This window comes from Rhizobium sp. F40D2, assembly GCF_051810745.2.
Lineage (GTDB): Bacteria > Pseudomonadota > Alphaproteobacteria > Rhizobiales > Rhizobiaceae > Rhizobium.
Genome location: NZ_CM131436.1, coordinates 729,967 through 787,637 on the forward strand (window position 1 = coordinate 729,967; position 57,671 = coordinate 787,637).

A 57,671-nucleotide genomic window follows, 5' to 3' on the forward strand; every position below is an offset into this window, starting at 1 on the left:
GCAACCTGCCCAGAAGGTGCTGTAGCAACAGTTCCGCCCCCTGCTGCCGCAGGTTTGCTGTCTGTTCCAACGCCTGCCAAGACCGTTGCAGCGTGACCATCAACGTGTTGCGCGAAGCCTTTCGCAGCAGCAGATTTCCCTTACCACCATCCTGATCGCGCCCGTCGCGGCCCATGCTACGCAAGAGCTTCTCCACGATGTCGGGCCGCACTGCGCTGTGCCCCTGATTGCGGAGCGCCTGACAGGTTTCGGCCAGATGCAAGGGAATGTCTCCGGCACCTTCAGCATCCGGGGCGGCCTCACGCATCAGGGCGATCTGCGCCGTTTCAAGCCGTGCGGCCTGCGCCAGACGCTGCTGCGAATGACCGTCCACTGCGACATGGACAAAGATCGTGACCACGACGTCGTTGCGGGCGATCCCGAGCGCCTCGAGATCGGCCAGCGCCTTGTTCAGCATACCCCCTGTCAATCCGCTGATCCCGGCCAGCTCGTCGGTGGAAATGCCCTGATCGGGCGGCGCGTTCATTAAGTGGCGCGTGATATCCAGAAGCTGCTTGCGACGGGTGCCGGTGATCGCGGCTCTGGCCAGGATCGCCTCGGCTTCTTCCAGGTTGCGGATCCTGAGCGATGAGGGGAATACCTGAACCTTGTTCTCCTCGCGGCTCAGCAGCGTGGCCTCCTCCAGCCATGACACCGCGGTCTTCACCCTGGTGTCGTCGGTGTTGGTGTCGCGCTCGAATTCCTGATCGCGTTCAGCTCGCACGACTTCGCCCGAGGTGGCGACGACCGTGCCGGTCTTTTTCGACCGCTCGTCAAGTCGCCGTAGGGCCTTGAGGATCGCGCCGATTTCGTGCCGGGCCAGACGCGACCGGGCAGAAAGCGAGAACTGGCGTTCAACGTCTTCCTCAGTGAAGAGAAGCACGCAATTGGCATGGGCACGGTCGCGGCCCGCTCGCCCCGCTTCCTGCAGATAGTTCTCCAGTGATCCGGGAATATCGCCATGGACCACCAGTCGGATATCGGGCTTGTCAATCCCCATGCCGAAGGCGTTGGTCGCAGCAATAATTCGCAGTTCGCCGATGCGAAATCGTTCCTGAATGTCACGCTTCTCCTCGGACGTCAGCCCGGCATGGAACCGTTCCGCTGACAGCCCCTGCTGCTTGAGGAACTCGGCGACGCGCTGTGTCTCGCTGCGGGTGGCGCAATAGACCACGGCACCCGAAGCGCCCTCCTGTGGTAGCTTGGTCTCGATCACATCGAGGATGTCCGCCAGCTTGGTGCCACGCTGCGTCGGCCGGACCTCGAAGCTGAGATTGGTGCGCACTGCGCCACCGTCCAGCAGCAAAAGGTCGCGTCCAAGCCGTGATTTGAAATGCTCTCGGATGTCCCGCACCACTTCTGGCTTGGCGGTGGCGGTTAGGCAGAGCACCTGGGCAGGCGCTTCATCGCCCGAAGATTCCTTGATGAACCGGCTGACATAGCGGTAGTCAGGTCGGAAATCGTGTCCCCATTTCGACACACAATGCGCTTCGTCCAGCACCCAGAGCCCGATCTCACGCTGTGCCAGAACCGATCGTACCGAGTTGCTGCGCAATTGCTCAGGTGAGATCAGCAGCATTGCGGCCTCTCCCATGCGGACACGGTCCAGTGCATCCTGCCGCTCGGGCATCGAAAGCATGCCATTGACGGTCACAGCAGAGGATATCCCTGCCCGCGCCATACCCTGCACCTGATCAGCCATCAACGCGACCAGCGGCGAGATCACCACTGTCAGCGCTCCGGTCTTGTCGAACTTCGACAGGGCGGGGATCTGATAACAGACCGATTTGCCGGTGCCGGTCGGCAGAATGCCGAGGACGCTCGACCCGCGCATCGTCTCATCGACGATCCGCTCCTGCAAGGGGCGGCCCATATCATCCACGGGCTCCGCGCGGAAGGCGTCGAACCCGAACCAGCGCGACAGCGCTCGCACCGGATCATTCTTCTCGCTGCACCATGCGCAATCCGGGCTTCTGCAATTGGCGTCGCGTAGGTGCCGCACGATCAGTGCGGCCTCGCGGAACTGCGCCCGTACCCAGGGCGGCATGACGGAATCCCCGCCCGCGACCAGGATCCAGGACAAAGCATAGGCCATCGGCCAACCGAGCTGAGGATTAGAAAGGCGGTTCAGCGTCTGCTCGAGCCGCCTCTCGCAGGCGCGCCGCGCCAGAAGCCGGGACATCGCTTCTTGTGCCGCAAGAGGATCGGGCGCGGGAGCTCCGCGAACCTCCCGAAACACCGCGTCGAACCCACCTGAATTCTCCATCCTCGTAGCAAGGAAATGAAAGGCTGCAACGGCATCGGGCTGGTCGGCGTTCTGCTGCGTCAAAGCCGCCAGTTGATTGCGCAGTACCTGAAACACCAGTCGCGCATCCAGTTCAGGATCGTTGACATGGCCCGCTTGCAGGCGCCCGTCATGGTAGTGCTTCACCAGGTGGTGGTAGGGATTGCGCGGAAATGCGAGGGGATTGAGCCATAAAGTATCTATCGGTGATCGAAGAACATTCTCCAACCCAGGCCGCACCGCGAACAGATGAGGCAAGTCATGCCGAAGTATGTTGTGGCCGAGCAGGTGCACACCCTTGGTTGCTTCTGCTTCCAGGCGGTCGAGGGCTATCACGAGATTGCGGTTTTTTGCCAAGATCGGGGGACGAGCATCATCGCGCACCGCTGCAAAAGCAAAGATGCTTGCCGTTGCAGGATCAACTTCTAGGTCGATCGAAACGCAACGATGCAGAAGGAGTTGGAAAGTGTCAGCCATATGCATCAAGTTTTCATTCACGTGATGAAACGATTAGCGATCATGGTCGTGCGTTTGGCGAAAGGTCAACGTTCAACTTGTGCTACACAAGAACTTTGCCGGATCGCCACCTATGATGCGACCTGTGCGCTGCGGCCTAGGGCACACAGTGCTTGATGCCAAAAGGCACGCTCGGGGCTAAGGGCTCTGAAGGCTGGCTCGCAACCGCACGGTTGAATGGGAATCCGCTTTTGGTCCGGCAAGCGGATGGTTCAAGGCGTGCGTTTGAAGGCCCGAAACTGTCGGGCGCTTTATGGCCCCCTGACCACAAGCTTGAGGTCCGCAAGCGGAAATTATTGCCGCTCGCTCCGTCCTGTTGACTGATGCCCAAAGCCAGGGCACAAAGGTGGCATCCACGGTCGCTCGCGGCGGGAAAATATAGGGAATTCAAAGGCGATTTCGCTAAGTCATTGAAGTCATGTGAGAATCCAAGGTCCCCAGGCAAGCCATTTTTGGGCCTATTCCCTCCGTTCAATAGCTGTCATTCCCCGCCGGAAAAAGTGACGTCTTTGCAGCTACTTGGCGTGGCTTCGGGTCAGAAACCATGTGACGTCCTCCAGATCGCGAGGATGGCTGGGACTCTTTGGCTGGGGACCCTGTTCGACTGCCTCCGACAAGCGCTGACCAATGACAGTGTCGGCGCCGTGAGCGGACCGGCAACTTTGAGAAGAGAGAAGAGAGAAGAGAGGGGGAAGGTACACATAAGAACGCGTTCCAATCACGCTCTTGAGCTCGAATCTTGCACGGTGGGGGGACAGGCCCGATATCCAACCCTCAGCGAATCGGCCCTGCCCAACTGCTTTTTTCAGCGAAGAACCAGATTTTCCTGCATAACGGTTGAAAAGAACTTGTCCCTCAGGCGTGCCGCAAGATCCTTCCCGTTGGCCACGTCGACGCTGGCGGTCTCGACTACCGTCTCCTGACCCGTGATCCGGAACTGCGCCTGGACACCCTCATTGGCGCCAAGCCCATCGTGATGGGGATAGAGCAGAGTCAGCTTGGGTGACTTGTAGAGATGAGCGTACGCCATCATCTGGTAAACATCACCCTGAGAAACACCCAGCTTGGGATCATCAATCCGCGCGGATATCCGTTTCCATTTCGTGTCGATCACGTGGGCTACCTGTCCAGCCCGCCAGATCAGGATGTCGGGCTTGGTTTGAAACAAGGCGCGATCGTTCTCAACAGAGGTGAGGCAGAAGAGCCGCCCACCCTGCAACGTGACGCGGAACTCAGTTCCGGCGAGAGCGCGCGTGACCAGTCGTCCGACATACTCCTCAAAAAGGGCGTTCATCTCGAATAGGAGTGCACTCCCTTGCCCCGAGCCACTGCTCGTCGTCTGGTATTGACTACGCAAGAACAGTTTTGCGATGCCGAACAGTTCCTGCCACGCGCGGTTTGTCCGGTCGATGATGACCTCTCGCCAATTCAGGGCTGGCACCGGAACATCTGAGATATCGGCATAAACGAAGGCCAATTCGCGAAGGCGCTGCTGATTGGCCGCACTCCGCGACATCCTTAACACATGCGCCACGGCTGCCTTCATGATTTGGTTGAGCGCGATGTCTTGCGATAAGTCATCGAAGCGACAAGCAAGGCGTCCGGGGTTCGAGGCATGACGAGTAAATTGACGCGGCACATCGAGCGTGCCGCGCAGCGCTGAAAGATCGTCCTCATGACCGAGATAGCGACGAGGCATGCCGCGGCGGATCGCTTCGGTCAGCTTGTCACAGAATATCCGGATCAGGATCTCAAGAAGCGTGTCGCGCTGCCAGTCGAGGTCTGTAATCCGCCCCATTTCGAGCTTCAGATCCAATGCGACCGCGAGCATATGCACAAGACGCTTGCGGATCGCAGCGTTCTGCCGCTCCGTCCCTTCTGCTTGCATAACGTCGATCTTTGGGAGGATTTCAAGGCTGCAACCCTGCGCAGCAATCACACCCACGACACCGCGGGCCCGTAGCTCGTGCCGCCGATCCTCCAGCACACCACCGCCGCCCCGGCCGGCAAAAGGCGAAGTCTTGGTCAGCGCAACCAGCCGACTAGCAAGATGTACTGGAATGGAGCCCTCCCCGTCGCCATGGGGCAGCGTATCCCACTCCCGCACAGTGTAGGACGGCATCAGACTTCAAAGTCCGAGAAATCGAACTGGTCTTTAACGCGCCAGCGTAGCTTTTCACCGGAGAAGTCGTCTTCGGCAATGCTCGCAGGAGCGGCAAGTCGCCGTGCTTCCAGAAACCGCGCCTGGCCTTGCCCGGTGTCGCCCAGGACGGTGGCAACTTTGGACCAGTCCTCGTAGAAATACTCCGCCAGGAGTGGGATTAGTTTGTGGCGCATCACCTCCTCGACATCGCCACGTGTTGCGCAGCCGGTAAAATAGGCGTGGCCAATCTGATGCTCCCGATCGAAGAGAAACTCGACCCGGTCGTTGATCGTGGTCAGGAGCTTCCGCAGATCAATCCCGCCCATATTTGTGGGAAGGACCAACGGGTTCGGCATCAGCTCACGGAACGTGAACCGGCGGCGCAATGCTGTATCGAGAAGGGCAATGGACCGGTCGGCCGTGTTCATGGTGCCGATGATGTGGAGGTTCGCTGGAACCGCGAAGGGTTTCTTCGAATACGGCAACATGAGGCGGATCTCGTTCGGCATACCCAACCGCTTGTCGGGCTCCAAAAGCGTGATCAACTCGCCGAAGACCTTCGAGATGTTTGCTCGGTTGATCTCATCGATGATCAAGACATGATCCCGTGCCGACTGACTTGCACGAGGTGTCTCATCACCGAAAACAATTGCTTCCAGTGCGTCCCAATCCACCAGTGACTGATTTAGCTTGTAAACTGAATGGCGTCTAAAAGCTCTTGCATAAAAGCGGCTTCGTTCTGTTCCGGCGTCTTCTCGCCAAAGCCACTCTACATGGCGGCGGTGCGGGTGGAATGCTGCATCGGGGTCGTAGAAGTATTCACCAGTGACCCTGCCAAACGCCTGCATTCGATCACGTCCATCAGAGACCACGACATAGTCACCAACCTGGATGTCCGCCCTGAAAGAGAAGGTGATTACGATGTTTCCATCGTGGCCGGTCGCGTCGGGATCCTTCTTTGCTCTCCATTCAGAATGTATTTCATTGAAGTCGTCGAAACGTTCGTCCGACCAGTCAATGTCACCGCCCCAGCCCACATGGATGAGGTTGTTGTCTAGGCCAAACCGAATCCGGTGGCGGTCCTGCTCAATTTGCCGATTCCCGAGTGCAACCTTGAACACGCGTGCAGAGCGGTCAAGCCTGCGCGGGGATCCCTCAGAAACTTGATCGAGCCGTGCGCGCTCGCTGATCTGCTTGAACACGCCGTCATGGGATTTCAAACGAAAACCGGTGCTGACTTCAACATCCTCGGGCCCCTCGCCGGCTTCATCGCCGGTGCTTGGCCGAAGGCCTTCGACAAATTCCTCGTAAGACATGGACTGGTGGAAGGTTACGAACTCGATCCTTCCCTCACTGACCAAACGCCGATACTCGACCATCAGCGCGTCACGCTTCTCGCCCCCCTGAAGCGCCGCTGCTACCTGTTCCCCAAGACAAAGCCGGACGGCCTCCCATGCGGTGCGGTAGGTCTTGCCTGTGCCAGGTGGTCCATAGAGGATCAAGTTGGTTGCTGAACGCGTTGGCGTTCTCGTTTCTTCTGTCACGGTGGGCGCCTTCGCTTGTGATGCGAGCTTATAGGTGAAAATGGTCGAGCTGCTGGGGTTCGGCCCACTATGCGTTGGCGGTGGCACTTGGGCCAACTGCTGAAACTTCTCGCCGCCGAGCGCTTGGCAGATGTTTGGAAAGGCGTCTTGCAGTCCTATGGCTGCGGCAAGATCGCCAGCCCGTACAGAGACCTCGAGCGCACCTTTCTCACGAGCTGGTTCGATGAAGTAATTCAGCGCACATAGACGAATGCGATCCGCATCGCGTATGAGGTGGTCGTGGCGTTCAGGCGGAAGAACAGGCTTGTCATCCGCGTCCACAATAATGAACCCCGAGTTATGTAGCCGCGCTGCCGCATCTGATTGTTCCCAGCCTCCATTCAGTTGGGTCTTCTTTAAGAGAAATCCGACAATGGGTTTTGTTGGGTAGAGATGATTCTCGCGATCACGCGTGGAGCGCACCCAATAATCTCGCGGCTCACCAAAAACGCCGAAGATTTCCGCATGGGCACCGCGGTTCCGAAATGCTTCGAATGCATCGAAAGCAGCTTCTATGGCAGCGCGTGAGAAATGACTTGGCTGCTCGTTAGTGCCGCCCTCCGGCGGAATTCCTAATTCCCGAGCGATCTCTGGATCGAGCTCGTACCGAACGAGTTTTTGAGCCCCAAACGTGAGGTAGTTGACTGAGCCACCCGAGAACGCCTGGCAGCGAGCCGCAAGGCCATCGATCAACATCGCGCGCGCTACTTCCAGCCAATGTTCTGTGTGAATCGCTTCGTCGGCCCGGTTGCTGGCGCCCTTCGGCTTTATTTTGAAGATTGATCTTCCTGTTCCACCATCCCGTACGGGTCGATACGGCAGCCCTTCGCGATCGTAAAAAACGAGCCGTCGATCTGGGGTGAGCAGGGTCATGCAAGGGTCTCCAAAGCACACAGGGTATTCACCAGCCGCATCTGCTCGACTGAATTACACTTCGCCTCGCGGAGCCTCGGGGCGCCGAAAACGAGAGCCAGCCCTTTCGCACGCGACACAGCCACGTTGATCCGGTTCAACGAAAACAGGAACTCCATGCCGCGCGATGTCTCCTCCGCCGATGAAGCGGTCATCGATACGAGGCAGACCGGCGCTTCCTGTCCTTGGAACTTGTCCACCGTGCCGACGCGGATGGCGTCGGGTAACGCATCCCGCAGTGCGTTGACCTGCGCGTTGTAAGGTGCAACGACGATGATGTCGCTCGCCCTTATCGGGCGCGTGGTGCCCTCCTTTTCGGTCCAAGTACCGTCCAGCAGGTCGACAACGGCCGCATTGATGGCAGCGACCTCTTCGGCCGCGACCTGGGCGTTTCCCTCATGCGGCACGGGCACCCAGAACGCCCCGGCCTCCGGGAACCGGGTGCCGCGCACGGCCTGACGCGCGGTGTCGGGGTGGCTTTCCAGCCGCCCTTCGTAAACCTGGTCCGAGATGAAGCGGCAGACCGACGGGTGCATGCGCCGCGACACAGGCAGGAAAACGCCTCGATCGAGCGGCACGGTCGCATGCTCGCCCAGCATCCAGTCGAGGCATGACAGGTTTGCAGGTTCCGGATGCGCGCCCTGGACGACTTGCGGCAATTGGCGCGGGTCGCCCACCAGCACGATGTTTCGCGCGGCCCGGCCCATGGCAACCATGTTGGCCAGACCCACCTGTCCGGCTTCGTCCACGAAGAGCCAATCGAATGCCTGCACATTCTCGTCGCGGGAAAAGAACCAGGCGGTCGCGCCGACGACATCCAAGCCGTTCGTCGCTTCGTCATTGTTGGTGGTGCGGCGGATCGGGCAATGGTCAGGATAGCCGTCCTCCTCGCCGCCGGTCTTGTGAACCAGATCCAGCGTGTTCGGCAGATCCTCATTCTCCAGCGCGCTTAGGCAGCCCATCAGCACGTTGCGGATCGCCTCGTGGCTGTTCGAGGTGACACCCACGCGCGCGCCCTTGCGCACAAGAGACAATATCGTCCTGGCAATGACATAGGTTTTGCCGGTGCCGGGCGGCCCTTGGATAGGCAGGACGGTTTCATCCATGGCGCCCACGGCTGCGATGGTGCCCGCGACAGGATCGGCCACTGGCAAAAGCGAAGCTGTCGTCAGGCGGGGCGGCGCACAGGACAGGAGGTCATCGACCGCCCGATAAGCTCGCGGCCCGCATTGATCGGCGATCACGTCCCGCAATGCGCCAGGTATGGGCTTGGAGTCCAGCGGCCAATCCGGGTGCAGGTTCAGCCGGTGGCCCAGCAGATAGTCCTTCCCTAGCCCAGCCTTGACGGTGATCTGCCGTGCCCTGCGGTCCATGTCCTCGATGGTGACCGAAACGGGCGGGCCATTGAAGACGGACAGCGTAGCCTTCTTTCCACGCCGCAGCTTGGTTTCCTGTTGCGGGAAACGATAGCTGCGGACGAAGGACCGCTTAACCGCCCGGACCGGGCCTACGGCCTCCAGCCCCGCCAACGCCTCCAAATCGTCGATCAATTCATCCTCTTCCTTGGACGCCGAGTCGAATACCGCCCACTGTGCAGGCTTCGCCTCGCGCTTGTGGAAGAGGCCAAGGTTGAACAGCATCGCCTGCCGGTCCTCGGCCAGGGCCGACGCAGCCAGCATGGCGCGCAGCGCCTGCGCGTCAAGATCTTCTTCTATCTCTTTTGCGCCCGCGTCCTCGGCAGGGTGCGGCCAGGGACCGGCAGGCCGAATCCCTACCAGCCAGTCGCGCAGTTCCTCTGTCGAAATGCAGTCGATGCGATTGTATTCCTCTATCTCATCGAGGATCTGCTGCTCGCCTGTCTCGCGCCAACGCTCATAGGCGACAACAGACCCACCAGCCGTCTTGACCTCGCCCTCGCGCTTGCGCTCATAGAAAGCCTCCATCGATTTGATGGAGTAGTTTCTCTCGGACCCGATCAGCCCTCCGCGCACCACAGCGAACAGGTCGACAAAGCGCCGTTCTCGTAGCAAACGGTCGAGGAACGCCTCCCCGATCCCGTATTTTGTGGTCAAGCGGCGCAGCGCCGTGATTTCATAAGCTGCGTAGTGGTAGATGCGCGCTTGCGGGTATCTCTCTAGCCGCGCGTGGAAGCAGGCGAGAAGCTCCTCCAGCGCCTTCGCCTCGGCCGCATGGTCATGCGCCCAAAATGCACGGAATTGCCCGTCGCACCAGACGCCATGCAAGTATTCGAGGCCGCCCTCGTAGTGTGGATCGCCCTCGATGTCGTAGAACAGATCACCCGGCTGTGGTTCGGGCAGCAGGTCAAATCCTTTTCCAGGCTGGGGCGCACGAAGTTCGTAGGCCGGTCCGCCGACCTTACGGGCGTGCTGTAACCGCGCCTGCGTTACCAGACGTAGCCGCGTGCCTTCGGCCACGCCGCGCACAGGTTGAGCGAGGTCTGCGAGCGCCGCCATCGTCGTGATTCCAACGGCCTCTAGCTTTTTGACTTGAACACGGTTGATGTTTGCGACGTTAAACAGGCTGTCCTCTGCCTCCCAAACGCCTTCACAATGAATGGCCCAGCGGCAAAGGCCACAATCTGCGGCAGGGGCCGGGCGCGTTCGAAATGGGTTGTCCACAAAGTCTTCCAAGCGCGTGCGCGCTGCGCGAGCATAGTCGGCATATTGCGATAGCGGCAACGTGGCTCGCTTTCCATCGCCGAGTTCCACATGAGCAAAGCGGGGCTGCACCCCCTGGATCTCGGCCAGAAGATCAGAATAAAGGACGAGTTGCAGGACATGCTTAGGATGCGCTCGGCGCTTTAGTTTGGTGTCAGCAACTTCATAACTGAAGGAGCCCAGTGCCGAAGGGCGATCGACCCGCATCAGAAAGTCCGACCAGCCACCCCAGTTGCCGGTCAAAAATGCTCCTTGAAAAACCACATCAGCACCCGATCTCAAGGCGGCTTGAGTTGCCTTGGCGTTGTCTGCCAAGTCTCCGCGAGGGATCTCGATCACGCTGCGGCCTGACGCCTTCAGAAGTTCCAGGTGAGTTGCTTCATGAAGATCACCTTGCTTCTGCAGGAGCGCCGCGTCCTCGCCATCTTCAGCCGGCTCAGGACCATCGCCTCGCAGGTGCATAATGTCGAGCATGGTCGCATGGGCACATCCCATGAACCGCATTAGATCGGTTGCCGAAAATAGTAGTCTACCCCCAAAATTCCGCATAGGCTCCCGCAAAAGCATCCAGCGCAACCCGAAGCAGAATCGCCACCTCGATTGCAGCTTCGCCAACATTCGTCATGGATGTCAATGGGCATTGGACGCGGTGAAATGAACAAGCGCCTTGCCCGTTGAGTCTCTTAACCTTTGTTGTCAGCCCAGTGATTGTCATTCCTCAAAATCCTGAGGCTCTGCGGCGAAATCAGAGACGCTCTCTTCCCCTTGGCTACCATCCATAATGAATACCCCTTGCCGATGAGTTCAGCGGCCTCATCGAGCGAGCGCACGTAGACGGAGTTCTTAGCGTGATGCTTTTCGTTGCCGTGAGCCGGATTTCCCAGTCGATAACCTCTCGCCGTAACTTCCGGCTCTTCCGTTCTTCCTTCGCGGGGAGATACTCGCTCGATCTTCGATACGCGTCCGTTAATTACTTTCTCCTCTCTGTCAGGCTGGCAGCGCCTGGACAGCTCGACAACCTACCAACAACTGTTAGCATCGGTGGGTGACAAAACCTGACACCCAAGTAGAGGACTAACATGGCGTTCGCGAAGGCACAGGATCTCATTCGTCTTGCTCGCCTGGCTGCGGCCGGCCGACGAGGCATTAGCCTTGAAGAGATTTCTGCGGAGTTCGGCGTCTCTCACCGAACTGCCCAGCGGATGACGGAGGCGCTAGACCAAGCCTTCGGCAATGTCTTGGTTGAGGAGGCTGAAGACCGTAAGCGTAGTTGGCGTCTGGCAGATCCAATGCTCGATCGGATGCAGCTACGGCATGAATCGGCGGTGGAGGCTCTTGAGATTGCAGCAAGGGCAGCAAAGGCTGAAGGTCGGCTACGCCATACACGCGCACTTCTCGACGTCCGTGAGGGGATGCTGGCAAAAGTACCCAAGCGGGCACGGGTGGAGGCGGATGCGGAAGCCGTGCTTGCTGCCATGGGTCAGGTGACGCGGCCCGGCCCTCGGGTCACTGTTTCTGCGGACATTCTTGATGCCATCATCGAAGCCCTGCGTGGTCCCTTTCGACTGAGTGTGCGCTACCACCGGGATAAAGAAAAACGCATCCTTGAACCGCATGGGGTCCTGCTCGGCCATCGCACGTATCTTGCTGCACGCGACCCAAACAAAGCAGATGAGATACGCAACTTCCGGATCGACCTCATCCACGAAGCGGAGACCATCAACGAGAGCTTTGCAATGAAGGAAGGCTTCACAATCTCAGATTATGCCGCGCAGGCTTTTGGCGTATGGCAGGATCCAGAGCAATACGGGGAAGTGATCTGGCGCTTTGTCCCTGATGCGGCGGAGCGCGCCGCAGGCTTCCAGTTTCATCCGAGGCAGGTGCAGGAACATGAAGAAGACGGCAGCTTAATCGTTCGTTTTCACGCTGCAGGCTGGTTGGAAATGGCATGGCACCTGTATCAATGGGGAGATAGAGTGGAAGTCCTTGCGCCAGAGGCGTTGCGAAAGATGGTTGAACACTACCGACGTCCTGACTTCGCAGCTATGCCATAGGTCCAGAGCCTTAGATCTGGAAGATCTCTAGCCAATCCTCTGTCTCCGGAGGCCCTTGATGACGCATGGCGCAGGCGATTGCTTCGGCAGCGTGCGGGGCTCGGGTGGAGTGACGCATGCGGCGTCAAGGCGTTGAAGATTGTCATTCATCAGCGCCCTTGGAGATGTACCGCTGGGCCACTGACACAGTCGCGTCAAAAAAGGCTACAAGGGCTGTTTTCGGGCGGAGGCAACAACGGATTCTACAACAAACTAAGCGCGCCCCTAAGGGACTTCGCGTTCTTCAGCGCTGATAAAACCTGGGCCGAGAGTAGGCAATACCGGTCCACTAGGCCTGCCATTTACCGTCACCACCGTTACACCATGGCGATGAAGCTTAGCCTCGTGTTCGCCGAACGACTTGATTTTAGCCAGATAGGCGCTGTCCTCAATACGTGGGAGGCCATCCGCGCGGACGGGACAGTACCCTGCGACGACTATGCCGGGCGGCAGGACGACGGCCGTTTTCTGCCCGCTAGCGGCGAGTTCGCGCCATGCATCCATGGCGGGCCCCTGTTTGCCCGATAGTTCCGCAAGACCAAGCAGAAGTTGCGCCGCTTCGACATAAGCGTCGCGCACTTGCGAAAGGCGAAAAGGTCGGCTCATCCAGCGTTGATAACGGCGAAGTTGCCAGATCACGCGCGGCCCCTCGTAGTACCGATTGTCTGGCCGTTCCTTATAGGACGCACGGGCTCGCAACTCGGTGTTTACTGCGCACTTCGCTTCCCAAAAGGCTACCTCGCCGCCTTGGGCAACGACCATGTCCATGCGCGGAGCGGTTCGATCCTCCCCCACTGCATCTTGATCCGCAGGCAAGCCCATCTCAAGGTCGATTGCACCAGGAGTGACCGCAACCAAATCATCGACGAAACGCTTCTCGTCCCCAGCATACGTCTCGGCTGTGGAAATCCAGCTATCGATCAAGTCGGGACCAGCCGTGGCCAACTCGCTAGCGTCGACAACCTTGTAGCATTGACCACTAGCATCGATTTGCGAACTGCCATTCTGGATTGCTGACCTATATTTGCTGTGGAGCCTAAGGCGGGGCGACCCTTCGACCAGCCTCATGTCCCCGACTGATTGACCCTTAACATAGAGGTTCAGGTAGCCATTCCGGAGCGCTAGGCGCAGGCCATAAGCGCCAGCGTCCTCCCCTGGTAGAACCCATCGGTCGAGAAGGTCGGCAATCCCACGATTCCCTCGATGACGAGATAGGAGCCCGACGGCGAACGCACGTTTGAAATGATCCATGGTTTGTCTTGTAAACACTACGGCTGCTTGTAGGAAGCGTGATGGTTTCACGAACAACCGCGACGTCGGCGCAAGGCGCCAGGCGCTTAATGGCCGCCCCGCCGCAAACTTGAGGTCCGAAAGCGGAAATTATTGCCGCTCGACCGTCCTGTTGACTGGGACGAAAAACCAGGGCACAAACGTAGCATCCATGGTCGCTCGCGATGGGAAAACAAAAGGAATTCCAAGGCTTCTCCGCTAAGCCGTTGAAATCTTGTGAGAATCCGGGATCCTCAGGCAAGCCACTTTTGGGACCTATTCCTCTTTCAGTAGTTTCCATTCCCCACCAGAAAAAGGTGGCGTCTTTTCAACTATTTGGCGCAATTTTGGGTCAAGTTGCGGGTGACGTTCTCCAGATCCCGGGGGTCTGTGGGGTTCTGTATAAAGACGGCTGGGGACCCTGGCCGACTGCCTCAAACCAGCAGTGACCCATGCCCGGTTTGGGCCATCAAGAGAATGGCCGGTTGAAGCAGTTGGAGTCAAATAGCTGCCATCAAATGGCGGCCAAATTTTCTGGAAAATAGGGTTATCAATCCGGCTGCGGCTGTACAGCACGCCAATGCGGCTTCCTATCATTCGAGACCGAATATCAATCAGCGGATATCCGATAAAACCTGAAGTAATTTGACTGGCTCACAACAATGATTTCCCACCGGCAGTCAAAAGCCCGAGCCGCATTCGTAACAGACCACGTTGGAGATCTGATCGGCGACGGTCAGATGGTAGGTCATCTGCAGGCCGTTCTTGTGCAATAATGCCCCACAGCCAAAACAGCGCGTCTGTATAGTGCCGGTGCCGCACCGGCTACACCTGTAGTGCCATTTCCGGTTTCCTCTTTCGGTCCGGTCTGGCTTGACGTCCACTGGCTCGTGCGCCTCTCCGCAGGCAATACAGAAACTAGAATTCGACCGGCAAATTTCGGTAGAATTGCCCCAGCGCGCGAGATTCCCGGCGCCGTTCCCTTCCGGCACTTCTCCGACCTCTGGCTCCGGAAACACGTGCTGAAGCTCAAGAGCGATCAGGCGTCGCAGATTGGTCAGTGACGCCGCGCCGGATATGGGGCCCGCGGCAAGTTGAATACTGCCGTGAGCGTGTCCCTTGGGGTGTTCCTGCCCATAATCGCAATCTCGGCCCCAGCCGAGTGGAGAGCTCCGGTGTGCAATAGCGGCCTTCGCAGGCTGAAGGATAAAGACGCGGTCGCCGTCTTGGCCGTACTTCTTCGTATCGACCAGCACCCTCAACATCGAAGGAAGCTCATCTGGCTTCCACCGAGTACGAAACTTGGCGTCCATCACTAGACCAGACTGCGGCCGTGTCACATTTCGAAAAATGGACTGGCGACGCCTCCAGCCCGATTCATCAGCATCGCTCTTCGAAACCGAGGCGCGCCCGACGGTGAAGCGCAAGCGAAAGTCGGGGCGACGCCCATTAGCCAGTACGGGCTCAGTATCGAGGCGGGCGGTCATGCTCGGATGAATCCGAGTGAAACTCAGTGAAAACCCGGCGGCATTTGGCTGTCCTGCTTGCGAAATGGACGTGACCAGATGCTGCACCCAGCCCCCTTGGGGCTCGAAGCCGAAATCCTGCATCAGGATGCCTATGATCTTGATCAGGCACCAGCGTTCGTAGAGCGCACTGGCATGTAACGTGTTGATGCGCCCCAACCTGTCGAGTGCATCTCCGCTGAGGCCTGTGCGCTTTACCAATTCAGAGACCCTATGATGGGCACCCAGTGCCGCAGCGTAGATAGGCGCCTGAAAAAAGCGCATACCCAGCGGGAATTTCGAACTGGAAATGACCCTGAGATGCTCCCACGCGGCGCCCTGCTGATCGAGTGAATTTGCGACGACGTTCAGTTCAGACGAGACGATCGCACTGCCTTCAACGCGGTCTGCAAAATGGCTGGCGCGTGTAAGTGCCGCGTTCGCTTCGAGGCGATATTCTTCACGCTCCTTGCGGCCTATCAGCCGGTGCCATCCATCTCGTTCATATTGGGACCGCGCGGTCTCGCGACGAACAAGTACTGGCGAACGGGGCAGCGCATTTGATATGTGCGTGAAGGTCGCTCGGCGGCCTAGCTTGCCATTAGCTGTCCGGAAGGTGGTGATGACCGCGTTCCCCGTCACGTCCAGACAGATATCCTTGTCGAAGCGGGATGCGGCAATCACCAATTCATGGAGATCGTCGGGGAGCCGCGCCACACTGAAATCAATGCCCTCGCGCTCGTCATAACGCTCATCGCGATCAGGATTCCGATAAAAAAACTCCTTGGGAGCGCCTCTGTCTACCTTGAATTCCTTACCGACGGTAAACCGGTATAGCCGCTCGCCTTGCCCTGGGGCGACCGAGGAACCGGACCAGGTAGCTATGGCATCGAGGCGCTCACGAATGTCAGAAAGCTGGTTGTCGAAAATCTCGGGATCGACCTCTACCCTCTCCACGGCCAGCAAATCGGCTGCTCGCGATTTCTCGCGCGCTACTCTGGCAGCAAGATGGGCCTGATGGTGGCCGGACGAACGGGCGAGGGATCGTGCAAGGCGGCGGCCGTGATCGACAAGGCCGCGGAGATAGCGGTTCTCCGGAATGTCGGCGCTTTCCTGCACCGTTCGGCCCGGATAGCTTCGAGCCCCTGGCCGACGCATTACGGCGCGGAAAGTCTCCGAATTGGGACGGATCCGTGCCGTTGGTACCGCGCCGGTCACTTCGCGGATTTCGCGGGCCGGATGCTCGAGAACGCGGCTCGCGGCGTCATTGAACCCTTTGAGGGCCTCCAGAAGATCACGACTGTTGTCCGATCCCACCTCGCCCAGTGCGCCGGTCGGGCGCCCTATCGCAAGCCAGACGAGCTCATCTCTGAAATCGTCGAGATATTCCTGGGCATGCGCACGATCGAGCTCCAATGCCACGGCGTCGAGGATGAGCTTCTGGCTAGAGCCAAGCTCGACTGAAAACGAACCGAACGAGCGATGCATTTCCGAGACATGCTTGTTGCCGGCCTTGCTCCAGCCTGTGTCAGGGATCCACCACGTTTGGTCATTACCGTCAGACACTTGCAGCCACGGCAAGCGTTCATTCTCGGCGTTGATCGTGCACGGCTCGACACCAACCAGAGCACCCGACAACTGGAGGCCAACCCACGGGGCGAAGTCCCGGAAGATCGATACTTCGGCATGAAGCGTACCATCTGGCGCGACCTCGATCTCGATGGGATAGGTCGACACCTCCACTCGGCGTGTAACGCCCGGAGCCTGCCATTCAATATCGAGATAGTGCGCCAGAACCCCCATGGAACGGTTTAGCGCAGCCAGTAGTTAACGATGCCGTTGTTGCCCTCGGCCAATTTGATCATGCGCTCCAGATCCGCAACGCTGCTTGTGTCTGGATCGAGTCCCGCATGTTCAAATCGCTTGCTCAATTCGGCGCTCAAATTCATCAGGAGTTCGCGTCGCGACCGCCCATTGCCGGCGGGGCGCGCCGAATCAAACGCGATCTTCGGCAGAATCTTGTGTTTGACCACATTGTCCAACGCCTCATCTGTGCTGATCCCGGCAGCAGTGGCGGCGTCGATGTATCCTCGGGATTGGCGCACGGCGCGCAGTCCGAATTCCACCCCTAGCGGGTCGAGATACTGCCGCGCGATCCTCAAGAGGAAGGCCACATTTATGTCGCCGCGATCGAAAGAAGGATAGTCGGTGCGCTGCCCGAGTTCGTGTGGCATCATTCGCAAGGAGGCCGTCACAGAGGCCAGCGTTGACGCGACATCCCGGATTTCTCGCTCGATTGCGTCCCAATCGGCCAGCATGGGATTCCGAAAACGCAGTACCTGCACCCGGTCGAGCACCTTGGGTGAAAGCTGGTGCGTCGTGTCGTCCATGTTCACAGCGCCGAGGATCCACACGTTCTCTGGAAGAGTAAGCGAGGTGGGCATGCGAAGCTGGGCCGCCAGCGAGCGTCGTAGGCGGGTATGATGCACCAGCACGGACTCGTTGTCCGCCAGACCTCCGAGACGATGAAGTTCTGCGTTGGCTTGGTCGTTACGGAGAATCTCCTCCAGCGTTGCAGTATCAGGAAGTCCCGTGCGGCGGCGCGCCTCAGCGTCCACGGCTAGGAAGATCCCTTGCTCCACGACGACGTGACGTTCCTCGTCGGCCGTGTACAGGTGGATCTCGGGTGACGTGGAGCGACTCTCAAGCAAGCTAAGGAAATCGGCGAAGTAGTGCTCTACCCGTGCCAGATTCATCTCGTCCAGGCAGATGAAATGCGGCACGTGAGGACTGCGAGATGCGGCCTGGAGAGCGAGAAGGAAAGGCGTGGCCTGATAGCTTCGCTCGATCGGATTATAGTAGCCGAGCAGGTCCTCGGGACCAGTCCAATTGGGCTTGACCGGAATTACCGTGCAGACACCTCCGATCGCTGCCGCGGCCGCACGCACCAGGCTCGTCTTGCCAGAACCGGAGTCTCCCGCCAGCACAATGAGGTCGCGAGTGCGCAACAACGCAAGGAAGTCGCGAAGCTGGGCCTGAGAATAAAGCAGGCCGGCTTCAGCCAGCCTGCTTTGGAGCAATGGCGCGAGGCGGGCATAATCATTGGCAAGGGCGTCAGTGAAACCTACGCCAGATCGCTCGTCTTCCGGGCTCGTCATCTGGGGCATGAGCGCAGCAACGTCTTCGGCATCGGCCAGTCCCAGGGCAACGAGCCGATTGCCCTTCTCGGTGAGCAGATCCGTCAGCCGGCGATAGTTGATTTCCATAAGCTGCTTCTCCTGCTCCACGGTGCTTTTGTAGGCGGCAAACCGCTCTTGCTCGATGCCAAGCTGGACTTGCAGATCTGCGGCACTGCGTTCAGCTTCGTCGCGGCGTTGGCGATGCTTGGCGAGGTCCGCCTCAATCTTGGCCCTGGCCGCACGAGCATCATCCTGTGCCTGGCGTCGATCCGCATCCAGCCTGCTTAGCGTCTCAACGTTGTCCGCATGCCGACGGCCTAGTTCCTCGTCCTCTTGCAGGACAACCTTGCGGACGTGGTTCTCGATCTCATGCCGCGCCAAGGCAGAGATTCGTCTCACGGCTTCAGAGCCGGATACTGCGACCTGCCATTCGGCCGGAAGGTCGGCCAGAGGCCGCATTGTGCCCGAGCGTACGTTGAGGAGCCATGGATTTCGGCGCTTTCGGCGTTCAGTAAGAGATGAAAGCTCAAGTTCGGCGACGGCCCATTGTTTGCCTGCCTCAGCGTCACGCAGACCTATCACTTTACGGGACGGGCCCGGCGGGATGAATGCGGCAGATGGTTCAGGGTCGTCGCGACCTTGCACGCCTGGAAGTGTCGGGTATAGAAGACCTGCGCCACTTTCCGGATGCTCGATGTCTTCGAGAAACCACAGTTCGCGCCCATCCGTCAGGGACTTGCCCCGTACCCGGCCAACGACCCAGATGGGACCCGATCGGTTCAGCCCCCAAGAACTGCGCAGCTCATGAAGGAGGTCATCAGGCGCGCGGGTGAGAGCCAGTTCAAGTGAACCTGGGATGTCACCGCCAGCAGCGCCGGCCTTTCGTGCGGCAGTTTCCATGGCCAAGAACTTAACAACTTTTCTAAATGCGGCAGCTCGACTTGGTAAATCAGACGTCATCGGCATAAAATCAATTAAGTGTGAAGATGTCGTCAACCAAGATAGCAATAGATCAGGCCCGTATGTTGTATTGATACTTAATGCTCGGTCGGGAGGCTAGATGGGTGGCATTGGCATTAATTCGGATGGCGATTGCAGCACGCAAAGTGGCGCTCATGAAAGGCTGATATGTGAACTGCGCCGCGCGGCAGCTACATCTGCCATCGGCAGTGCCGTTCGCCTATCGTTGGATGAGGAGCTACCTTATGGCGAGCGGGCTGTCCGCTGGTACGACATGATCACCTTTGCTGCCGCGATGAAGAAAAACGGCACCGTGGCAAGCTATTGCGAGCATCATCCTCATCTGGACATTGACATCTCCGCCTCTGGCCGCGTCACCCTTCTTGGAATGCCTGCAATCAACATTGGCGGAGTATCCGCGCCAGCGGTCGGTTCTCCGGCCAGCTCATCGAACGTTTCCGTGTCGCAACAGTCCGATGTGTCTGCAACCGCGAAGGGGTCGTTTACCCCCGCGCCTCCGCCGATCGCCTCAGTACTGTCCCTTATCGTCAGAGAATTGAATGGAAAGGTTCTGGGCTACCATGAGCTTGGAGCCGTTGTGGCTTCGGGCCTAGGTTACCCACCTGCCCACGCGAAAACAGATGGCACGCCAACGGGGGAGCCGAGCTATCAGCGTACCTTCGCCTCCGCCCTGACGAAACTGGTCAACGAAAAGCTCGTCGAGCGTCGGGGAAAGCTCCTGCACCTCGGCTACGATGTAGCGAGCCGTTTGAAATCCGGACAGGTCAAACTTCCCGTGATGGAAGAACCGAAGGTGAAGCCTCCAAAGCCTCCGAAGCCGCAGGCTTCTCCTACAGCGCCGAAGGCGAACAACAAGCGTGAGCTTCCCGTCGCTCGGATTAGCGGGCAGTCCCGTGTGCCCGGCAACCTGGACACAATGTCAATGCCGGATCTTCTGATTCTCTGGAAGAACGCGCTTCGAATTATTGGAGATCCCAAGCAGAAGACAAGCCATGCCAGCGCGCAAGCTGCCGTTGTAAAGGTTACAAAGGAATGGGAACGCCGCGGATCATCGACCACCAACGCCAAAATCTTCAAGTGGCCGACAACGGTCGCCAATGGAGGCAACGGTCGGCTAGGGCTCGAAAAGTCGCAGTCCGAGGGCATGCTGTCCTACCTTGAATACCGGGTGGGCCACACCCACGGCGAGCCCGCTCAGGTCAGGCAGGCGATCTTGCGCCGTGTGTTTGAGGCGACACTGCCACCTGTGTTCGACCGTGCGTACATGTTGGAATGGGGCCCGAACGGATCGTCTGTCCGGCTCCAGAAGATGGCCGTGTCGATCGCGGCGTTCTGCAGGAACAGCAAGCGGCGGAAAGACGGGTCGCGGGAGGATGCGATTCGTGAGTGGGAACAAGATTTGGATTTTCTCCATCGCCACTTTTACGTCGGCCAATGTAACTTCGGGTTCGCTTGGCCGACATCCAAAATCTAGCGTCGCGGTTAACTGGCAGAAGCCCTCTACCGCTTCGCCAATGGCATTGGTCTGTATGAGAAAGATCTTCTCTACACAGTGTTCTTGGAGAAGACTGCATCCGCCTTCCGCGCTCGACACGACACATTCGGTCAGCAACCGGCGCGTCGTTCCGGATGGCGATACCGCTCGCTTGAAGGCGCTTGCCGACTACCTCTGGAACGCCGAAGGACGCAAAGTGTGAGGAGGAATTTACGTGGTTCGCAAGGCGATGGCTAAATCACAGCTTCGCGCCCGAACGCGGAAATTATTTCCGGTGTAGCCTCCTGTTGACTGAGGCCCTAAGCCAGGGCACAAAGGTGGCATCCATGGTCGCTCGCGATGGGAAAACAGAGGGAATTTCAAAGCTTTTCCGCTAAGCTATTGAAATTATGTGAGAATCCAGGTTCCCCAGCCAAATATTTTTCGCTGGTCAAACATTATTGAATCCAGGCGGAGAAGATTTCCCGCGCGGCTTTCCGTGTTCGAGCGGCTCTGGAAATGGACAGGAAACGCCTGCCTGCAATGGGCTGATGGATCACACCCTCACTCGCATGTTGCCCAGGCGCCAGCCCTGCGACACCCTCTGTGTCGCGGAGATCGACGCAGGAATAAATGCTGGTTCGCCGGCCTGATATCAGACCGGTAGGTCGGACGTATTCTCGAACTCCAGAAACCAGGCGTAAGTGGCTGCAATTCCGTCCTCGAGCGAGATGCGCGGCTTCCAGCCCATGTCCTGCAGTTTCTGATTGCTCATCAACTTGCGCGGCGTGCCATCGGGCTTGGAAAGATCGTGAATGATCTCCCCCTCGTAACCGACAACGCGGCAGACCAAACGCGTCAATTCGATAATTTCGAGATCTGTCCCCGAGCCGACATTGACGTGCTGCGAGCCCGAATATGTCTTAAGAAGAAACACCAGAGCGTCGGCGCAGTCTTCGACGTGCAGAAACTCCCGGCGCGGAGTTCCCGTGCCCCAGACCATCATGTGTGGGTCTTTGCGAAGTTTCGCAGCGTGCGCCTTGCGGATAAGCGCCGGCAGCACGTGGCTGGAATTCAGGTCGAAATTATCGCCCGGGCCATAGAGATTGGTCGGCATGGCCGAAATATAATCGCGGCCGTATTGCTTACGATAGGCTTCCGCAAGTTTGATACCGGCGATCTTGGCGACCGCGTACCATTCGTTGGTCGGCTCGAGTTCACCGGTCAACAGAGCCTCTTCGGGAATCGGTTGCGGGGCAAGCTTGGGATAAATGCAGCTCGACCCCAGGAACAGCAGCCGGTCCACTCCGCCCCGATGGGCAGCTTCGAAGATATTCGCTTCGATAATCAGATTGTCGTAGATGAATTCTGCGGGATAGCTGTCATTGGCGAGGATACCGCCAACCTTGGCAGCCGCGAGAATGATCGCGTCGGGTCTGTTTGCTTCAACAAATTTCTCGACCTCGTCCTGCCGCTTCAAGTCAACCTCACGGCGCGTGGCCGTGATGACGTTGCAGTCTTCGGATTGAAGCCGGCGCACAAGAGCACTGCCGACCATACCGCGATGACCGGCAACCCAGATCTTCTTGTTGGACAAGTCGTACACTCAAATCTCTTTCCGGCTGTTCAGGGCCTTCCAGTGCTTGACATCTTCGCGCACCATTTCGGCGGCGAGCTCACGAACGGGGGTCTTGTGCTGCCAGCCCAGCTTCTGACGTGCCTTGGTCGGATCACCAAGCAGAAGGTCGACTTCCGTCGGGCGGAAATACCGCGGGTCGATTTCCACAAGGCAGGCACCGGACGCGGAGTCATAACCCTTTTCGTCGACGCCGGAGCCCTTCCATTCCAAAGCAATGCCCACGTCGGCAAAAGCCCACTCGACAAACTGGCGGACACTCGTCGTCTCGCCCGTTGCCAAGACGTAGTCATCCGGCTTGTCCTGCTGCAGCATGCGCCACATACCCTCGACATATTCACGTGCGTGGCCCCAGTCACGCTTGGCGTCGAGATTGCCGAGGAAGAGCTTATCCTGCCGCCCCAGATGGATGGCAGCCACCGCCATCGTGATCTTGCGCGTGACGAAGGTTTCGCCGCGAAGCGGGCTTTCGTGATTGAAAAGAATGCCGTTGGATGCGTGCATGCCATAGGCCTCGCGATAATTCACGACGATCCAGTAGGCATAGAGCTTGGCGGCGGCATAGGGAGAGCGCGGGTAGAAGGGCGTTTTTTCGCTTTGCGGCACTTCCTGTACAAGACCGTAGAGTTCCGAGGTCGACGCCTGGTAGAATCGGGTTTTTTCCTGGAGTCCCAGGATACGGATCGCTTCGAGCAACCTCAACGTCCCGACGCCATCGGCATCCGCCGTATATTCAGGCGTTTCGAAGCTGACACCCACATGGCTTTGTGCGGCAAGATTGTAGATTTCATCGGGCTGCGTCTGCTGCACGATCCGCAGCAGGTTGGTCGAGTCGATCATATCGCCATAGTGGAGAATGAAGCGAGGATGTACCTCATGCGGATCCTGATAGATATGCTCGATGCGGCCGGTATTAAAAGACGAAGACCGCCGCTTGATACCGTGCACCGTATAGCCTTTGCTCAGAAGCAATTCGGCGAGATAGGCACCATCCTGACCAGTCACCCCGGTTATAAGCGCAGTTTTCGTCATTTTTTCACATCGTCTTTCGATACAAGCATCGGATCGTGTTTATGGAAACGACCGAACGAGTGCAACCCCCATGTGACCGTGGCAAGGCCGGCGAAATGAGCATCGTCGATCTCTTCGGTTGACGCGGGACCGGCAAAAGGTGCAGGCGGGTGAACGCCCTCAACCCGCCGCTGCGGAATTTCTTTCCGAACTACCAGAAATCGCCTGACCCTAGTTTGCGGACTGTGGAGCGTCTCCCATTTTCATCAGTGTCGAGGATCTGGCGAGCGTGCCTCCAAGCTTCTTTGCCGGCACCTCCACCCATCTATTTAAGGCGAACGCCCCTACCGAGGTCACAAGGATCGTCAATACCGTTGCTGTCCAGCCGGAAGAGAAATGCCTTGCAACGATAATGGCAGCCGGATGGACCAGGTAAAGCGAATAACTCATCTTTCCGAGATAAACGGCAATGCGGTTTTCAAACAGAAGCTTGCTTATTAATGACCGACCAGAGCAGATCAGGACGCTGGTGAGGACGGTCCACACGAGTATCCGCTGCTCAAATATCTGCGGAGCCAGCGCAACCGCTGCAGCAATTACCACTGGCACAAGAGCACCCACTCGGAAAACTGTCCACGAGCTGCATATCTCCCAGTATCGGAAGACAACAACGCCGGCCACAAAGCAGATGGAAAACGGTATCGGAGACCACAACCAAGCCTCAGGCGGCTCTACGGCGTGCGGAAGGAAAAGTAGCAACGACAACGATGCTGCTAATAGCGTAAGCGGGCCTAGTGATTTCCGGGAGATGTTCACCATGAGTGGCAATAGCAGATAAAATAGCATTTCAATGCTAAGCGTCCATTCAACGCCAATAGCATTGTTAGCCTGCGTGACGTCCAACCAGTTCAGGAATGTCAGATGCAGAAGCAAACTTGTGGTATCGAACTTCGCATGAAAATGCTCTGCCCAGTACGACCCACCCAGTGAGAACGCAACCATCAACATCACGTAATATGCAGGAGCTATCCTGAAGAGGCGCTTGATGGCATAGCTCACCGGAGAAAAGGCTCGCTCCAGCGACAGGCTTATCGAGAACGCCGATATGACGAAAAACACGATGACGCCGCTTGGGCCGAGCAAGAGCAAATACTCCAACCAATAAGGCAGGTTGGGCAGGAAGGCAGCCGCGACATGTGTCGCCATCACAGCTGTGGCCGCACACCCCCGGATGCCTGTGAGGAAGTGAAGCTCATCGTTCTTTTGCATCTGCAAGTCTGCCTGCCTCCGACGTGCTGAAACGCTTAGCAAACGATCTGCAGAACATCAATATCACGTGACTTGTTCTATTGGCCTTGGTGGATATCTACCGAGAATCCTGGCCGTAGAGCAGTGACAATGTACCTAACTGTTCGCTCTGGTTACGTGCCCATGAAGGCAACAGCCGGCGATGCTGACGAGAGAGACCACGGTTAGCGTGTGCCAGCAGTAGTCATGACGACTGGATACGAGCAAATCAGGGTTGCGCTCTGCTTACATAGTTCTTTGACCCATGGAGGCTATTGAGCTAGGGAGAGCGGTCTTCGTTTCGTCAAAAGGAAGTTCTTGTGACCCAGGCCTCACATTTAGACAGGCTCGAAGCAGAAGCCATTCATGTGCTTCGTGAGGTTGCGGCTACCTGCAAGAAGCCGGTGATGCTCTACTCGATCGGGAAAGATTCCGTCCGTTCTGACGCATCTTGCTTACAAAGCCTTTTACCCCGCGAGGCCCCCTTTCCCCTTCCTACATGTCGACACCACTTGGAAATTCCGCGAGATGATTGAGTTTCGTGACCAGACGGCGAAGACGCTGGGCTTCGACCTGATCGTGCACATCAACCCGGATGGCCTCAGCGACGCCGTGGATCCGTTCGTTCATGGTTCAAGCCACCACACCCATGTCTGGAAAACGCTCGGCCTGAGACAAGCCCTAGATATGTACCGTTTTGATGCGGCCTTCGGCGGCGCCCGGCGCGATGAGGAGAAGTCGCGAGCCAAGGAACGGATATTTTCATTTCGAAATCAGGAACACAGCTGGGATCCCAAGAAACAGCGTCCTGAGATGTGGAAGACCTACAATACCAAGGTGAATGCCGGGGAGTCGATTCGGGTATTCCCTCTGTCTAATTGGACTGAACTGGACGTCTGGCAATATATCATGCGGGAAGCCATCCCGATCGTCCCGCTTTATTTCGCCGCTGCGCGACCGGTTGTGGAAAAGGATGGCCTGCTCATTCTTCAGGATGACGATCGGATGCCGGAGAAAATGCGCCGCCAGGTAGTAGAGAGGATGGTACGCTTCCGATCATTGGGATGCTACCCACTCACAGCCGCGATTGAATCAGACGCGGCTAGCCTCGAGGCGATCGTGCAGGAAATGCTTGTAACTCATTCCTCCGAAAGGGAGGGGCGCCTAATTGACAAGGATGAGGCAGACTCGATGGAGAAGAAGAAGCGTGAGGGATACTTCTGATGACCTCAATTGCAAATCAATACGGGACCCCCGATTTAAAGGCTTATCTCGACCAGCAAGAACGGAAAAGCTTCTTACGTTTCCTAGCATGCGGCTCCGTTGACGATGGAAAATCGACCCTCATCGGGAGACTGTTGCTTGAGACAAAATCGTTGTACGAGGATCAAATTGTTAGCCTCACGAGCGATAGCAAACGCCACGGAACCGCGAACGGTGAACTGGACTACGCCCTCTTGCTAGACGGACTCGAGGCCGAGCGGGAACAGGGTATCACGATCGACGTCGCCTACAGGTTCTTCTCGACCGCGCAACGGAAGTTCATCGTCGCGGACACACCGGGACATGAAGAATATACCAGAAACATGGCGACGGGCGCATCAACGGCGGATCTGGCCGTCGTGCTGGTGGATGCGCGCCAAGGCATCCTCACGCAGACAAAACGGCATACGTATATCGCGGCATTGCTTGGAATTCGGCACGTTATTCTGGCCGTTAACAAGATGGACCTGATAGGATACGATCAGGCTGGCTTCCGGACGATCGCATCCGCGTACGACCAGTTCGTAGAGGGTCTGGGATCTGAGTCAATCTGCACAGTTCCGGTATCCGCCAGGGTTGGAGACAATATTGTCGAGAGATCGGCACATACACCGTGGTATTTGGGCAAAACGCTTCTTGAGCAACTCGATACCGTTTCCATCGACCCAGCGGTTGAAAGCAGGCCCTTTCGTTTTCCTGTACAACTTGTTGTTCGCCCCGATCTCGATTTCAGAGGTTTTGCAGGACAGGTCGCCTCGGGCAAAATCACCGTCGGTGATGCGCTGGTGGTCGCGAAGTCTGGCCGGAGTTCGCGACTCAAGCAGATCGTGACGAAAGACGGCCTTCGCGAGGAAGCGCGTGAAGGCGATGCGGTAACCCTTGTTCTTGATGATGAAATCGATGTCTCTCGGGGAAACATTCTGGTGTCGCCTGACAGCCGCCCGCATGTGGCCGACCAGTTTCAGGCGCATTTGATTTGGTTCGATCATAGCCCGATGATACCTGGGCGTAGCTACATTCTACGGACGGAGACAGACACCGTGAGTGTCAGCATCACGAATCTAAAATACGAACTGAACATCAATACCCTCGCCCATGATGCGGCGAAATCGCTTCCAATGAACGGCATCGGTGTCTGCAATCTTTCTCTGTCGAACTCGATTGTGTTCGATGCCTATAGAGAAAATCGCACTACCGGCAGCTTCATCCTTCTTGATCGGTTCACCAATGCCACTGTTGGCGCGGGTCTGATCGACTTCCCGCTTCGGCGGGCGTCGAATATCCACCTGCAATCAACCAGTCTCGCCAAAAAACAGCGCTCGGAAATGAAGGCGCAGAAACCCTCCATTTTGTGGTTCACAGGCCTTTCGGGATCCGGAAAGTCCACGATCGCAAATCGAGTAGAATCAATTCTCCATGCAAAGGGCAGACATACCTACCTCTTGGATGGAGATAACGTGCGGCACGGATTGAACCGCGATCTTGGTTTCACCCAGGAAGACCGCGTTGAAAACATCCGTCGGGTGGCTGAGGTTGCGAAGTTGATGGTTGACGCCGGTTTGATCGTGCTTGTTGCCTTCATCTCCCCTTTCGCCGCAGAGCGGAGGCTTGCCCGAGATCTCATGGAGGACGGGGAGTTCTTAGAAGTCTTCATTGATACGCCAATTGAGGAATGCGCGCGCAGAGATCCCAAGGGTCTGTACAAGAAGGCACGGGCCGGCGAGATTAAAAACTTCACCGGGATCAACTCGCCTTATGAACCTCCGGCGGAACCCGACATCCACGTTCAAACACTCAATCGGGACATTGACGATATGGCACTTCAGATCGTTGAATTCCTGACGAAAAGAGGCTGATTGGGTGCGTGACCTTTTGGATGATCTCGAGGATTTGGCCTTGCTGGCAGGTAAGGTCATCATGTCTGTTTATGCTGGCGAAATTGAATCGCGTAGCAAAGCCGATGCTTCGCCGGTGACCGAGGCCGATGCTCGTGCAGAAGCGATCATCCTCGACGGTTTGCGCACTCGATATCCTCTCATTCCTATTGTTGCGGAGGAGGAGTGCTCTTGCGGGCGACTACCAAGCGAACTCGGCAACCGGTTCTTCCTTGTGGATCCGCTCGACGGCACAACGGAATTCATCAATAGGCGGGGCGAGTTTACCGTCAATATCGCCCTGGTCGAAAACGGCATTCCTTCGGCGGGCGTTGTATATGCTCCGGCCCTTGGCAAATTGTATCTGGGCAGCGGACGAATTGCACAGAAACGCATGATTGACGCGTCCGGTCGTCGCGGCGACAGCTCACCCGTTAAAGTGCGGGGGAAGTGTGAGGAACTGACTGCCGTCGCCAGCCGCTCGCATTCTGATCCGACGACAGAGACGTGGCTCGGGCGGATGGGCGTACGCGCTACGGTGTCTGTCGGGTCTTCATTGAAATTCTGCCTAGTGGCGGAAGGTGAAGCCGACGTCTATCCTCGACTCGGGCGGACCATGGAATGGGACACCGCGGCGGGACACGCCGTTCTCCTTGGAGCAGGTGGATCGGTTACCTGCCTTAATGGCAAGGCGCTCACATACGGCAAGCGGAATCAGGCCGTTGATGCCGATTTCGCCAATCCGCACTTCGTCGCCAGCAGCAAGCCACGCCGAGACCGCATGTAAGGCGCACGGCTTCTTGGCGAAAGGCCTTGGCGTTATGGCATAGAACGAGTCGAAGTTTTTATCCACACCCCCGCCGGGTCGGTTCTGAGTGGTAATTGACGTACGGTGATCTTTTTCCGCGGAGCGACAACTGGTACCTATTAGGGAATAAGGCTGCAGAAAATGAACAGTTCTCTGCACGGCCGGCATGAGAAAATATTCGATCGCAAGATTATTCTACACGCGGGCAAACGCGCTCGTAAGACAGGACCAGACGCATGAAAATCCAGCGAAACTTCATTGAAAGCCTCTCCCCCCGCCTAGGCCTGAAGATGATCTTCATTCATACGCCCAAGTGCGGCGGAAGCTTCGTGGAAAAGGCGTTCGGCGAGCGCCGCTTCGCGTGTCCGTCAATCCAATGGGAGGAGGCGAGAGGTCACCGAACCTATCTAGAGTACCGGGATATTTTTAGCGGACGGGGACAAGACCTTCACGACTACGTGCTATTCACCGTCGTCCGCAATCCCTGGGACTGGCATTTATCGTGGTACAATTATGTGTCCAAGGATACGGATGCGAAAGCTTCGGGCATGGCTGTGGAGCACCGCCAAATCAAGGATCTGAGTTTTTCGGATTATCTCAAATGGCTCGACGACGTTGATGCGGAACGCTCGAAAGACGACTACATGAGGAAGCAGGTTAGCGACTGGATCATCGATGAGAATGGCACCTTGGCGATCGAAAACGTTTTGAGACAGGAGCAACTTGAGGACGATCTCAAGCTGCTGCGGGCAAAATACCGCTTGAGGCTGAACATTGCCTTCGGCGAGCGCGTCAATTCCTCCCGCGAGACCGAGGACTATCGCTTGGCCTACACGGACGAAGATGCGGAACGCATTGCCCATCGGCACGCGCGTGACGTGGATTTGTTTGGTTACGAGTTCTAATCACGCACGGTCTTCGAGTGCGAGGCCCAGTACACAGTACAGGTGACTAGAGCGGTTCATCGCTTATCGGAATCGGCAGGGATTGAACGAAGCCGCTTTCGCGGCATTTGGAGGATCTGATTGCATGAAGCGCTCCTGATTGAAGGAATGGGCTGTTTTGCCCAACCTTCAATCAGGAGATGACGATGACGGAGATGAGCCCTCTACGCCGGCGCATGATCGATGACATGACGATCCGCAATCTTTCGCCAGCAACGCAACGATCGTATTTACATGCGGTAACGAAGTTCTCGCGCTATTTCGGGCGATCGCCAGACCGTCTTGGACTGGAAGACGTGCGCGCGTTTCAGGTGCATCTGGTTTCATCGGGCCTATCATGGCCAGCCTTGAACCAGACAGTTTGTGCCCTGCGGTTCTTCTTTGGCGTCACGCTTGGTCATGGCGAGATACCGGAGCGCATTGCCTATGCCCGGACACCGGCCAAGCTGCCGACGATCCTCAACGGCGACGAGATCGTGCGGTTTCTGGAAGCCGTTCCAAGCCTGAGGACCCGTACCGCACTGACGACAGCGTATGCGGCGGGGCTGCGCGCCTCGGAAGCTGTCCATCTCAAGGTCCGCAACATTGATGGCGAACGCGGCATCATCCGCGTCGAGCATGGCAAGGGCGGAAAGGATCGCAACGTCATGCTGTCAGCGCAGTTGCTCGCGATCCTGCGGGTCTATTGGCGGCTGGCGAGACCCGAGGTCTGGCTGTTTCCGGGTCGGGACGAGACCAAGCCCATCGACGTCCAGGTTCTGTATTCTGCCTGCCGTTCGGCGTGCGCCGCGGCCGGCATCGACAAAAGGGTAACGGTGCATACGCTGCGCCACAGCTTTGCCACCCATCTTTTGGAAAGCGGAACCGACATCCGCATCATCCAAGTTTTGCTCGGCCACAACAATCTGTCCACCACGGCACGCTACACGAAGGTTTCCAATACCCTGATCCGCAGCACGACCAGCCCGCTCGACCGACTGACGCTGGAGGTGGTGCCGCCAAGCTGAGCAAGTTTCGCCATGGCGGCGGGACTGGAGGTGGCGGATATTTTTCGCCGCCACGGGGAAAGATATCGTCAAGCCCACGACACCCATCTCGGGCGTGTCGAACGCCGGGTCATGAGTGCGGTCGAGATGTGCCGGACCGCTCGCCTGGGCGGGCATGTCCAGCAATGTCAGGACTGCGCGGCGTTCCGCATCGCCTATAATTCCTGTCGCAACCGGCATTGCCCAAAGTGCCAGGGACAGGCGAGCCGTGACTGGCTTGCTGCCCGACAGGCCGACCTTCTGCCTGTCGGCTATTTCCACGTGGTCTTCACCCTACCGCAGCAGATCGCCGCAATTGCCTTCCAGAACAAAAATGCCGTTTACACGATCCTGTTTCGCGCCGTCGCCGAGACGTTGCGCAAGCTTGCTGCCGATCCCAGGCATCTGGGTGCAGAGATCGGCTTCATCGCGGTGCTGCACTCCTGGGGACAGAACCTCCATTTTCACCCTCATATCCACTGCATCGTGCCGGGCGGCGGATTGTCGGCGGACCAGTCCCGTTGGGTTCCCTGCCGGGCAAACTTCTTCCTGCCCGTGCGCGTTCTGTCATCCCTGTTCAGGCGGTTGTTTCTTGAAGAGCTGAAGCAGGCCTACGACCTGGACCAGCTTCGGTTCTTTGGCGATATCGCCGGCCTGGCCAATCCGGCGGCGTTCAATCACATTGTCAAAGAAACGCGGCGTGTCGCCTGGGTGGTCTATGCCAAGCCGCCATTTGCCGGACCCGAACAGGTGCTGGCCTATCTCGGGCGCTATACCCATCGCATTGCCATCTCCAATTCCCGCCTCGTCAGCATCGATGGCGATCGAGTCACATTCCGATGGAAGGACTATCGAACGGGCGGCAGGCAAAAGGTAATGACGCTCGATGCCCACGAGTTCATCCGCCGTTTCCTGCTTCACACCGTTCCGGACGGCTTTCACCGCATTCGTCATTATGGCCTGCTTGCCAATGGCCATCGGCAACTGAAGCTGGACCTGTGCCGAAGCCTGCTCGACGTCCCGCCGCCGGAACACCCGGTCGAAGAACCGGACACAAAGCCACCACCTTTGCTGCACCGCTGCTCCTGTTGCGGCGGAACCATGACGATCATCGGCGCGTGGACCCCGCTCCAGCCGGTACGTCGGCCAGCATGGAACGACAGTTCATGATCATACCACGCGCGCCATCATTGCAACGATCAGCGTCGGCATGCCGAAGAGCCGCGGTGCGAGTGCTTTGGCCAATCGTGCCCGAGCGACGTTTCGGTCGATGCAAACCAGCCGACAGGCGCGTCAAAGACACCGCAAATACCGGCAAGAATCTCCTTCCATACCTGTCCACGGGCTCCGGCAAGGCTCAACCCTGCAAAACGCCATCCACCGCTTCGGCTAAATCCCCATAGCGCCAAACAACCCGCGCCTTCGCTCAATCCGGCTTCAATGAGGTCCGATCAGTGAATGCCGCACGCACAGCGCCCGGACCTCACAGAACCCTCCAGATTCTCAAATCGGCAGAATTATGATTCAAGATGGTTGCTGGAGTAGGAGGCCAGCCTCCATGACGCGACCTTATTCGAATGATCTTCGTGAACGTGTAGTGGCTTCAGTTGCGGCCGGTCAGAGCTGCCGGGTGGTGGCGGATCGGTTCGACATTGCCGTGTCGTCTGTTGTGAAGTGGTCTCAGCGTTATCGGGCAACCGGCAGTGTGACCCCCGGCAAGATGGGCGGTCATCGTCGACGGATGCTTGAGCCGCATCGCGCCTTCATCCTGGAACGGATCGAACAGACATCACACCTGACGCTGCATCGGCTGAAGGACGAACTGGCCGCTCACGGTGTTATCGTCTCCCATAATGCCATCTGGCAATTCATGCGCCGGGAAGGCCTGAGCTTCAAAAAAAACGCTGTTCGCCCTTGAACAAGGCCGGGCCGACGTTGCCCGGCGCAGAGCACGTTGGAAGGCCTGGCAAGGTCGCTTCGATCCAAAGCGGCTGGTTTTCATCGACGAAACTTGGATCCGCACCAACATGGCGCCGTTGCGCGGCTGGGAGCCGAAAGGCAAAAGGCTGCGCGGCTTTGCACCCCATGGCCGCTGGCGCACGCTCACCTTCCTCGGTGCCTTGCGCTGCGACCAGATGACCGCACCCTGCGTCTTCGATGGCCCGATCAATGGCGAATGTTTCGACGCCTACGTCCGACAGCAGTTGATCCCGACCCTCAAGCCCGGTGACATCGTCATTCTCGACAATCTCGGCTCCCATAAGGCCAAGGCCATTCGCGATGCCATCAAGGCGGCCGGCGCCAGACTATGGTTCCTGCCGAAATATTCTCCCGATCTCAATCCGATCGAGCAGGCTTTTGCCGAGATCAAGCACTGGATGCGACAGGCCCAAAAACGAACCGTCGAGGACACTTGGCGCCATCTGGGATACCTCAGTGAAACCATCAAGCCAGACGAATGTGCAAACTATTTCGAAAACGCAGGATACGCTTCCGTCAAGACTTGAAACGCTCTAGCCTGTCCGGGGAGGACTAGCGGACCGGGGCAATTACGTGGTTGTTTTGCGTCTGTTTGAGCTAGGCGCTCCATCAGGATTTGGAGCTGTTGGCGATAACATGGTGCCGGCAACGCGCCATAAAGAACATGTGCTCCCGAGGTGCTGCCGGATCAGGCTTACTTCACCGCGCTGACGCCGATGCTGGCTGCAGCGTAACCTCGGCGGAAATCCACTTAACAAACGCCGGGCACTGTCCAGACAACCCGAGCCAACTCACACAAACCCTCCTCAGAAGGCGTGGGAAGACAAGCTTCCACACTTTTATTCCAGCTTCGCCTCATATTAGAAAAAAAGCTATGTTGCCCTAGCGTCAAAACGCGATTATGGAATGCCCGAATTGGTTGGGAACTGAATGGAATTATGAAGCAGGCGACCCAAGTAGGGCCACGGGGAGTTTCCGTGTTTCCTGGCTCAGGAAATTGGTTGCAGCCGGCGACCTTCTGTAAGTCCGTAAAACCTGTCGCTCAGCACAACAAACTGTCGGCGAGTCGCTTGTTTCGGTTATCGTAGAACGCTCTCCGGGGGCGCTCAAATGGCTGACAGATATTGACACCGTTTTGAAAAGGCTAATCCAAACCCATGCGTGACATCTCGACGGCTCACGGCCGCAAACGAGTGGTAATACGTCCCAAGACGAACTACACAATCGCCGACAACGTCAAAGATGTCTGGTTCAATCGAGATATAGCTTGGACGCTTGCCGTTCGCGAAATTCAGATCCGTTATAAGCAGTCAGTTATAGGTGTGGCTTGGGCAGTGCTTCAGCCACTGATGACGACACTGATTTTCACTTTGGTATTCGGCTTTCTTGTAAAGATTCCAAGTAATGGCGTGCCTTATCCGGTGTTTGTGATGTCGGGCCTACTGTTCTGGCAGTATATTAGCAAGGTTGCGGTTGAGTCATCCGGTTCACTCGTCAAAAACGAGGCGATTATTACGAAGGTATATTTCCCACGCCTAGTATTGCCGCTCGTGCCTGCGCTTTCCGCAGCCGTCGAGTTGGGAATTTCGCTCGTTATTTTGCTGTCGCTAATGCTTTTTTATGGTGTTGTGCCAACCGTGTACACTGTCTTTCTGCCTTTGGTTCTCCTCACAGGCGGCTTGCTTGGTTATGGTATCGGACTCCTGCTGTCACCAGTAAATGCGATTTACCGCGATGTTGGCATTGCCCTACCATTTTTTGTCCAAATCGCCATGTATTTGACCCCGGTTATTTATCCAGTGACCTTCGTTCCTCAAGCGTATCAGTGGATTTTTATGTTGAACCCTGTGGCGACGCTTCTCGACAGCGCCAGAGCGATGATACTTGGTAGTCCGTTTCCTTCAATTTACGCTTACGGGATTCTCTTGGGTTGGACAGGTCTCCTTTTAATCATTGGCTTTCGGACCTTCCGCAAGCTTGAGCTGACAATTGTTGATAGGATCTGAAACATGCCTCCAATTATCAGCGTGAACGATATCGGTAAAGAATACCGGCTTAACGCAGTACAAAATCAGCATGACACGTTGCGCGATAAAGTTGCCTCGCTTTTTTCTCGGTCGACGCATAGCCACGCCGTTAGTGAGTCCGCAAGCAATGACTTCTGGGCACTTCAAGGTGTTGATTTCGACGTCTCAGAAGGCGAGGTCGTTGGGATTGTCGGCCGCAACGGCGCGGGCAAGAGCACACTCCTGAAGATTTTGTCTCGCATAACCACCCCATCGACAGGCGAGGCCATACTCAACGGACGTGTGGGATCACTCCTAGAGGTCGGCACTGGGTTTCATCCAGAACTGACCGGGCGAGAAAATGTTTATTTCAACGGCACTATTCTTGGCCTCCGCAAACAGGAAATCAAAGCTCGCTTTGACGAAATAGTCGCGTTCTCTGGTATCGAGGAATTTATCGACACGCCGATCAAGCGTTATTCCAGCGGAATGAAGATGCGGCTTGCGTTCTCTGTTGCCGCGCACTTGGAACCAGAGATAATGATCATTGACGAGGTTCTCGCCGTTGGTGATGTGGATTTCCAAAAAAAGTGTCTAGGCAAGATTAAGGACGTTGCCAACGCTGGTCGCACCGTGCTCTTCGTGTCGCACAACATGAATGCTGTCAATCAACTCTGCTCACGCATCATCTGGCTGGACCGGGGGCGATTGAAAGCAGATAGTACGGATGTGCACGATGTTTGTGGTCGCTATTTGCTTGGGGAGCACGGTTCGCTAAAAGGTCTGCACGATGCCGACCGAGATGGCGCGCTCGATTCTGATTTCTTCTCTCTACGCTCGTTTCGATTAATTGATGGAGCAGGAAAGACGATAGACCGCACTGTGGCGGGCAGCCAAGGCTTCGGTGTCGAGATTGACGTGGATATCCGCCGCCTGAGCCCACTCTTGAATTTTGGCTTCGCTGTTATTGACGATCAGGGCAGACATGTATTTTGGTCAACCACGACCGACAAGTCGGAACAAGACTGGCCGACCTTGACGGTGGGGCGAAATATTTTAACCGCCAACGTTCCCGGGCACATCTTGAACGAAGACAGGTATAGAATTGATTTTTTTGCGTCGCTTCATGCCCAGGGCTGGATCTCCCAGCCAGCCAATACTCACGTCAGTGTTTTTCTACAAATTGCGGGAGGACTTAGCGACTCCCCTACTGGCGCTCACGTCGTCCAGGAACCGTAGCTCCTATTTTGAATTGGGTAGGCTCATAACAAACTGCTGCGCCGGGAGCAAAGCATGATCAAATTAGCATTTATCACACAGCACACAAGCTGGCCGTGGCGAAGGCAGCTACCCCAAAGGCAAGCTTCGTTTGACGGCGTCGAATTCTTCGTAGCGACGACTGATGCCGATTTCGTAGTGGTGTATGATGCTTTGCCGAGCGGATCGCAGCCTGTGCCTGCAGGTGCCAAGACAATTTTTGTGGCCTCTGAACCGCCTAGCGTTAAGAGGTACAATCCGGACTTTCTTGGGCAGTTCGATTTTGTAATCACACCCGACAGGCAAACTCCGCATCCCAACCGCATTTTCACACAAGCGGGATTGCCTTGGCACGTTGGCACAATGTCCGCTGGCGGTGCGCTGCTAGATAAACCGATGTCTTTTGAGGATTTTCGGACATACAACCCGGTCAAGACGAAACTAGTGTCGGTCGTTTCGTCAAACAAGGACTTCACCGAAGAACATAGAGCGAGACTTGCCTTCGTTGCAAAGCTCAAGGAGGCGTTCGGGGATCAGATTGATATTTTTGGTCGAGGTATCGTCGATTTTGCGGACAAGCGAGATGTCCTCGATGAGTATCGATATCATATCTCGCTCGAAAACTGCGCAATTCCAGACTACTGGACGGAAAAACTTGCCGATCCTTATCTGACCCTGACGTTTCCAATTTATTACGGTTGTACGAATGTCTTGGACTATTTTTCCGAGGGCTCGCTGAGGCAGATAAATATCGAAGAACCTAATGAAGCCATCGCAGCTATCAGAGATATCATTGAATCTGATCTTGCTGAACGAAGCAGAGATGAACTTCTTGAAGCTCGCCGACGAGTGATGCACGAACAAAACCTTTTTGGCGTTCTGGCACGCATTGCACGTCAACATACCAGCGACCCTGGCGGGCAGGTTCCTAAAAACAGCAAAACTTTAAGAGCTGAAAGCAGATTTGCGTCTACGCCCCTAAAGCGACTGAAATTTCAAATCATCCGTCAGCTAGAGAAATCTCCCACGCTGAAGAAGATTCCTGGTGGGATTAGAGCGAGAAGAGCGAAATTCCTCCGTAGATTCAATCACTTTTGGCGGCTCGCGACCGATGACACGTATCGCGCGCATCAAAATTGGATAACCTCCTTTCCGGAAGATCAAATTCGTTATGAATATCCCTTAAGATTTAACGCGAATGTTTTGGACGTCGGTGGGTATCTTGGTGACTTCGCAGCCGAGTTTGTTAACCGCTATAACGCTCAGGTCGCGATTTTCGAGCCAGTTCCGAGATTTGCTGAACAGGTTGAAAATAGGTTCGCTGGAGAACCTAAAATCATTGTGTTCAGAGCAGGCCTCTCAGATCAGGACATGCAGGTCGAATTTGAGCTCGATGCCGATGCCTCAGGACAGTTTCAGTCATCTGGAAAACGAAAAATCCAGGTCGATCTGTGGGATGCTGCAAGATACTTCCGCGAGAGCCCTGTCACCGACTGGGATCTAATGAAGCTGAACATCGAAGGCGGAGAATATTCCCTACTTGAACGTTTGATTGAAACCGGACACATTTCCGCGATCCGCTATCTGCAAGTGCAGTTTCACTTGCATGTTCCAAACGCGAGGCGCAGGTATAGAAAGCTTGCTCGACAATTGCGGCGCACACACAGACTTGATTGGCGATATCCTTTTGTCTGGGAGTCGTGGACGCGTCGCGAAAAGGCTGGGGCGCCTGAATGAACCGCGCCACCATTGATGTCGTTATTCCAGTTTTCAACGGGCAAGACTACATAGAACACGCCATTAAGTCTGTCCAAAATCAAAGCCTTACTGTGGAGAAAATAATAATCGCCGATGATGGCTCACACGATAGCACATCGACAATTGTAGATCAGTTGAAGAAATTCGATGATCGGATAGTGTGGTTGCAGCTCCCGCACGCGGGCGTATCTGCGGCGAGAAACAGTGGGATCAAAGCTTCTAGTTCAGAATTTGTCGCGTTTCTTGACGCGGACGATATTTGGTTGCCTCGAAAGCTCGAACTCCAGATTGACGCGTTCAGGTTAGGTGGGAATAAAGTCGGGTTTGTTCATTCTTCCTATTTTTTTATAGATGAGTCAGGCAATCGTCTTTCGGACAAGAACGTTGTCCCACCAAAGCAACGTGGGGCAATATTCATGCCATTGCTGGTCGATAGTTACGTCCTGTCTGGCTCAGCCTCTAGCGTGCTTGTACGTCGCGAAGTCTTAGAGCAGTGCGGCTATTTCGACCAGCGGCTTTTTTACGGTGAGGATTGGGATCTATGGCTTCGGCTAGCGGCCATCAGTGATGTCGATTTCACGGATGAAGCAGTTGTTGGGATCAGGGTGCATGATCAGAGCGCACAAAGGAGATCAAGGCCCGGTAGGGAACTGGAGTTTTTTCAGCAGCATCTGATTGTCTACGAGAAGTGGCAGCATCTGCTGACTTCCAACCCGGAGTTTGTTCAAACGTTGCGGAGGCGCGCAGTTTGCACTGTGTTACCCGCGCTTCGAAATCCACTGGAGGTCAACAGGTTTTATACTGGTCTGTCGAAAATCGGGGACGTGCTTGGCGCTAAGATCTTCAGAAATAGGGTCCATTTCTGGTGGCAGGTCTTCCTTGAGATCCTCAGATATCTAAAATGGCGACTGAAAGGGAAAGAAAGCGCGGATGCAAGGTAATCCAATAAGACAGGGGCCGGTAGTTATCCGCTTGGTTGGTGGGCTGGGTAATCAAATGTTCCAATATGCAGCAGCGCTGGGCCTTGCGGAACATCAACGAAGACCATTGCTGCTTGATGTATCAGCTTTCGCGACCTACAAAATTAGGTCATATCAACTCGACTGTCTCAATGTGCCGCAAGACATTTATAGAGGTGCCCCGCTGGTTGGAGGTGTGTCGAGCTCGCTCGCCACACGTATTGCAAGGAGGCTAAAGGGCGGTCCGGTCTATCGTGACCAAGTCTACCGGGAGCCGCATTTTCATTTTGACCCTGCCTTCGCAAAGCTTGTAGGTGGGGAGATTCTTCTCGATGGCTATTTTCAGAGTCCCCGCTATTTCGAAGGTGTGGAAGACATTCTGCGTTCGCGGTTCAAGCTCTCAGGTTCTTTGACAGAATCTGCTGAGAAATGGGCCGAAAGAATTGAAGCTACCCCCTATAGTGTCTCGCTGCATGTGCGCCGTGGCGATTATCTCTCTAAAGCCGTCTCTGGCGTTCACTCTGCGCTTGACATGAGCTATTATCGTCGCGCCGTATCTCTGATAAATGTTTTATTGGAAGGTAAAGCCGAGTATTTCCTTTTTTCCGATGAACCGGATTTTGTTGCTCAGGCGTTTTCAGATGTGCCCGGCGCGCACGTAGTGCGGACCGACCCCCACGCGCCTTGGGAAGACATGTTTTTGATGGCCCGTTGTCGACACAATATCATTGCGAATAGCTCCTATTCATGGTGGGGGGCTTGGCTCAATGCCACTCCCGACAAGTGGGTGGTCGCTCCAGCCCGCTGGTTCGCTCCCGACAGGCTTGCTGCTTGCAACGTTCTCGACCTTTATCCTGACGACTGGATATTGTTGAAATGAGCAAGACTCCGGCCATCAGCGTCGTTTTGCCGGTTTACAACGGCGAGGCCTTCTTGCGCGAGGCGGTAGAAAGCATTCTCGAACAAACTTTCACTGACTTTGAGCTGATCATTATCAATGATGGCTCAACTGATGGAAGCGGTCCGCTTTCGCGAGAACTTGCCACTCTTGATCGCCGCATCGTACTAGTTGAACGGCCCAACGACGGTCTTGTATCTGCGTTAAATGAGGGCATCTCTCGGGCAAGGTCTAACCTCATTGCGCGCATGGATGCCGATGACGTGGCCATGCCGGAGCGTCTCGAGCTTCAATATGCTCGGATGCAGGCCGAGCCGCAACTTGGTGTTCTGGGAAGCTTCACCCGACTGATGGATAAAACAGGTTCGATTATCCGGCTAAGCGATTATCCTGTCACAGAGTTGGAGGCGGCGCGTTTCCTTGAACGGGGTTGCCCGATCGCTCACCCAACGGCGATGATGCGACGTGAGGTAGTGCTAGCGGCAGGTGGCTACCGCAAGGCTTTTTCGCACTGCGAGGACTACGACCTCTGGCTGCGCGTGAATGAATTGGGCTACGGAATCGCCAATCTTCCGAAGCCACTGCTAAATTACCGTATGCATGGTGGAAATGTGTCCGCGGTACACAGAGAAGCGCAGGAGCTAGGAACGCTGATAGCTCGACTTGCACATCGCGTGCGCAAGGCAGGTTTGCGTGACCCAACCGAGGGTGTGGATAGGATCTACTCTGGTTTGATCGATGTGATTCCTATCCACCTGCGTCAGGATGTAGAGGCCACGACCTTCGTTGTGCGGAATGCCTATATTTCGCTCTCAGGCGAAGACGCGTTGGAAACCGCGTGGCTACAGTACCGCAGCTTGGACCCTAAAGCACGTCGCGAGTCGTTGATGTGCGACTTTCTCATGCGATTATTATCTGGAGCTGTCCGCAACCGGGCCTATAGCCTTAGCCTCCGGGTGCTCCTAGAAGCTCTGCGCTTGCACCCCCGCCCGTGTTGCCGCTTGCTCTGTGGGAAGTTCAATGCCACTGTGCAGCGATTGTACTCCGGTCTTTGAAAGATCCCCCACTTTTCGCCGCTCCATAGTTCTTACAAAAGCAGCGCTAGCTTCGGCGCAGGGTGGACGTGCCATCCAGGCATGGGGATGATAGTGAGCCGCGGTTGCGCTGCCAGGGAAGCCATCATGAGGGTGCCGAACGCTGGAAACCGGCCTTCTCGCCAGGCCGACGCTGCTTGCTCATAAAAAAGATAGGCCGCAGCCGTACGTCGCAATCTCTTGCTCGTGGTTAAGGCCCTGATACGCTGGCGGATTGCATTTGCTGCAACGGTGACCGCAGCGAAATTGGTATTGCTGCCTCGCTCAATTCCAGCCGCGACGAGGTTCTGCACCTTTAGCTCAAATCCGGAAAGCCCAATGCGTATAAACCATTCATAATCTTCGAGACGCCGCAAGTCACAGTCCGCACCGCCTACCTCGCGCATAATTACCTTCTGATTGAGGATTATACAGGAACCAGGAGAAAACCAGCAGCCTCGGAAGAAGTCTGCGGCCTGCTGCGCAGGGAGGGGAATTCGTTCTCGTAGAATCGTCCCATCAGGTTGGAGATCGCGCCATCCGCAGCCGTACACGGTGCGGCCTTTTGCCGGGCTCTTTCTCTCTGCATCTTCCAAAAAAACCAGCGTAGCTGCAGGGTTCCAGGTAGCAGCCAGTCGTCGCTGTCCAGGAAACTCACCCAATCTGTGCGGGCTGCGAGCATTCCGACGTTGCGGCAGGCGGCGGGGCCACGATTCTCAGACTGTCGGATAATCCGAACACGGCCTGTTTCAGCGAACGCTGCCGGCAAAGTTAGGGGCTGTGGGGACGCGTCGTCGACAACTATGATCTCCTCAGGCTGCCAGTCTTGCGACAAGATGCTGGTAATGGCGCGCACCAGTTTGTCTTGGCGCCCATACGTTGGGATGATAAAGGTCAGCGGAATATTTGACGTCATGTCTGCTCTTTGCCGAGTTGGGACGATCAGATTATGGAAGCGTCCATTGACAGCTGGCAGAATTCAATGGCAATGCGCAAACGCAAGGTGTATTCGGCACTGAAACATGTAGGCGTTGACGGCTAGAATTTGCTCGCGCACAACATTTACCGCCGTCAATTTCTAAGATAGATAGCAATCGAATGTCCACCTTGGTAGTGATCTGCAACGACCTCGACTACTTTCTTCGCCATCGAGCAGAAGTTCCCGCGAGGCTCTCTCGCGAAGGTCATCAAGTGATAGTTGCGACCGGAGGTCGCAAAGAGACCCATATTGAGGGTCTCCCATTACAACTAAAACATATACCAATCAGCCGATTTTCGTTCAACCCGATTATGGACTGCGCCATAGCTCTCCGATCTTTTCTTCTGTTCATTCGCACGCGTCCGAAAGTCGTCCACTTGATCACTCTAAAGCCTGCTATTTATTCTGGCTTAGCTGCTTTGGCGACTAAAGCTCTCGGCAGAGGGCCCGAGAACCTGTTGATAACAATCCCGGGACTAGGTAGGCTGATGTCGCCATCCAGTAGGATGATGGGGACTCGGGCAATTTTAGCTCGTCGATTGATCGGTTTAGCCTTCAAGTTTATTTCGTCACGGAGTTGCTCTCATTTTACCTTTGAGACACAACACGATCGCGAAATCTTTCTCAATCAAGGGCTGGTAAAACCCGAAAATTCCACTGTAATCAAGGGCGCGGGCGTAGATCCGGAGCTGTTCTACGCGAAAAGTCAGGAGGACTTTACGCTTCCGCTGAAATTTCTGTTTGCCTCAAGGTTACTCAAATCCAAAGGTCTTGAGGCATTTTTGATCGCGGCCGATCGGTATGCTGATCAAGCGGTGGTTAAGTTTGTGGTAGCCGGCATGGTCGAGCCCGAGGATCCTGATGGCTATTCAGCCACAGAACTGGCTGACAATTCGTCCATCACATTTCTCGGTGAGGAAACTGACATGCCTTCCCTTTTAAGAAAAGTCGATCTTGTGTGTCTTCCAACATTGTACGGTGAGGGAATTCCAAGAATACTGATCGAAGCCTCAGCTTGTGGGGTAGCGTCTCTTGCTACCGATGTGGCAGGGTGCAACGAGGTGGTGAAGAATGGGAAAACGGGCTTTCTGATACGCGCCGGAAAGCCGACTGAAATGGCCGATGAAATAGAATCCATACTCATTCAGTACGTTGAAAGCCCTAAACTTTTGAGGGATCACTCTGAAGCAGCGCTGGCTCTTTTCCAAAGTGGGGATTTTTCCCAAGCTTCTGTCACAGGTCGGTTTATTGAACTGCTGAAGGTGGCGTGAGGTAGGATACGTCCTCGTCTTCGAAGTTGGCCATACATTTCAGGAATGAGCCGCTGAGGCATGCAACGATCTCTTTGGGATATCTTGGCAGTCACGACAGTTCGATATCTGGATAGACGAAGGCTGCTGTAAGCAGTCAACTGAGCGGAGCGCGAGCTATCGATCGGTTCTTCGTTTGGCCGGCTCAAACGCGAAGGTCGAATGGAACTCGACAAGACCTCATGATCTGGTGGCTCATTGGCAACGAAGGTTTCATTAACAGGATGGTTTGCGAAGGATCGCTGCTGCCTGCATGCTGGTCTGTTATTCTGTAGTGATGTTCGATTTCGGCATGATCACGCGAGACGCTCGTTACGCGCAGTTAGATATCGACAGGTGGTTTTTTCCGCACATACCGTTCATGGTGCCCAGTCCCAAACCGGTGAATTAACCACAGCCAATTAGCGCCTGCTTGTTGTTTTTCTTACGGCAACGGGGTAGCTCACCGATGGTGCAATTGGGGGCCATATTTATGCTGGCAAGAAGCCAAACGCGGATAGGCCACCTCGACGCACTGCGTGGAATCGCTGCAATGATGGTTTTCATGATCCATGCGGGTGGATGGGGCCTTCGTTCGCTCGGCACAATCGGAAATTCAATTGTAGATCACGGAAAATATGGGGTCACGATATTTTTTGTCGTTTCGGCGTATTGCCTCTGTCTGAAAGCACTACCGCAAGATGTTGGATGCCAAGGTTTTTGGCGTTCGTTCTTTTTGAAGCGAGCTTTTCGAATAATACCAATGTATTTTGTAGCAATTACGCTGGCCGCTGTATATTTGCCATCAGAACACTCGGCCGACAGCTGGCTGGCTCATTTCACCTTTGCGAACATCTTGTTGCTCAAGTATACGAACGATATCTTGGGCGTGGAGTGGTCCGTGCCTGTGGAAATTAGCTTCTACCTTCTTTTTCCAGTGTTTTTGATTGCAGTCAGAAACGCACCCAAGATAGCGGCGCTCGTTACAGTCGCGATCGCAATTCCGATTTTGCGCACAACAATGCACGAGGAGATCGGAGGCGCATTCTTGGAGTTCAGACAATATACGCTCTCATGGCACCTGTACGCTTTTCTGCTAGGCGCGTTGACATTCGAAGCAAGCCGTATTGGCCTGTTTGATAGTGCTAAGCGCGCACCCAATCTCTTTTTTTGATGCCAAGCGCTGCGATTTTGACCTGTTTAATTGCCAAACAGGAGAATGATTGGAGCGGTCCAGTAATTGCCGCTGTTACAGCACTGCTGCTCTTGAACGCCAACTATGAAGGTGCTGTTTCCAAGCTGACAAACCCCGCATTAAGGTACCTGGGCACCATCAGCTTCTCTATATATCTGCTCCACCCTTTCTTCCTCCACGCCCTAGGTCCATTTATGGCCGTTCCAGCTACTCTAGGCGCTGCCGCAATAGCTTACTGCTTCGTTGAAAAGCCGGGTCAAAGGCTGGGTCGAAATATCATCGATCAACTGTCCAGTAGGTCAATTCTACGCCAGTGAAAGCATAGCAAAACCGACGCAGCCGATGCGGAGGAAATATGTGAGGCCGTGACGCGACCAACGATAGAGGGGCTCGATTTCTTTGAACAGCTATTCGTCGACGGGCTAGGTCTTGGATCTGGCTTTCACCGGCGCGGAGACCAATCTGCCGCCTGAGCCATTGTTTTTAGGCAGCGGCCTTCGCCGTGTTTTCTACCAACTTGCGTCGCATCCGCTTTCCACCACGTCATAAAACCACCTTCGCCCATAGATCCTGTTGCTGGAATACCACGAGCCTTAAAGCCATAGATTGCACTCAATCCCCCACTTGACAGGCGTGATCACGATCCTTAGCCAGACGGCATCGGCATGGTCAGGATCGGCGCGTGAAATACCTCAGACAACTGAAGATAGAAGTGCTCTATCCCGAGATTGGGGCAGGAAGCGTACGCGATCGGAACAACCGGATCGCGGTCTTTCTGTTTGCAATCCTTCCTGGACTTTCGCCGAACTTTAACTCGTTCATCCTTCTCGGATCGATGGCGTGGGGCCTCTACTGTCTGGCGACGGGCAGCCTTGCCTTGAACCTGTCGAAATCCGACCGGCTGGTTGCCATTGGCATGTCGGTCTACCCACTGGTGATGATCGCGAGCATATTCGTCAATCCGCCCTACTCCGAAGAACTGGACTGGATATTCCGACTGCTGCCGTTCTTTTCGGTCTGGCTGATATTGCCACGGATGCGCCAGTCTCCTGATGGCCGCCTTGTGCCGCTGTTTATCCTCAGCGCAGGTATCGGCATGATCGTTACCTTTCTTTTCAGTCTGCTGCAGATCATGTTCCTGATGGGCAGGGCGGAGGCCGGGACTTCGAACGCTGCGCTGCTGGGCGTCATAGGGGTTCTTTTCGGCGGCATCGCGCTTCTCAACGTTCAATCACCCAAGAGCGTCGAGCAACGAATTGCCATACTGGGATATGCCGCCGGTCTAGGTTGCGCCCTGCTTTCCGGAACGCGCTCGGCGTGGCTGGTCATTCCCATCCATATCGTCATCTTTCTCTGGTATTTTCGCAAACACAGCTTCCATCTGAGTTTGCGCAGCCTCGCCATCACCGGCTCTTTGCTGTTTGCCGGACTTATCGCCCTCGGCAGCGGCCAGATCCTCCATCGCATCGAGGCACTGCAGGACAATATGGCATCGCTCGAACGCAGCGACGGCGAAGTCACGTCTCTCAGTGCACGGCTCGCTCTGTACAAGGGTGCAGTGTCAGCAATCAGCAAGGACCCGTTGACCGGTTATGGCCCGCAAAACCGGATGGCTTCGGTTCTGGCAGAGCTGCCCGAGAGCATAAGGCCGCAACTGACCTATTCGCATGTCCATAATGGTTTTCTCACCGCGGGGATCGACGCCGGCATTTTCGGCATTGCAGCGCTTTCACTGATGCTCGCGACACCTGTGATCGGCGCGTGGCGAAAGGAAGCCGGGCCGGGCCGGGACTTGGCCATCGCGATCGCTCTTCTGCTCGTCAGCAGTTACGTCATAACCGGTAGCTTTGGCATCATGTTCAATCAGAAGGCCTTGGACCCGATCTTTGCCTATCTGGTCGCCCTGATTTGCGCGGATCGCGGCAGCACAGGTTTTGCGCCCGTCGTTCGCGACTGAAGTCTGGGATCCAGGCAGATACCGAAAATATTCTACACGTTAAAATCGCTATCCGCGCCTGCTTCTGGTTGCGGCAGTCAGCACAATCACTTACATATTCATTGAAAAACCTTGGCGCATCGAGTGGGGGCACCACCTCGCGGTGGCACCCCCCTCTAAGAACCGTGCAAGCGAGTTTCCCCACACACGGCTCAAGCATCCGGCTACGCAGTAATGCGACTTCGGAGGTGCTTCTCCTTGCAACGCAGCTCCCAGTATATCCTGAGATCTGGGTCGAAGGGGGAGGCTCGACCTTTCACTTTTACCCAGCGAAGAATCTTGAAGAAGTCGTGCTTGAGCAGCCCGCGTTTTCCATCATTAAGCTGCCATTGGCGGGAGCCAACACCATTTTTGAAATAGTGCTGTGCCACCCACTTGTGCGGCTTCTGAGGGTGTCGGCGCTTGGCCCATTTATAGATCATGGGCCATAGAGCGTTGTCGACTGTCGCAAACGTGCGTTTGGCGACGACATAGCGATAGTAAAGAGACCAACCCCGTATAACGAGGTTAAGGTTCGTGACCATCGATACTGTCCGGAGCTGCCGATTGCTTCTCAGGTAAGTGGAAATCTGTCTCAGATGATCCAAGACCTTTTCCTTCTGAGGTTTCACCAGCACCTTCCCTGACATCGTTCTGATGTTGAAGCCGAGGAAATTAAAGCCCTCGCTGATATGGACCAGCTTGGTCTTCGCTTCGCTCAGTTCCAATGCTCTTTTGGCTAGAAATTCCCCCAGCTTTCGGAGGACGTACTGTTCCGCTACTTCCTGCGAAGGGCAAAACACGACAAAGTCGTCGGCGTATCGGATGAGATTAACACCGCGATTGGGACCACTTCGCTTTCTGGGAGGTTTTGGTTTACCGCTAGGGTATTCAGCCCCGAAGAGCCGTTCCATCCCGTTGAGCGCAATGTTTGCCAGCAAGGGAGAGATGATCCCTCCTTGCGGCGTTCCCGCTTCGCTGTCCTTTCTCGTCCCGAGTTCCACCACTCCGGCTTTGAGCCACCGGAGAACGATATCATGAAAGTGTTCAGGGAGGAGCTCTATCAGGGCATCGTGGTCGATCATGTCGAAGCACGCACTGATGTCAGCATCCAACACCCACTGGCTTGCGCCAGTTTTATTTGCGGCCAGCCAGATAGCTTTGACCGCATCATGGGCCGACCGTCCCCGCCTGAAACCATATGAGTTCGCCTCGAAACGGCTCTCCCATTCTGGCTCCAGAGCGAATTTGACAATCGCCTGCATCACCCGGTCCTTCACAGTTGGTATTCCGAGCGGCCGTAGCTTGCCGGTGCTTTTGGGTATGTAGACCCGTCGCACTGGTGAGGCTCGGTACCCGTCGAAACTCAGACCGTTCTTCAAGAGGTCCATGCGCTCGGCGTCTGTGGAACAGACATAGCCATCCACACCTGCGGTGTGTTTACCCGAGTTGAGTTGCGTGACCTGACGGACCGCCGCAGCTTTCACATGGAAGGATCGCATCATGAGCTTTTGGAGGTTTTTGACCTTCGCGTGCTCACTGTTCTTTGCAGCCCGGAAGATACGCTCCTGCATCCGGCGTACTTCCATATCAACACTGGCCCAATTGATCTGGTTCCAAGAGTTAATAGGTCGTCGGGCTATCCGTTCGGCATTGCCGTCTAACGTCTTAGTCCGTTCTGCCATCGCGTCAGTTTTGCTTCCGTTGACACCAGTCAGAAGTCTGCGTCCTTTGGGACCGGCCATTTCCCGCAAGGGGACCTATCCTCCCTATTAATAGGAGGCATTCGCTTTCTCTGACATCTTTTACCCCCTAGACCATCCCCCTTCCTTGCGGTCGGGATACCGCTTACGCGGGGTCCGTGGGGCTTACCCGGTTCCTCTCTCTCCAGAACACGACGAGGTTAGGTGCCACCCCGTAGTCCGGTGGGGCCTACAAGTGCTGGGCAGGAGCTACTCACCTACTGCCCTTGCCCCACATACCTTTTGGTCACGGCCTATCAGCCTTATTTGGCCGTTTCGACATGACGGACCTTGCAGCAGTTCACTATATATTCACCATACCCGTCTTCCCTGGGACTGTGACCGGTCTAGGCTACCAGCCAACCGTCCGGTGTCACCGGGTCTCAGCACGTTGGATTACTCCGTCGCACCCCGGGATAGGGACATCTGAGCACTGCAGAGTCTCCAACGGCAGACGCCGTGGAGCACTAGGAAAAGAGGCATTCTCCGTCTAAAATTATCGACAAACATCAATAACTTATCGACAGATACGGTCGAACGAGTAGTCCGTCGCAGTTCGTTAAAGGCAACGTAGGGTCCGACGACCCCTAAGGCGACCTCAAGACCGTAACGCCTTGCAGCGGTTTGATCAAGGTCAGACGTCACCTCCCCCGTACTCCATCTGCAATCGCCGTCATCCTATCCGCGGGCGCGTGGCCGATCAGCATGAAGGCGTGCGTGCCGTTCGACCAGTAGACGACGTTCATACCCTTGCGGCTTTCGACATCCGGCGCCTTGGGGCCGGCATCGGAGCGGACGATGCAGAGCGCCATCGGCCCGGTTTCCGGGTCGAGATAGGCGATCTGGGCGAGCGGCTTGCCGTCATATTGCAGGAGCAGGGCGCGTTTGAAATCGATGCCCGGAAGCGCGACGGCTTGAGGAGAAAGCGACAGGCCGAGTTTTTCGTCGAAGGCGCCGAGCTGAGCGGCCTGGACGTCTCCGGCGGGCACAGGGCCGGCCAGCGTTTCCGGCGTATAGAGCGAGATATAATCGGCGACCACGGCGCGCCATTCGCCGTTTTCGTCCTTTGCCAAAAAGCGCGCTCCCATGCCGATGACGGCGCGGTCGATGGCGATGCCGGCGACCAGCGAGGCGGCAAGTGCGCCAAGGAGGCGGCGGCGGCCGGCGGATGCCGGCGCAGCAGCGGATTTTGCGCTCTCATGCGCGGGGATGGCCGCAAGCATCCTCTCCAGCTTCTCGCGCGGGGCCTGCGACAAAAGCGGGGCGAAGGCCTGCTCGAAAGGCAGGTTGGCGCGGGCGAGGAATTCCAGCCGCTCGGCGACAGCATGGTCTTCGTTCACCATGGCTTCGATGCGCGCGGCCTCCTCGGCCGCCAGTTCGCCGTCGATGAAGGCGGTGAGCTCCTCGTCGGAGGGAATGGTGTCTCTCTTGTTCATTGCCGTCCCCCTTCCCGCTCGTCGCCGGAGAGCTTGGCGCGGGCGGCCGCCAGCCGGCTCATCACGGTTCCGATCGGAATATCCAGTATGCCCGCAACCTCGCGATAGGAAAGTCCTTCGACATAGGCGAGGAAAACCACCGTTCTCTGCGCCTCGGGCAGCGCATTCACCCGTTTCAGCACCTGAGCGGCCATCACATGGGTTTCGGTATCGTGGGCGCCATCGAAGGTCAGCGCCTCGCCGGCATCGACGAAACCCTGGCCCTGGCGCACCCGGCGGGAACGGATCTCGTTCAGCCAGATCGAATGGAGGATCGAAAACAGCCAGCGGTCGAGCCGAGAGCCGGCGACGAACTGATCGGCACGTTCAAGCGCGCGAACACAGGTCGCCTGCACCAGATCGTCGGCGACATCGCGCTGATGCGAGAGAACGAGACCATAACGCCAGAGTCTAGCCAGATTTTCCGTCAGGCCGCTCCTGATATCCGCTGCGCTCGCGATGGCCGCCTCCGACGATCCTGCCTGTCTGGGAACCGCCGGACGAACCGGCGATTCCGTTCTCGCGCGACTATAGGCAGGAAACGAGGTGCGCGCGACCGACATTCTTAGATCCCTTTGCGTGGTTTCCTGTCCCCGCCGGTGCCGGCAATCAGATCTTCGACGGGTCGATGATGGCGGCGTTCAGATCCTGATATTCCTCACAAGTGGTGCCGCAGATCGCCTTGATGGTGCTCAACTGATCCTTGGCGAGGTCGAGCTGGCCCTTGATGACATAGGCTTCGCCGAGATATTCGCGGACCTTGGCGTATTGCGGATCCATCTTCACAGACTTGAGATAATAGGAAATGCCTTCGTCGGTGCGGCCGAGCTTGCGGGTGGCGTAACCGCGATAGTTCAGCACCTCGGCGGTGTTCTGATCCTTGACCGTGTCGAGCATGGCAAGCGCCTCCTCATAGCGGCCGGTCTTGGCCAGCGAATAGGCGTAGTCGGTGCGGTTCTCGTCCGAGACGTTGGCGCTCTGCTGCTTGACGCATTTCTTGGTCTTCTGATCGTAGATCTCACCCTTCTTGCAGGTCGGCATCGTGCTGCTGTCATTGCCGGCTGCAAAGACCGGGCCGGAGAAAACGGAAGCGGCAAGGCAGCCGCCGAGAAAGAGGGAAGCAATACGGACTGTCATGATCGTCATCGGAAAACTCCTCGAAAGTGACGTTGCGAGGAGAAAACACCGCTGCCCCGCGCTTTATTCGGCAGCCTCTCTATTTTCTCAATCACGGCTTCGTGAAGCCACCGCGGCCGAATAGATCGTCGAAACCGGGTGTTCTCAGCGTTACGCCGGGAACGACAAGGAGATTTTAGTGACCGATACCGTAAAACTCGTCAGCCTCGCCGTCGCCGCACCTGAACATGTCATTTTCCAGAAAGAAGCGGTCGAAGCCTCCGGCCGGCTGTTTGCCGATCGTTTTGAGGATTTCCGCCATCTTGCCCGCGTCTTCGACAGCGCCGGCATTCAAAAGCGCCATGCGGCGCGGCCGCTCGCCTGGTTCGACGAGGCGCATGGCTGGCAAGACCGGATGCAGGCCTATGCGGAGGTGGCAGGCGCGCTCTTTGTCGAAGCCGCAAGCTCAGCGCTTTCCCAGGCGGGGCTTGAAGCCGCGGACGTCGACTGTGTCGTGACAGTCTCATCGACCGGTTTTACGACGCCGAGCCTCGATGCACTGATGACCCGCAGGATGGGTTTCAGGCCCGATATCGAGCGCGTTCCAGTGTTCGGGCTCGGCTGTGCGGCCGGCGTCTCGGGCTTTGCGATCGCCTCGCGGCTGGCGCGAGGCCGGCCGGGCGCCGTCGTTCTCTTCATCTCGATCGAGCTTTGCACGCTTGCCTTCCGGCTGGACGAGTTGACGCGCCCGAACATCATTGCGACGGCGCTTTTCGGCGACGGCGCTGCCGCCTGCGTGCTGCGATCGGGCGAAGGCGGGTTGGCGGAGGTGGAATCGACGGGCGAGCATCTCTTTCCCGACACACTCGATATCATGGGCTGGAAGATAGACGACGGCGGCTTCGGCATCGTGCTGGCGCAATCCCTGCCGCCCTTTGCCGAAAAGGAGCTCGGCCCGGCGGTGACCGCCATTCTGGCGCGAAACGGCCTGACACCTGCAGATATCGGCCGCTTCATCTGCCATCCCGGCGGCACCAAAGTGCTGGCGGCGATGGAGAGCGCGCTTTCGCTGACGCCGGGCACGCTCGATCACGAGCGCGGCGTGCTTGCCGACTACGGCAATATGTCGTCGCCGACCATTCTGTTCGTGCTGGAGCGGGCGATCCGCGCCGGATTGCCGGAGCGCGCTGCGATGATAGCCATGGGGCCGGGCTTCTCGGCGAGCTGCGTGACGCTCCGGAGGGTGGCATGATCTGGCCGTCGATCGCGCTCCTTTGCTTCGTGACGCTGCAGCGGCTTGGCGAACTCGTGCTCGCCCGACGCAACACCGCCGCCCTTCTCGCCAGAGGTGCGAGGGAAGTTGCGCCAGAGCATTATCCCGCCATGATGGCATTGCATGCCGGCTGGATCATCGGCCTCTGGCTGCTGGCACCAGGCAGGCCAGTCGAGTCCCTGTGGTTTGCCGTGTTCATGGGGCTGCAGGCGCTGCGGCTTTGGGTTCTGGCGACGCTGAAAGACCGCTGGACGACGCGCATCATCATCCTGCCCGGCGCGCCGCTCGTCACATCCGGCCCCTATCGCTTCCTCCGGCATCCGAACTACGCGATCGTCGTCGGCGAGATCGCCGCCCTTCCGCTGGCCTTCGGTCTCCCCTTTTACGCGATCGGCTTTTCGCTTCTCAACGCCTGCGTCCTCTATGTCCGCATGAAGGCCGAAAATACGGCACTGAAAAGCGCAATGATTTTGAAATGAAGGCAATTTTTCGTTTGCCCCGCGGTATCGGCAGGGGCATTTTCACTGCGATAACAAAGCGGAATGCAGAGGAATGACGAAGAACGCAATCGTGCTCGGCGCCGGCATCGTCGGCGTGTCGACGGCTATCCATCTTCAACGGCGCGGCCGGCAGGTGACGCTGATCGACCGCAAGGATCCGGGCAACGAAACCTCCTTCGGCAATGCCGGCCTGATCCAGCGCGAAGGGGTCGCGCCCTACGGCTTTCCGCAGCAGCTCGGCCTGTTGCTGCGTTATGCTTTGAACAACCGCATCGATGCGCATTACCATCTGCGCACGCTGCCGAGCCAGCTTGCCTTTCTCGCCCGCTACTGGTGGAATTCGAACGCCCGGCGCCACGCAATCATCACCCGCGCCTATGCGCCGCTGATCGAAAATTCGATTGCCGAACACGAGGACCTGATCGAAGCGTCCGAGGCGCAAGCGCTGATCCGCAGGGATGGCTGGATAAAGATTTTCCGCACGCAGGCCAGGCGAGACGAAGCCCTTGGAGAGGCCGCACTTTGGCGGAGCGAATTCGGGGTGGCATATGACAGCCTGACCTCGGCCGATATCGCCCGCATGGAACCTGACATGACAGGCGATTTCGCCGGTGGCATCCGCTGGCGTGATCCCTGGTCGGTGCTCGATCCGCATGCGCTGACCTCGGCCTATCGCGGCTATTTCGAAAGTCTCGGCGGAAGGTTCGTCACAGGCTACGCCGCCTCGTTTGGACAGTTCGGCTCCGGCTGGAAGATCATGACCGGGGAAGGCCCGCTCGAAGCCGACGATGCGGTGATCGCGCTCGGCCCCTGGGCGGCGCTCGCAACACGCCGCCTCGGCTATTCCTTTCCGCTCGGCGTCAAGCGCGGCTATCACATGCATTATGCCGCCAAGGGCGATGCGGTGCTCAACAACTGGATGCTTGATGCCGAACGTGGCTATCTCCTTGCGCCGATGCGCCGCGGCATCCGCCTGACGACCGGCGCGGAGTTCGCAACGCTTGATGCGCCGAAGACACCGGTCCAGCTCGACCGGGCCGAGGCGGTTGCCCGCACGATCTTCCCGCTCGGCGACAGGCTCGATCCCGAACCCTGGATGGGGGCCCGCCCCTGCACGCCGGACATGATGCCGATCATCGGCAAGGCGCCGCGCCATCAGGGCCTGTGGTTCGCCTTCGGTCATGCCCATCACGGGCTGACGCTCGGACCGGTGACCGGCCGCGTGCTTGCCGAACTCATTACCGGCGAGACGCCGTTCATCGATACTGCGGCTTATTCGCCGCAGCGTTTCAACCCGTGACGCCGAGCGTGGCAAGCCCTTCGAGGGCCGTTGCCGCGATGCCTTGCACCGTATCGTCGATATCGACGGTGACGACACCTTGCTCGCCTGTCGGCACCTCAAGCGTCGCCAACTGGCTTTCGAGCAGCGAGACCGGCATGAAATGCCCTTTGCGCTCACCCATGCGCTGCGTCAGCAGCGCCTTCGACCCTTCGAGATAGACGAAGAACAGATTGCCGCCGGCCGCAGCCCGCAGCCTGTCGCGATAGATGCGCTTCAACGCCGAGCAGGAGACGATGATGCCCTCGCCTTTCTCAAGCGAGGCCTTGATGTCTCCGCCGATGCGGTCGAGCCACGGCATCCGGTCCTCATCGGTCAGCGCAATGCCCTTCGACATTTTCTCGACATTGGCAGCCGGATGCAGCGCATCGCCTTCGACGAAAGCCAGGTGCAGGGCATCCGCGAGCTTTTCGCCGACGGAGGACTTGCCGCAGCCGCTGACCCCCATGACGATGATCGCATGGGGCTTGTTCGTGCGCTGATCCGGCATGCTTCCTCCTGAAGCTTCTAACCTTTCAGTCAACCGCCTCACACTTTTCCTGGAATTACTCCATTTTCCCGCTCAGTCGAGCGGGAAATGACAGGCATATTGTTGGGCACCCTCTCCACTTAATTCGGGAGAAACCTGGCGGCAATAGTCCTGCGCCTTCCAGCAGCGCGGGTTGAAATGGCAGCCGGACGGCGGCTTAAGCGGCGACGGCAGTTCGCCCTGCAGGCGGATGCGGTTCTTCTCGCGCTCGGGATCGGCGATCGGCGTCGCCGACAGCAAGGCTGCCGTATAGGGATGGCGCGGCCGGGCAAAGACCTCGGCGGCGGGACCGGTTTCGACCGGGCGGCCGAGATACATCACCATCACCTCGTCGGCGATGTGATGGACGACGGAGAGGCCGTGCGAGATGAAGAGATAGGCAAGCCCCATCTCCTTCTGCAGATCCATCAACAGGTTCAGCACCTGCGCCTGGATCGAGAGGTCAAGCGCCGAAACCGGCTCGTCGAGCACCAGCACCTTCGGCCGCAGCATCAAAGCGCGGGCAATGGCGATGCGCTGGCGCTGGCCGCCGGAGAACATGTGGGGGTAACGGCCATGGTGTTCCGGACGCAGGCCGACGCGGGCCATCATCTCCTCTACCTTGCGGCGGCGGGCGGCGGCGTTGAGATCGGTGTTGATCTTCAGCGGCTCTTCGAGGATCGAACCGACCTTCTGGCGCGGGTTGAGCGAGCCGTAAGGATTCTGGAAGACGATCTGCACCTGGCTGCGCAGGCTGCGGTCGCCGACCCGGGCGGGCTTGCCGTCGATCAGCAATTCTCCCGCTGTCGGATTCTCGATCATGGTGACCAGGCGAGCGAGCGTCGACTTGCCGCAACCGGATTCGCCGACGACGGCGAGCGTCTTGCCGGAATGAAGGCTGAAGCTGACGCCGTTCAGCGCCTTGACCGTGGCATCGGCTTTGAAGAGACCGCGGTTGACGGTGTAGAAGCGGGCGAGATCCCGGCCCTCGAGAACAGCGCCTGTCATACCAGGTCTCCTGCAGTTTCAGTGGCCATGACGCCGGGATGCCCAAGCGGCTTGCCGTCCTTCAAAGGATAATTGCACAACGCCAACCCGAGCTCCGGCCCCTGGCGGACGACGCCGCGATCGCATTCGACCGTGGCGTAGCCACAGCGCGGCGCGAAAAGACAGCCCGTCGGGCGTCCGTGCTGGCCGGGAACGACACCGGCGATCGAGGGAAGACGCTGGCCGACCTCGGCGCGTTCCGGCAGGGCGGCGAGCAGGGCTGCGGTGTAGGGATGGTGCGGATCGCGGAACAGCGCCTTTACCGGCTGCTCCTCGACCTTCTGGCCGGCATATTGCACCTGTACGCGCTCGGCGGTTTCGGCGACGACACCCATATCGTGGGTGATCAGCACCAGCGCCATGCCCTGCTCTTTCTGCAGGCGCACAAGCAGATCGAGGATCTGGGCCTGGATCGTCACGTCGAGCGCGGTCGTCGGCTCATCAGCGATCAAGAGCTTCGGATTGCAGGCGAGCGCCATGGCGATCATGACGCGCTGGCTCATGCCGCCGGACATCTGATGCGGGAAGTTCGACAGGCGGTCTTCCGGCGCCGGAATGCCGACGAGGTTCAGAAGCTCGATCGAACGTTCGCGGCGCTCCTTGCGGTTGAGGCCCATATGGACGCGCAGGGTCTCACCGAGCTGGAAGCCGACGGTGAAACACGGATTGAGGCTCGACATCGGCTCCTGGAAGATCATCGCCATGTCCTTGCCGACGATCCTGCGGCGCTGGCGGCCGGAGATCCCCCGCAGATCCTGGCCGTCGAACTGCATGCGGTCGGCACTTATTTTTGCCGTCCAGGGCAGAAGCCCCATCAGCGCCAGCATGGCAACGGATTTGCCCGAGCCGGATTCACCGACGACCGACAGGATCTCGCCCTTGTCGCAGGCAAGCGATACGCGGTCGACGGCGCGGAAGAGACCGGAAGAAGTCTGGAATTCGACGGTCAGATTTTCAATTTCGAGAAGTGGCATCACGACCTCTTCAGCTTGGGGTCAAGCGCATCGCGCAGGCCGTCGCCCATCAGATTGATGGCGAGAACGGTGATGAGGATGGCAAGACCCGGGAATGTTACGACCCACCAGGCGCGCGAGATGAACTCGCGGGATTCGGCCAGCATCGTGCCCCATTCAGGTGTCGGCGGCTGGGCACCCATGCCGAGGAAGCCGAGGGCGGCGGCGTCGAGGATCGCGGCGGAGAAGGCGAGCGTCGCCTGGACGATCAGCGGCCCAAGACAGTTTGGCAGGATGGTCTTGAACATCAGGCGGAAGGTGCCGGCGCCGGCAACACGCGAGGCGATCACGTATTCCTTCTCGCGCTCCGTGATGACGGAGGCGCGCGTCAGCCGCACAAAATGCGGCTGGTTGACCAGCGAAATCGCGATCATCGCATTGGTCAGGCCGGGGCCGAGCACGGCCACCAACACGAGGGCGAGCAGCAGCGACGGGAAGGCCAGGATGATATCCATCAGCCGCATGATCGCCGTATCGACCTTGCCGCGGAAATAGCCGGCGACGAGGCCGATCAGAACGCCGCATACGACCGAAAGGGTGACGACGACGACGCCGATGAAGAGCGAGAAGCGCGCGCCGTAGATCAGGCGCGAAAGGATATCACGGCCGACGGCATCGGTTCCGAGCGGGAACGAGATGCTGCCGCCTTCCATCCAGGCCGGCACGGCGAGTAACACCTGGCGGTTCTGCTCGTTCGGCGTATGCGGCGCAAAGACCGGCGCGAAGACGGCGACGACCAGGATGACGGTGAAGACCACGAGGCCGATGACGGCGCCCTTGTTGCGGGAGAAATAATGCCAGAATTCCGCAAGAGCGGATGGCTGGCTGGTTTTGACGGTGACGGTGCTCATGAACCGCTCCTAGTGACGAATGCGCGGATTGATGAAGCCGTAGAGGACATCAACAATCAGATTGACCAGCATGATGACGCCGGCGATCAGCAGAAGGCCGCCCTGGACCACGGCGTAGTCACGCTTGAAAACCGAGTCGACCATCCATTTGCCGATGCCCGGCCAGGAGAAGATCGTCTCGGTGAGGATGGCGCCGGCCAGAAGAACGCCGATCTGCAGACCGATGGTGGTGATGACCGGGATCATCGCATTGCGCAGCGCATGCACGCCGACGACACGCAGCGGCTTCAGGCCTTTCGAGCGGGCCGTGCGAACATAGTCTTCGCCGAGCACCTCGAGCATCGCCGAACGCGTCTGGCGCGCAATGACGGCAAGCGGGATGGTCGCCAGAACAATGGTTGGCAGAATGAGGTAGCTGACGGCCGAGGCGAAGGCGCCCTTCTGGCCGGACAGCAGGCTGTCGATCAGCATAAAGCCGGTGACCGGCTTGAAGAAATACATCAGCGAGATGCGGCCTGAAACAGGCGTCCAGCCGAGATAGCCGGAGAAGAAGATAATGAGCAGCAGGCCCCACCAGAAAATCGGCATGGAATAGCCGATCAGGGCGACACCCATCACGCTTTGGTCGAACCAGCTGCCTCGCTTGACGGCGGCAAAGATGCCGGCGGGCACGCCAAGACAGACGGCGAGGATGATGGCACAGAAGGAAAGTTCGAGCGTTGCCGGAAACAGCGTCAGAAATTCGCCGAGAACCGGGCGCTTGGTGACGATCGAGGTGCCGAGATCGCCGTGCAGCACTTTTCCGAGATAATCGAAATACTGCACATACATGGGCCGGTCGAAACCGAGATCGTGCATGATCTGGGCGTGCCGTTCCGGCGCCATGACGCGCTCACCCGATAAAAGCATGACGGGATCGCCGGGCAGCATGCGG

The 57,671-nt window shown here is 57.2% G+C and carries 41 protein-coding genes and 1 pseudogene (2 of these 42 only partly in view); 21 read left to right on the plus strand and 21 right to left on the minus strand.

Going from position 1 to position 57,671, the window contains the following annotated elements; translation table 11 throughout:
* The 4 genes from ACS4RS_RS03545 to ACS4RS_RS03560 all read right to left on the minus strand — a co-directional run.
* Positions 1-2,806, minus strand: partial view of a RecQ family ATP-dependent DNA helicase gene (locus ACS4RS_RS03545; RefSeq protein WP_449313879.1) — the 5' portion only. 2,303 nt of this gene lie to the left of the window's left edge; 2,806 of the gene's 5,109 nt are visible here — the first part of the coding sequence; the start codon lies at positions 2,804-2,806; its stop codon lies beyond the left edge, outside the window.
* A gap of 838 nt (positions 2,807-3,644) precedes the next feature.
* Complete coding sequence (locus ACS4RS_RS03550; protein WP_439008689.1) at positions 3,645-4,961, minus strand: McrC family protein; 1,317 nt, start codon at positions 4,959-4,961, stop codon at positions 3,645-3,647.
* Positions 4,961-7,438, minus strand: coding sequence for an AAA family ATPase (locus ACS4RS_RS03555; protein ID WP_449313880.1), 2,478 nt, complete (start codon positions 7,436-7,438; stop codon positions 4,961-4,963). Before ACS4RS_RS03555 ends, ACS4RS_RS03550 begins: the two co-directional genes overlap by 1 nt.
* A complete protein-coding gene (locus ACS4RS_RS03560) occupies positions 7,435-10,722 on the minus strand; it encodes a TM0106 family RecB-like putative nuclease (RefSeq protein ID WP_449313989.1) in 3,288 nt (1,095 codons plus the stop codon). The genes ACS4RS_RS03555 and ACS4RS_RS03560 overlap by 4 nt, the downstream gene beginning before the upstream one ends.
* A 512-nt stretch (positions 10,723-11,234) precedes the next feature.
* Between ACS4RS_RS03560 and ACS4RS_RS03565 the strand changes: the two genes are divergently transcribed.
* The gene (locus ACS4RS_RS03565; protein ID WP_439008686.1) at positions 11,235-12,209 is read left to right on the plus strand and encodes a WYL domain-containing protein; all 975 of its coding nucleotides are present in this window, start codon (positions 11,235-11,237) and stop codon (positions 12,207-12,209) included.
* 264 nt (positions 12,210-12,473) lie between these two features.
* On the opposite strand, the gene ACS4RS_RS03570 is transcribed toward ACS4RS_RS03565, so the two are convergent.
* From ACS4RS_RS03570 to ACS4RS_RS03580, 3 genes are all read right to left on the minus strand, one after another.
* Positions 12,474-13,172 (minus strand): hypothetical protein, encoded by a 699-nt coding sequence (locus ACS4RS_RS03570; RefSeq protein WP_439008685.1) that lies wholly within the window; start codon positions 13,170-13,172, stop codon positions 12,474-12,476.
* Between the two features lie 1,025 nt (positions 13,173-14,197).
* Positions 14,198-16,825 carry a hypothetical protein gene (locus tag ACS4RS_RS03575; RefSeq protein WP_449313881.1) on the minus strand — a complete coding sequence of 876 codons (2,628 nt, stop codon included), beginning with the start codon at positions 16,823-16,825 and terminating at the stop codon, positions 14,198-14,200.
* Between the two features lie 8 nt (positions 16,826-16,833).
* Entirely contained in the window at positions 16,834-19,101 is a 2,268-nt protein-coding gene (locus ACS4RS_RS03580; protein WP_439011762.1) for an McrB family protein, read from the minus strand.
* Between the two features lie 160 nt (positions 19,102-19,261).
* Between ACS4RS_RS03580 and ACS4RS_RS03585 the strand changes: the two genes are divergently transcribed.
* Entirely contained in the window at positions 19,262-20,656 is a 1,395-nt protein-coding gene (locus tag ACS4RS_RS03585) for a hypothetical protein (protein ID WP_439008683.1), read from the plus strand.
* 655 nt (positions 20,657-21,311) lie between these two features.
* Here ACS4RS_RS03585 and fcl read toward each other — a convergent pair.
* The 3 genes from fcl to ACS4RS_RS03600 form a co-directional block, all read right to left on the minus strand.
* Positions 21,312-22,262, minus strand: a complete 951-nt coding sequence (gene fcl / locus ACS4RS_RS03590) for a GDP-L-fucose synthase (RefSeq protein WP_449313882.1) — start codon at positions 22,260-22,262, stop codon at positions 21,312-21,314.
* A complete protein-coding gene (gmd, locus tag ACS4RS_RS03595; RefSeq protein WP_439008682.1) occupies positions 22,263-23,324 on the minus strand; it encodes a GDP-mannose 4,6-dehydratase in 1,062 nt (353 codons plus the stop codon).
* A gap of 210 nt (positions 23,325-23,534) precedes the next feature.
* Positions 23,535-24,572, minus strand: coding sequence for an acyltransferase family protein (locus ACS4RS_RS03600; protein WP_439008681.1), 1,038 nt, complete (start codon positions 24,570-24,572; stop codon positions 23,535-23,537).
* Between the two features lie 338 nt (positions 24,573-24,910).
* Between ACS4RS_RS03600 and cysD the strand changes: the two are divergent.
* From cysD to ACS4RS_RS03665, 13 genes and pseudogenes are all read left to right on the plus strand, one after another.
* A pseudogene (gene cysD, locus ACS4RS_RS03605) lies at positions 24,911-25,814 on the plus strand (sulfate adenylyltransferase subunit CysD).
* Positions 25,814-27,709 carry a sulfate adenylyltransferase subunit CysN gene (cysN, locus tag ACS4RS_RS03610; protein ID WP_449313883.1) on the plus strand — a complete coding sequence of 632 codons (1,896 nt, stop codon included), beginning with the start codon at positions 25,814-25,816 and terminating at the stop codon, positions 27,707-27,709. The pseudogene cysD and the gene cysN overlap by 1 nt, the downstream one beginning before the upstream one ends.
* Positions 27,710-27,713: 4 nt before the next feature.
* Entirely contained in the window at positions 27,714-28,514 is an 801-nt protein-coding gene (gene cysQ, locus ACS4RS_RS03615) for a 3'(2'),5'-bisphosphate nucleotidase CysQ (protein WP_439008679.1), read from the plus strand.
* Between the two features lie 257 nt (positions 28,515-28,771).
* Positions 28,772-29,440 (plus strand): sulfotransferase family 2 domain-containing protein, encoded by a 669-nt coding sequence (locus ACS4RS_RS03620; protein ID WP_439008678.1) that lies wholly within the window; start codon positions 28,772-28,774, stop codon positions 29,438-29,440.
* A 185-nt stretch (positions 29,441-29,625) separates the two neighbouring features.
* Positions 29,626-30,486: a tyrosine-type recombinase/integrase gene (locus tag ACS4RS_RS03625; RefSeq protein WP_439008560.1), complete on the plus strand. Its 861-nt coding sequence runs from the start codon at positions 29,626-29,628 to the stop codon at positions 30,484-30,486.
* A 12-nt stretch (positions 30,487-30,498) separates the two neighbouring features.
* Entirely contained in the window at positions 30,499-31,674 is a 1,176-nt protein-coding gene (locus ACS4RS_RS03630; RefSeq protein WP_439008677.1) for an IS91 family transposase, read from the plus strand.
* Positions 31,675-32,062: 388 nt separating this feature from the next.
* Positions 32,063-33,011, plus strand: a protein-coding gene (locus tag ACS4RS_RS03635) for an IS630 family transposase (RefSeq protein WP_439008676.1) whose coding sequence is annotated in 2 segments (ribosomal slippage) — positions 32,063-32,398 and positions 32,400-33,011 — 948 coding nt in all. Because the reading frame shifts where the segments join, the coding sequence is not laid out codon by codon here.
* Positions 33,012-33,641: 630 nt separating this feature from the next.
* Positions 33,642-34,490, plus strand: coding sequence for an ABC transporter permease (locus ACS4RS_RS03640; RefSeq protein WP_439008675.1), 849 nt, complete (start codon positions 33,642-33,644; stop codon positions 34,488-34,490).
* 3 nt (positions 34,491-34,493) lie between these two features.
* On the plus strand, positions 34,494-35,729 hold the full coding sequence (locus ACS4RS_RS03645; protein WP_439008674.1) for an ATP-binding cassette domain-containing protein: 1,236 nt from the start codon (positions 34,494-34,496) through the stop codon (positions 35,727-35,729).
* Between the two features lie 54 nt (positions 35,730-35,783).
* On the plus strand, positions 35,784-37,484 hold the full coding sequence (locus tag ACS4RS_RS03650; RefSeq protein WP_439008673.1) for an FkbM family methyltransferase: 1,701 nt from the start codon (positions 35,784-35,786) through the stop codon (positions 37,482-37,484).
* Positions 37,481-38,446 (plus strand): glycosyltransferase, encoded by a 966-nt coding sequence (locus ACS4RS_RS03655; protein ID WP_439008672.1) that lies wholly within the window; start codon positions 37,481-37,483, stop codon positions 38,444-38,446. Before ACS4RS_RS03650 ends, ACS4RS_RS03655 begins: the two co-directional genes overlap by 4 nt.
* Positions 38,436-39,344: an alpha-1,2-fucosyltransferase gene (locus tag ACS4RS_RS03660; protein WP_439008671.1), complete on the plus strand. Its 909-nt coding sequence runs from the start codon at positions 38,436-38,438 to the stop codon at positions 39,342-39,344. Before ACS4RS_RS03655 ends, ACS4RS_RS03660 begins: the two co-directional genes overlap by 11 nt.
* Positions 39,341-40,417: a glycosyltransferase gene (locus tag ACS4RS_RS03665; protein WP_439008670.1), complete on the plus strand. Its 1,077-nt coding sequence runs from the start codon at positions 39,341-39,343 to the stop codon at positions 40,415-40,417. The genes ACS4RS_RS03660 and ACS4RS_RS03665 overlap by 4 nt, the downstream gene beginning before the upstream one ends.
* Positions 40,418-40,449: 32 nt before the next feature.
* Here ACS4RS_RS03665 and ACS4RS_RS03670 read toward each other — a convergent pair whose 3' ends face one another.
* Both ACS4RS_RS03670 and ACS4RS_RS03675 read right to left on the minus strand, forming a co-directional pair.
* Positions 40,450-40,842 (minus strand): hypothetical protein, encoded by a 393-nt coding sequence (locus ACS4RS_RS03670; protein WP_439008669.1) that lies wholly within the window; start codon positions 40,840-40,842, stop codon positions 40,450-40,452.
* 20 nt (positions 40,843-40,862) lie between these two features.
* Entirely contained in the window at positions 40,863-41,351 is a 489-nt protein-coding gene (locus ACS4RS_RS03675) for a glycosyltransferase (RefSeq protein WP_439008668.1), read from the minus strand.
* A 182-nt stretch (positions 41,352-41,533) separates the two neighbouring features.
* On the opposite strand from ACS4RS_RS03675, the gene ACS4RS_RS03680 reads away from it, so the two are divergent.
* From ACS4RS_RS03680 to ACS4RS_RS03690, 3 genes are all read left to right on the plus strand, one after another.
* Positions 41,534-42,685, plus strand: a complete 1,152-nt coding sequence (locus ACS4RS_RS03680; protein WP_439008667.1) for a glycosyltransferase — start codon at positions 41,534-41,536, stop codon at positions 42,683-42,685.
* Between the two features lie 571 nt (positions 42,686-43,256).
* Complete coding sequence (locus ACS4RS_RS03685) at positions 43,257-43,877, plus strand: acyltransferase family protein (RefSeq protein WP_449313884.1); 621 nt, start codon at positions 43,257-43,259, stop codon at positions 43,875-43,877.
* 703 nt (positions 43,878-44,580) lie between these two features.
* The gene (locus tag ACS4RS_RS03690; RefSeq protein ID WP_439008665.1) at positions 44,581-45,855 is read left to right on the plus strand and encodes an O-antigen ligase family protein; all 1,275 of its coding nucleotides are present in this window, start codon (positions 44,581-44,583) and stop codon (positions 45,853-45,855) included.
* A 203-nt stretch (positions 45,856-46,058) separates the two neighbouring features.
* Here ACS4RS_RS03690 and ltrA read toward each other — a convergent pair whose 3' ends face one another.
* From ltrA to ACS4RS_RS03710, 4 genes are all read right to left on the minus strand, one after another.
* Positions 46,059-47,618 carry a group II intron reverse transcriptase/maturase gene (gene ltrA, locus ACS4RS_RS03695; RefSeq protein ID WP_449313990.1) on the minus strand — a complete coding sequence of 520 codons (1,560 nt, stop codon included), beginning with the start codon at positions 47,616-47,618 and terminating at the stop codon, positions 46,059-46,061.
* Between the two features lie 638 nt (positions 47,619-48,256).
* Complete coding sequence (locus ACS4RS_RS03700; protein WP_439008664.1) at positions 48,257-49,051, minus strand: anti-sigma factor; 795 nt, start codon at positions 49,049-49,051, stop codon at positions 48,257-48,259.
* Positions 49,048-49,653 (minus strand): sigma-70 family RNA polymerase sigma factor, encoded by a 606-nt coding sequence (locus tag ACS4RS_RS03705; RefSeq protein ID WP_439008663.1) that lies wholly within the window; start codon positions 49,651-49,653, stop codon positions 49,048-49,050. Before ACS4RS_RS03705 ends, ACS4RS_RS03700 begins: the two co-directional genes overlap by 4 nt.
* A 46-nt stretch (positions 49,654-49,699) precedes the next feature.
* Positions 49,700-50,236 carry a tetratricopeptide repeat protein gene (locus ACS4RS_RS03710; RefSeq protein ID WP_439008662.1) on the minus strand — a complete coding sequence of 179 codons (537 nt, stop codon included), beginning with the start codon at positions 50,234-50,236 and terminating at the stop codon, positions 49,700-49,702.
* Positions 50,237-50,405: 169 nt separating this feature from the next.
* Between ACS4RS_RS03710 and ACS4RS_RS03715 the strand changes: the two genes are divergently transcribed.
* From ACS4RS_RS03715 to ACS4RS_RS03725, 3 genes are all read left to right on the plus strand, one after another.
* Positions 50,406-51,458, plus strand: coding sequence for a 3-oxoacyl-[acyl-carrier-protein] synthase III C-terminal domain-containing protein (locus ACS4RS_RS03715; RefSeq protein WP_439008661.1), 1,053 nt, complete (start codon positions 50,406-50,408; stop codon positions 51,456-51,458).
* Positions 51,455-51,958 (plus strand): isoprenylcysteine carboxyl methyltransferase family protein, encoded by a 504-nt coding sequence (locus ACS4RS_RS03720; RefSeq protein ID WP_439008660.1) that lies wholly within the window; start codon positions 51,455-51,457, stop codon positions 51,956-51,958. Before ACS4RS_RS03715 ends, ACS4RS_RS03720 begins: the two co-directional genes overlap by 4 nt.
* Before the next feature lie 73 nt (positions 51,959-52,031).
* On the plus strand, positions 52,032-53,279 hold the full coding sequence (locus ACS4RS_RS03725; protein WP_439008659.1) for an FAD-dependent oxidoreductase: 1,248 nt from the start codon (positions 52,032-52,034) through the stop codon (positions 53,277-53,279).
* On the opposite strand, the gene ACS4RS_RS03730 is transcribed toward ACS4RS_RS03725, so the two are convergent.
* The 5 genes from ACS4RS_RS03730 to ACS4RS_RS03750 form a co-directional block, all read right to left on the minus strand.
* Positions 53,269-53,808: a gluconokinase, GntK/IdnK-type gene (locus ACS4RS_RS03730; protein WP_439008658.1), complete on the minus strand. Its 540-nt coding sequence runs from the start codon at positions 53,806-53,808 to the stop codon at positions 53,269-53,271. The genes ACS4RS_RS03725 and ACS4RS_RS03730 overlap by 11 nt on opposite strands.
* Before the next feature lie 72 nt (positions 53,809-53,880).
* Positions 53,881-54,834, minus strand: coding sequence for a dipeptide ABC transporter ATP-binding protein (locus ACS4RS_RS03735; RefSeq protein WP_439008657.1), 954 nt, complete (start codon positions 54,832-54,834; stop codon positions 53,881-53,883).
* Entirely contained in the window at positions 54,831-55,847 is a 1,017-nt protein-coding gene (locus ACS4RS_RS03740) for an oligopeptide/dipeptide ABC transporter ATP-binding protein (RefSeq protein ID WP_439008656.1), read from the minus strand. The genes ACS4RS_RS03735 and ACS4RS_RS03740 overlap by 4 nt, the downstream gene beginning before the upstream one ends.
* Positions 55,847-56,737 carry an ABC transporter permease subunit gene (locus ACS4RS_RS03745; protein ID WP_439008655.1) on the minus strand — a complete coding sequence of 297 codons (891 nt, stop codon included), beginning with the start codon at positions 56,735-56,737 and terminating at the stop codon, positions 55,847-55,849. Before ACS4RS_RS03745 ends, ACS4RS_RS03740 begins: the two co-directional genes overlap by 1 nt.
* Positions 56,738-56,746: 9 nt before the next feature.
* On the minus strand, positions 56,747-57,671 hold the 3' portion of the coding sequence (locus tag ACS4RS_RS03750) for an ABC transporter permease subunit (protein WP_439008654.1). It continues 80 nt past the right edge of the window; only the last 925 of its 1,005 coding nucleotides appear in the window; the start codon falls outside the window, past its right edge; the stop codon is at positions 56,747-56,749.

Coding starts and splice junctions, on each gene's coding strand:
- ACS4RS_RS03550 (WP_439008689.1), bottom strand. CDS start 4,961: ATGCCGTCCTACACTGTGCGGGAGTGGGATACGCTGCCCCATGGCGAC.
- ACS4RS_RS03555 (WP_449313880.1), bottom strand. CDS start 7,438: ATGACCCTGCTCACCCCAGATCGACGGCTCGTTTTTTACGATCGCGAA.
- ACS4RS_RS03560 (WP_449313989.1), bottom strand. CDS start 10,722: ATGCTTTTGCGGGAGCCTATGCGGAATTTTGGGGGTAGACTACTATTT.
- ACS4RS_RS03565 (WP_439008686.1), top strand. CDS start 11,235: ATGGCGTTCGCGAAGGCACAGGATCTCATTCGTCTTGCTCGCCTGGCT.
- ACS4RS_RS03575 (WP_449313881.1), bottom strand. CDS start 16,825: ATGGGGGTTCTGGCGCACTATCTCGATATTGAATGGCAGGCTCCGGGC.
- ACS4RS_RS03580 (WP_439011762.1), bottom strand. CDS start 19,101: ATGGAAACTGCCGCACGAAAGGCCGGCGCTGCTGGCGGTGACATCCCA.
- ACS4RS_RS03585 (WP_439008683.1), top strand. CDS start 19,262: ATGGGTGGCATTGGCATTAATTCGGATGGCGATTGCAGCACGCAAAGT.
- gmd (WP_439008682.1), bottom strand. CDS start 23,324: ATGACGAAAACTGCGCTTATAACCGGGGTGACTGGTCAGGATGGTGCC.
- ACS4RS_RS03600 (WP_439008681.1), bottom strand. CDS start 24,572: ATGCAAAAGAACGATGAGCTTCACTTCCTCACAGGCATCCGGGGGTGT.
- cysN (WP_449313883.1), top strand. CDS start 25,814: ATGACCTCAATTGCAAATCAATACGGGACCCCCGATTTAAAGGCTTAT.
- ACS4RS_RS03620 (WP_439008678.1), top strand. CDS start 28,772: ATGAAAATCCAGCGAAACTTCATTGAAAGCCTCTCCCCCCGCCTAGGC.
- ACS4RS_RS03625 (WP_439008560.1), top strand. CDS start 29,626: ATGACGGAGATGAGCCCTCTACGCCGGCGCATGATCGATGACATGACG.
- ACS4RS_RS03630 (WP_439008677.1), top strand. CDS start 30,499: ATGGCGGCGGGACTGGAGGTGGCGGATATTTTTCGCCGCCACGGGGAA.
- ACS4RS_RS03640 (WP_439008675.1), top strand. CDS start 33,642: ATGCGTGACATCTCGACGGCTCACGGCCGCAAACGAGTGGTAATACGT.
- ACS4RS_RS03645 (WP_439008674.1), top strand. CDS start 34,494: ATGCCTCCAATTATCAGCGTGAACGATATCGGTAAAGAATACCGGCTT.
- ACS4RS_RS03650 (WP_439008673.1), top strand. CDS start 35,784: ATGATCAAATTAGCATTTATCACACAGCACACAAGCTGGCCGTGGCGA.
- ACS4RS_RS03655 (WP_439008672.1), top strand. CDS start 37,481: ATGAACCGCGCCACCATTGATGTCGTTATTCCAGTTTTCAACGGGCAA.
- ACS4RS_RS03660 (WP_439008671.1), top strand. CDS start 38,436: ATGCAAGGTAATCCAATAAGACAGGGGCCGGTAGTTATCCGCTTGGTT.
- ACS4RS_RS03665 (WP_439008670.1), top strand. CDS start 39,341: ATGAGCAAGACTCCGGCCATCAGCGTCGTTTTGCCGGTTTACAACGGC.
- ACS4RS_RS03670 (WP_439008669.1), bottom strand. CDS start 40,842: ATGCGCGAGGTAGGCGGTGCGGACTGTGACTTGCGGCGTCTCGAAGAT.
- ACS4RS_RS03675 (WP_439008668.1), bottom strand. CDS start 41,351: ATGACGTCAAATATTCCGCTGACCTTTATCATCCCAACGTATGGGCGC.
- ACS4RS_RS03680 (WP_439008667.1), top strand. CDS start 41,534: ATGTCCACCTTGGTAGTGATCTGCAACGACCTCGACTACTTTCTTCGC.
- ACS4RS_RS03685 (WP_449313884.1), top strand. CDS start 43,257: ATGATGGTTTTCATGATCCATGCGGGTGGATGGGGCCTTCGTTCGCTC.
- ltrA (WP_449313990.1), bottom strand. CDS start 47,618: ATGGCCGGTCCCAAAGGACGCAGACTTCTGACTGGTGTCAACGGAAGC.
- ACS4RS_RS03700 (WP_439008664.1), bottom strand. CDS start 49,051: ATGAACAAGAGAGACACCATTCCCTCCGACGAGGAGCTCACCGCCTTC.
- ACS4RS_RS03705 (WP_439008663.1), bottom strand. CDS start 49,653: ATGTCGGTCGCGCGCACCTCGTTTCCTGCCTATAGTCGCGCGAGAACG.
- ACS4RS_RS03710 (WP_439008662.1), bottom strand. CDS start 50,236: ATGACGATCATGACAGTCCGTATTGCTTCCCTCTTTCTCGGCGGCTGC.
- ACS4RS_RS03720 (WP_439008660.1), top strand. CDS start 51,455: ATGATCTGGCCGTCGATCGCGCTCCTTTGCTTCGTGACGCTGCAGCGG.
- ACS4RS_RS03725 (WP_439008659.1), top strand. CDS start 52,032: ATGACGAAGAACGCAATCGTGCTCGGCGCCGGCATCGTCGGCGTGTCG.
- ACS4RS_RS03730 (WP_439008658.1), bottom strand. CDS start 53,808: ATGCCGGATCAGCGCACGAACAAGCCCCATGCGATCATCGTCATGGGG.
- ACS4RS_RS03735 (WP_439008657.1), bottom strand. CDS start 54,834: ATGACAGGCGCTGTTCTCGAGGGCCGGGATCTCGCCCGCTTCTACACC.
- ACS4RS_RS03740 (WP_439008656.1), bottom strand. CDS start 55,847: ATGCCACTTCTCGAAATTGAAAATCTGACCGTCGAATTCCAGACTTCT.
- ACS4RS_RS03745 (WP_439008655.1), bottom strand. CDS start 56,737: ATGAGCACCGTCACCGTCAAAACCAGCCAGCCATCCGCTCTTGCGGAA.